Source organism: Bradyrhizobium glycinis (genome assembly GCF_016031655.1).
In the GTDB taxonomy this organism is placed as follows: domain Bacteria; phylum Pseudomonadota; class Alphaproteobacteria; order Rhizobiales; family Xanthobacteraceae; genus Bradyrhizobium; species Bradyrhizobium glycinis.
Genome location: NZ_JACCHQ010000007.1, coordinates 1 through 57,671, shown reverse-complemented (window position 1 = coordinate 57,671; position 57,671 = coordinate 1). Strand labels below are relative to the sequence as shown.

Annotated in this window: 44 protein-coding genes and 3 pseudogenes (1 of these 47 running past the window's edge); 25 read left to right on the top strand and 22 right to left on the bottom strand. The window is 57.1% G+C overall.

The genetic code is table 11. From position 1 onward, the window contains the following. Nucleotides 1-66, top strand: the end of a protein-coding gene (locus tag HZZ16_RS12870) for a polysaccharide biosynthesis/export family protein (RefSeq protein WP_311974131.1). The gene continues 1,044 nt to the left of window position 1, outside the view; only the last 66 of its 1,110 coding nucleotides appear in the window; the start codon falls outside the window, past its left edge; the stop codon is at nucleotides 64-66. Nucleotides 67-253: 187 nt separating this feature from the next. Here HZZ16_RS12870 and HZZ16_RS38565 read toward each other — a convergent pair. Continuing rightward, a pseudogene (locus tag HZZ16_RS38565) lies at nucleotides 254-361 on the bottom strand (IS481 family transposase); the annotation flags it as partial. Between the two features lie 178 nt (nucleotides 362-539). On the opposite strand from HZZ16_RS38565, the pseudogene HZZ16_RS12865 reads away from it, so the two are divergent. Continuing rightward, nucleotides 540-1,463: pseudogene (locus HZZ16_RS12865) on the top strand (IS630 family transposase). Nucleotides 1,464-1,579: 116 nt separating this feature from the next. On the opposite strand, the gene HZZ16_RS12860 reads toward HZZ16_RS12865, so the two are convergent. The 11 genes from HZZ16_RS12860 to HZZ16_RS12810 all read right to left on the bottom strand — a co-directional run bounded on the left by HZZ16_RS12860 (nucleotide 1,580) and on the right by HZZ16_RS12810 (nucleotide 14,858). Then, a complete protein-coding gene (locus HZZ16_RS12860; RefSeq protein ID WP_197948826.1) occupies nucleotides 1,580-2,323 on the bottom strand; it encodes a hypothetical protein in 744 nt (247 codons plus the stop codon). A 10-nt stretch (nucleotides 2,324-2,333) separates the two neighbouring features. Next, nucleotides 2,334-4,700 carry a polysaccharide biosynthesis tyrosine autokinase gene (locus HZZ16_RS12855; protein WP_197948825.1) on the bottom strand — a complete coding sequence of 789 codons (2,367 nt, stop codon included), beginning with the start codon at nucleotides 4,698-4,700 and terminating at the stop codon, nucleotides 2,334-2,336. A gap of 147 nt (nucleotides 4,701-4,847) precedes the next feature. Then, the gene (locus HZZ16_RS12850) at nucleotides 4,848-5,528 is read right to left on the bottom strand and encodes a hypothetical protein (protein WP_197948824.1); all 681 of its coding nucleotides are present in this window, start codon (nucleotides 5,526-5,528) and stop codon (nucleotides 4,848-4,850) included. Between the two features lie 68 nt (nucleotides 5,529-5,596). Then, the gene (locus HZZ16_RS12845) at nucleotides 5,597-7,063 is read right to left on the bottom strand and encodes an O-antigen ligase family protein (RefSeq protein WP_197948823.1); all 1,467 of its coding nucleotides are present in this window, start codon (nucleotides 7,061-7,063) and stop codon (nucleotides 5,597-5,599) included. Then, entirely contained in the window at nucleotides 7,063-8,046 is a 984-nt protein-coding gene (locus HZZ16_RS12840; protein WP_197948822.1) for an NAD-dependent epimerase/dehydratase family protein, read from the bottom strand. Before HZZ16_RS12840 ends, HZZ16_RS12845 begins: the two co-directional genes overlap by 1 nt. 4 nt (nucleotides 8,047-8,050) lie before the next feature. Further along, on the bottom strand, nucleotides 8,051-9,124 hold the full coding sequence (locus HZZ16_RS12835; RefSeq protein ID WP_197948821.1) for an ABC transporter substrate-binding protein: 1,074 nt from the start codon (nucleotides 9,122-9,124) through the stop codon (nucleotides 8,051-8,053). Between the two features lie 545 nt (nucleotides 9,125-9,669). Continuing rightward, a complete protein-coding gene (locus HZZ16_RS12830; RefSeq protein ID WP_197948820.1) occupies nucleotides 9,670-10,146 on the bottom strand; it encodes a VOC family protein in 477 nt (158 codons plus the stop codon). A gap of 9 nt (nucleotides 10,147-10,155) precedes the next feature. Next, nucleotides 10,156-10,395 carry an acyl carrier protein gene (locus HZZ16_RS12825; RefSeq protein ID WP_197948819.1) on the bottom strand — a complete coding sequence of 80 codons (240 nt, stop codon included), beginning with the start codon at nucleotides 10,393-10,395 and terminating at the stop codon, nucleotides 10,156-10,158. 45 nt (nucleotides 10,396-10,440) lie between these two features. Beyond that, a complete protein-coding gene (locus tag HZZ16_RS12820) occupies nucleotides 10,441-11,571 on the bottom strand; it encodes an SGNH/GDSL hydrolase family protein (protein ID WP_197948818.1) in 1,131 nt (376 codons plus the stop codon). A gap of 1 nt (nucleotide 11,572) precedes the next feature. Continuing rightward, on the bottom strand, nucleotides 11,573-13,012 hold the full coding sequence (locus tag HZZ16_RS12815) for an MBOAT family O-acyltransferase (protein WP_197948817.1): 1,440 nt from the start codon (nucleotides 13,010-13,012) through the stop codon (nucleotides 11,573-11,575). A gap of 43 nt (nucleotides 13,013-13,055) precedes the next feature. Beyond that, nucleotides 13,056-14,858, bottom strand: a complete 1,803-nt coding sequence (locus HZZ16_RS12810) for an HAD-IIIC family phosphatase (protein WP_197948816.1) — start codon at nucleotides 14,856-14,858, stop codon at nucleotides 13,056-13,058. 333 nt (nucleotides 14,859-15,191) lie between these two features. Here HZZ16_RS12810 and HZZ16_RS12805 point away from each other — a divergent pair, with 333 nt between their 5' ends. Beyond that, nucleotides 15,192-16,247, top strand: coding sequence for a glycosyltransferase family 2 protein (locus HZZ16_RS12805; protein WP_197948815.1), 1,056 nt, complete (start codon nucleotides 15,192-15,194; stop codon nucleotides 16,245-16,247). A 26-nt stretch (nucleotides 16,248-16,273) separates the two neighbouring features. Here the strand turns inward: HZZ16_RS12805 and HZZ16_RS12800 are convergent, their stop codons facing one another. Next, on the bottom strand, nucleotides 16,274-17,533 hold the full coding sequence (locus HZZ16_RS12800; RefSeq protein WP_197948814.1) for an O-antigen ligase family protein: 1,260 nt from the start codon (nucleotides 17,531-17,533) through the stop codon (nucleotides 16,274-16,276). Between the two features lie 94 nt (nucleotides 17,534-17,627). After that, nucleotides 17,628-18,797: a glycosyltransferase gene (locus HZZ16_RS12795; RefSeq protein ID WP_197948813.1), complete on the bottom strand. Its 1,170-nt coding sequence runs from the start codon at nucleotides 18,795-18,797 to the stop codon at nucleotides 17,628-17,630. A gap of 200 nt (nucleotides 18,798-18,997) precedes the next feature. Here HZZ16_RS12795 and HZZ16_RS12790 point away from each other — a divergent pair, with 200 nt between their 5' ends. Continuing rightward, the gene (locus HZZ16_RS12790; RefSeq protein WP_197948812.1) at nucleotides 18,998-19,822 is read left to right on the top strand and encodes a glycosyltransferase family 25 protein; all 825 of its coding nucleotides are present in this window, start codon (nucleotides 18,998-19,000) and stop codon (nucleotides 19,820-19,822) included. Here HZZ16_RS12790 and HZZ16_RS12785 read toward each other — a convergent pair. Further along, a complete protein-coding gene (locus tag HZZ16_RS12785; RefSeq protein WP_197948811.1) occupies nucleotides 19,817-20,635 on the bottom strand; it encodes a glycosyltransferase family 25 protein in 819 nt (272 codons plus the stop codon). The two genes, HZZ16_RS12790 and HZZ16_RS12785, sit on opposite strands and share 6 nt — an antisense overlap. A gap of 275 nt (nucleotides 20,636-20,910) precedes the next feature. Here HZZ16_RS12785 and HZZ16_RS12780 point away from each other — a divergent pair, with 275 nt between their 5' ends. The 4 genes from HZZ16_RS12780 to HZZ16_RS12765 all read left to right on the top strand — a co-directional run bounded on the left by HZZ16_RS12780 (nucleotide 20,911) and on the right by HZZ16_RS12765 (nucleotide 26,062). After that, a complete protein-coding gene (locus HZZ16_RS12780) occupies nucleotides 20,911-22,257 on the top strand; it encodes a glycoside hydrolase family 16 protein (RefSeq protein ID WP_197948810.1) in 1,347 nt (448 codons plus the stop codon). Nucleotides 22,258-22,459: 202 nt separating this feature from the next. Further along, nucleotides 22,460-24,043, top strand: a complete 1,584-nt coding sequence (locus HZZ16_RS12775) for a lipopolysaccharide biosynthesis protein (RefSeq protein ID WP_197948809.1) — start codon at nucleotides 22,460-22,462, stop codon at nucleotides 24,041-24,043. Beyond that, the gene (locus HZZ16_RS12770) at nucleotides 24,021-25,058 is read left to right on the top strand and encodes a polysaccharide pyruvyl transferase family protein (protein WP_197948808.1); all 1,038 of its coding nucleotides are present in this window, start codon (nucleotides 24,021-24,023) and stop codon (nucleotides 25,056-25,058) included. The genes HZZ16_RS12775 and HZZ16_RS12770 overlap by 23 nt, the downstream gene beginning before the upstream one ends. Nucleotides 25,059-25,345: 287 nt before the next feature. Beyond that, a complete protein-coding gene (locus HZZ16_RS12765; RefSeq protein WP_197948807.1) occupies nucleotides 25,346-26,062 on the top strand; it encodes a class I SAM-dependent methyltransferase in 717 nt (238 codons plus the stop codon). Nucleotides 26,063-26,254: 192 nt separating this feature from the next. On the opposite strand, the gene HZZ16_RS12760 is transcribed toward HZZ16_RS12765, so the two are convergent. The 4 genes from HZZ16_RS12760 to HZZ16_RS12745 all read right to left on the bottom strand — a co-directional run bounded on the left by HZZ16_RS12760 (nucleotide 26,255) and on the right by HZZ16_RS12745 (nucleotide 30,601). After that, on the bottom strand, nucleotides 26,255-26,977 hold the full coding sequence (locus tag HZZ16_RS12760) for a TylF/MycF/NovP-related O-methyltransferase (protein ID WP_197948806.1): 723 nt from the start codon (nucleotides 26,975-26,977) through the stop codon (nucleotides 26,255-26,257). Continuing rightward, the gene (locus tag HZZ16_RS12755) at nucleotides 26,886-28,259 is read right to left on the bottom strand and encodes an acyltransferase family protein (protein ID WP_197948805.1); all 1,374 of its coding nucleotides are present in this window, start codon (nucleotides 28,257-28,259) and stop codon (nucleotides 26,886-26,888) included. The genes HZZ16_RS12760 and HZZ16_RS12755 overlap by 92 nt, the downstream gene beginning before the upstream one ends. A 144-nt stretch (nucleotides 28,260-28,403) precedes the next feature. Continuing rightward, nucleotides 28,404-29,387, bottom strand: coding sequence for an NAD-dependent epimerase/dehydratase family protein (locus HZZ16_RS12750; protein ID WP_197948804.1), 984 nt, complete (start codon nucleotides 29,385-29,387; stop codon nucleotides 28,404-28,406). Beyond that, the gene (locus HZZ16_RS12745; protein WP_197948803.1) at nucleotides 29,384-30,601 is read right to left on the bottom strand and encodes a glycosyltransferase family 4 protein; all 1,218 of its coding nucleotides are present in this window, start codon (nucleotides 30,599-30,601) and stop codon (nucleotides 29,384-29,386) included. Before HZZ16_RS12745 ends, HZZ16_RS12750 begins: the two co-directional genes overlap by 4 nt. Before the next feature lie 306 nt (nucleotides 30,602-30,907). Here HZZ16_RS12745 and HZZ16_RS12740 point away from each other — a divergent pair, with 306 nt between their 5' ends. Beyond that, complete coding sequence (locus HZZ16_RS12740; RefSeq protein ID WP_197948802.1) at nucleotides 30,908-31,330, top strand: hypothetical protein; 423 nt, start codon at nucleotides 30,908-30,910, stop codon at nucleotides 31,328-31,330. A gap of 18 nt (nucleotides 31,331-31,348) precedes the next feature. Here the strand turns inward: HZZ16_RS12740 and HZZ16_RS12735 are convergent, their stop codons facing one another. After that, nucleotides 31,349-32,362 (bottom strand): glycosyltransferase family 2 protein, encoded by a 1,014-nt coding sequence (locus tag HZZ16_RS12735; RefSeq protein WP_197948801.1) that lies wholly within the window; start codon nucleotides 32,360-32,362, stop codon nucleotides 31,349-31,351. Nucleotides 32,363-32,529: 167 nt separating this feature from the next. Between HZZ16_RS12735 and HZZ16_RS12730 the strand changes: the two genes are divergently transcribed. From HZZ16_RS12730 to HZZ16_RS12675, 12 genes are all read left to right on the top strand, one after another. Further along, nucleotides 32,530-33,501 carry a UDP-glucuronic acid decarboxylase family protein gene (locus HZZ16_RS12730; protein WP_197948800.1) on the top strand — a complete coding sequence of 324 codons (972 nt, stop codon included), beginning with the start codon at nucleotides 32,530-32,532 and terminating at the stop codon, nucleotides 33,499-33,501. Then, a complete protein-coding gene (gene galE / locus HZZ16_RS12725; protein ID WP_210342450.1) occupies nucleotides 33,498-34,520 on the top strand; it encodes a UDP-glucose 4-epimerase GalE in 1,023 nt (340 codons plus the stop codon). The genes HZZ16_RS12730 and galE overlap by 4 nt, the downstream gene beginning before the upstream one ends. Nucleotides 34,521-34,532: 12 nt before the next feature. Beyond that, a complete protein-coding gene (locus tag HZZ16_RS12720) occupies nucleotides 34,533-35,696 on the top strand; it encodes a glycosyltransferase family 2 protein (RefSeq protein ID WP_210342449.1) in 1,164 nt (387 codons plus the stop codon). Nucleotides 35,697-35,788: 92 nt separating this feature from the next. Then, nucleotides 35,789-36,508, top strand: coding sequence for an ABC transporter permease (locus tag HZZ16_RS12715; RefSeq protein WP_197948799.1), 720 nt, complete (start codon nucleotides 35,789-35,791; stop codon nucleotides 36,506-36,508). Next, the gene (locus HZZ16_RS12710; protein ID WP_197948798.1) at nucleotides 36,508-37,809 is read left to right on the top strand and encodes an ABC transporter ATP-binding protein; all 1,302 of its coding nucleotides are present in this window, start codon (nucleotides 36,508-36,510) and stop codon (nucleotides 37,807-37,809) included. The genes HZZ16_RS12715 and HZZ16_RS12710 overlap by 1 nt, the downstream gene beginning before the upstream one ends. After that, nucleotides 37,806-39,155: a glycosyltransferase family 4 protein gene (locus HZZ16_RS38135; protein WP_197948797.1), complete on the top strand. Its 1,350-nt coding sequence runs from the start codon at nucleotides 37,806-37,808 to the stop codon at nucleotides 39,153-39,155. Before HZZ16_RS12710 ends, HZZ16_RS38135 begins: the two co-directional genes overlap by 4 nt. Nucleotides 39,156-39,202: 47 nt before the next feature. Beyond that, on the top strand, nucleotides 39,203-40,192 hold the full coding sequence (locus tag HZZ16_RS12700; RefSeq protein WP_283815799.1) for a glycosyltransferase family 2 protein: 990 nt from the start codon (nucleotides 39,203-39,205) through the stop codon (nucleotides 40,190-40,192). Continuing rightward, on the top strand, nucleotides 40,189-41,226 hold the full coding sequence (locus tag HZZ16_RS12695; protein WP_197948795.1) for a glycosyltransferase: 1,038 nt from the start codon (nucleotides 40,189-40,191) through the stop codon (nucleotides 41,224-41,226). Before HZZ16_RS12700 ends, HZZ16_RS12695 begins: the two co-directional genes overlap by 4 nt. Before the next feature lie 92 nt (nucleotides 41,227-41,318). Beyond that, the gene (locus tag HZZ16_RS12690) at nucleotides 41,319-42,452 is read left to right on the top strand and encodes a glycosyltransferase family 2 protein (RefSeq protein WP_246510096.1); all 1,134 of its coding nucleotides are present in this window, start codon (nucleotides 41,319-41,321) and stop codon (nucleotides 42,450-42,452) included. Then, the gene (locus HZZ16_RS12685) at nucleotides 42,449-43,834 is read left to right on the top strand and encodes a glycosyltransferase family 2 protein (protein WP_197948794.1); all 1,386 of its coding nucleotides are present in this window, start codon (nucleotides 42,449-42,451) and stop codon (nucleotides 43,832-43,834) included. Before HZZ16_RS12690 ends, HZZ16_RS12685 begins: the two co-directional genes overlap by 4 nt. A 307-nt stretch (nucleotides 43,835-44,141) precedes the next feature. After that, a complete protein-coding gene (locus HZZ16_RS12680; RefSeq protein ID WP_197948793.1) occupies nucleotides 44,142-50,117 on the top strand; it encodes an Ig-like domain-containing protein in 5,976 nt (1,991 codons plus the stop codon). Further along, complete coding sequence (locus HZZ16_RS12675; RefSeq protein WP_197948792.1) at nucleotides 50,110-50,562, top strand: hypothetical protein; 453 nt, start codon at nucleotides 50,110-50,112, stop codon at nucleotides 50,560-50,562. Before HZZ16_RS12680 ends, HZZ16_RS12675 begins: the two co-directional genes overlap by 8 nt. Before the next feature lie 69 nt (nucleotides 50,563-50,631). On the opposite strand, the gene HZZ16_RS12670 is transcribed toward HZZ16_RS12675, so the two are convergent. Together HZZ16_RS12670 and HZZ16_RS12665 are read right to left on the bottom strand one after the other, a co-directional pair. Then, complete coding sequence (locus tag HZZ16_RS12670) at nucleotides 50,632-50,877, bottom strand: hypothetical protein (RefSeq protein ID WP_197948791.1); 246 nt, start codon at nucleotides 50,875-50,877, stop codon at nucleotides 50,632-50,634. A gap of 68 nt (nucleotides 50,878-50,945) precedes the next feature. Continuing rightward, a complete protein-coding gene (locus HZZ16_RS12665; protein ID WP_246510095.1) occupies nucleotides 50,946-51,983 on the bottom strand; it encodes a hypothetical protein in 1,038 nt (345 codons plus the stop codon). A gap of 2,709 nt (nucleotides 51,984-54,692) precedes the next feature. Here HZZ16_RS12665 and HZZ16_RS12660 point away from each other — a divergent pair. The 4 genes and pseudogenes from HZZ16_RS12660 to HZZ16_RS12645 form a co-directional block, all read left to right on the top strand. Beyond that, nucleotides 54,693-55,109 carry a hypothetical protein gene (locus HZZ16_RS12660; RefSeq protein ID WP_197948790.1) on the top strand — a complete coding sequence of 139 codons (417 nt, stop codon included), beginning with the start codon at nucleotides 54,693-54,695 and terminating at the stop codon, nucleotides 55,107-55,109. A 227-nt stretch (nucleotides 55,110-55,336) separates the two neighbouring features. Then, nucleotides 55,337-56,162, top strand: a pseudogene (locus HZZ16_RS12655) (GDP-mannose 4,6-dehydratase). Further along, nucleotides 56,143-57,084, top strand: a complete 942-nt coding sequence (fcl, locus tag HZZ16_RS12650) for a GDP-L-fucose synthase (RefSeq protein ID WP_197948789.1) — start codon at nucleotides 56,143-56,145, stop codon at nucleotides 57,082-57,084. The pseudogene HZZ16_RS12655 and the gene fcl overlap by 20 nt, the downstream one beginning before the upstream one ends. A gap of 172 nt (nucleotides 57,085-57,256) precedes the next feature. Beyond that, on the top strand, nucleotides 57,257-57,671 hold a 415-nt coding region (locus HZZ16_RS12645; RefSeq protein ID WP_197948788.1), incomplete at its 3' end, for a 2-dehydropantoate 2-reductase N-terminal domain-containing protein.

Sequence of the window (57,671 nt, the reverse complement as noted above, 5' to 3'; positions counted from 1 at the left end):
ACCGCCAATGATACGATCGTAACCGCGAACAACGCGCAGATACTCAAGATCAATTCGAGACAATAATGCCTTCGAGGCGGCCGCCGAGTTGTGTGTCGATCCGAACTACAGCGTCATGGAGCCAGCTTAAAGTTTGCGGCAGTCGGGCCATTCATCACGAGGAACTGGTGGGCGCCTGATTGCTTGCGCGTCCGTGCGACAGCTTCTTGGCAGGTGCTGGAGCTAGATGTGGAGCCTCAACAGGTTATTCCTGGTTGAATTGGAGCGCCGCTGCCGCCTTCGTTAAACCACCTTCGATCGCGCTCCGCACCATGACCTCTCGACCTTTCGGCGTCAGAGGCGCATTCTTATGTGTGTCCATTCGGCCCTCCGGGGATTGGCTAAAGCTTCGACAACTTCAGCTTCCTCGTTCCGGACGGATGGACGACCTCCTGAAAGCGCACAGCTAGAGCGTTTCATTGCTTAATTGAACCGGAGGGGATTCCGGATTTTGGCGGATTGTGATTCAAGATGCTGACTGGATTGGAGGCGAGCATCGCATGACCCGACCTCCTTCCCTGGATCTTCGCGAGCGTGTGGTGGCGTCTGTTTTTGCGGGCGAGAGCTGCCGGCCTGTGGCGGAACGGTTTGGTGTTGCGGTCTCCCCGGTTGTAAAATGGTTACAGCCGCAGCGGGCGACCGGCTCGGTTGTGCCTGGCAAGATGGCCGGCCACCGCAAGCCAGTGCTTGATTCGCACCGCGCCTTGATCGTCGAGCGGATCACTCAGACGCCGCATCTGACGCTGCATGGTCTGAAGGCGGAACTGGCAGCCCGTGGGTCAGGATCTCACACAATGCGGTCTGGCTGTTCCTGCGCCGGGAAGGGCTGTGGTTCAAAAAAACTGTTCGCCCTCGAACAGGCTCGCGCCGACGTCTCTCGTAGGCGCCAGCGTTGGCGATCCTGGCAGGCCGGACTTGATCCGGGCCGGCTCGTCTTCATCGATGAGACCTGGATCAAGACCAACATGGCCTCCTTTGCGGGGCTGGGGCCCAAAGGGGCACGCCTGCGCCGCTTCGCCCCGCACGAGCACTGGCGTAGTTCACATTTCTCGGCGCACTCCGCCATGACCAGCTCACGGCACCCTGCGTCTTCGACGGCCAGATCAACGGCGAATGCTTCCGCTCCCATATGAAGCACCTTCTCCTGTCAACCCTGCGCGAAGGCGACATCGTCATTCTCGACAATCTGGGAAGTCACAAGTCGAGAGCTGTCAGGCAGATGATCCAGGCCGCTGGCGTAAGGCTTTGGTATCTGCCCCATATTCTCCCGACCTCAACCAGATCGAACCGGCCTTCTCCACGATCAAACATTGGATGGGGCAAGCTCAGAAGCGCACCATCGAGGACACCTGGCGCCACATCGGTCACCTCGTCCAGCACATCCATCTCACGAATGCGCCGACTACTTCGCCAACGCCGGCTAAGCTTCAGTCAAAAAGCGAAACGCTCTAGAGAGACTGTTGGTCCGGATGAGTCCTTCAATAGGGCGCAACTTGAGTCCGAGGAACGATGCCCGGCGTCATTGTTCCGGTACCTCGCTTTAGTTCCGCCAAGGCCTGAACTCCCGGGGAGCAACCCCTGGAATTTCGACCGGTAGGTCCTCGGCACGTAACGCCCGATCCAGCTGCAGGCGAAATTCGAGCCTGACCGATCCAAGGCCTGCCACAAGTGCATCGCGGTGTCTCCATCCTGCTCCCTTGAGGATTCGGACGGCGTCTCGGATCAGGCCGGTGCGCACAATTGCGACGAATTCCTTGCGGGCGCTATCTTGTAGATCTGGTGGAAGAACATCATAGATCGCAAGCACGTAGGGGCTGCGCAAAGCAGTCCACCCCTCATATGGTGCGAGGCGATACGACATTCGCAGTTCAGCGAGACGATCGCTGACTGGGCTGCCCTGATTGATGGCGCTCCAATACTCGATGAACCATAAAAGCCCATCCGTCGGGGCGCAGCTTAGGGCTTTCCTTATAGACGAGCGGAGCGAGCTTAGGCGTTCATTCGCGAGGCCCACATCAAGCGAGTCGACGGCCATCTCGTAGAGGCGCAAGCGAATGATCGCCGCCGCCCTGATCTCTCGAGGGTTACAGATTGCCCGACTCTCGGCTGCAGCCAACGCAGTTTCGGCAATTGGATTGCGCTTAAAGGATGTTCCGGAGAGTACCGCATTGGCTATGTTGTTTAGCTGCACGTCGTTACTTGGATTAGAAAAAAAGAGCGCAGCCCAGCCTGCTGAAAGAAAAGCGATCAGGGCGAGCAGCGATCTGCCAAAAGCATTCGCCATTCGCTGCCAGTCAGTCCACGTACCCGTATCGCGAGTAGTACTGGTTGCGGTAATAGCCTCCGCTATGTGTATCGTAGCGGCTCATCGCAGCGAGGTTCACTTTATTGAGTACCGCGCCCATTAGACGCTCACGGACTAGTGGTGTCTCTTTTATCACGCGCTCGACGATATCGACCTTCGATTTCGCCCATTCGATGACCAAAATGTACGAATCGGCCAACGTACCTGTCGCGCGCACGTCGATGATGGGCGCTAACGGGCTGAGGTCTAGGATGATCCGATCATACTCCTCGCGCATCTGTTGAAAGAACTTTTGCATTTGCGTGGAAGCCAAGAGGTCGCTGGAATTTGAGAACCGTGAGGTCACAACGCAAGGCAGGAAGTGCAGATTGGTCTGCGGATCGACCCAGAGCGCTTCCTTTAAGTCGGCTTGCCCGAAAACGACGTCAATGAGACCAACGTCCGCCGAACGCGCAAGGCGATGGGTTAGACTTGGATTCCGAATATCGCCATCGATGAGAAGCGTGCGCGATCCGCTCTGAGCCGTGGTTTGAGCCAAAGCCTCGCTGACTGTCGATTTTCCTTCATTGGGAAGAGCCGAGGTAATCGCGACGACTTTATGCGGTGAGCCATAGTCGCTCAGATCAGTCGCCAACTTAATAGAGCGAAACGCTTCGGCAAACCGCGAGAACGGCGAATTGATTGCGAAGCGTCCAACGCTGTTGTTCATGGTAAGTTGCCGGTTGCCCTGACCGATCAGACGAGGCGCTTCCGCCTCCATGGCTTGGCTCGGCTGGCCGGTAGCGATCAGACGAGAGCGCTGCCGCGAATTCGAAATCCAACCACTCGAGAACGGCCTCCATTTGAGGCGGCTCGACGAGCCCACTGCGGCCGCGCCTGCCTCGAAATCAACGATCGGTACAGAGGCGAGACAGTTGGTCTGGAGCAGTCTTTCGACCTGATCGACGGTCCGGAAAACGCGGTCGAGCATTTCAAGGAAGATCGCGACCAGGCCCGCAAGAATGCTACCGCCGACCAGCCCAGCCAAGAGAACCAATGCCGTCTTAGGAGAGGTCTTCGGTGTCGAAAGTGCAGAGGCCTGGGTGATGGCCCTTGCCTCCGTAATCGGGAAGGATTGCTGCTGCACCGAGACCATGTAGAGCTGCAGGAAATTATCCGACAAAGCGCGGGCACTTTGCGCGTTGCTCTCCAAATCCCGCAGCACGATCTGCGCCTGACTCGTATCGTTGGACACAGCGATGGTATCGTTCAGGCTTTTTTGGCTCGCTTGCTCGCGAGCGTTGGCGATTGCGAGATCGCTCTTATAGGCTTCGGCTGTTCGACGAAGTTCGTCGAGGATGGAACGCCGGATCTCGCGCATTTGGTTGCGCAGATTTACCACCGCAAGATGGTTTGAGCCGTATCGGTTGGACCAGTCCGCCGCCTTGGCGGCGTAATCCAAATAAGTTTGGCGCAGTTTGGTAATGACCGGATTAGCCATTGAATCATTGACGGTCGCCAAATCGTTCAAAATGACCTGAGAGTCGCTCTCATCGGCGTTGAGAATCGAGGTTATCCGGTGCAGCTTTGCCTCGGCTTCGGCGCGCTTGGCACGCGCCTCAGTAAGGCCACTGTTGATTTCGGCGAGCTGTTGTTCAGTTAGCAGCCGCCCGCCGGCGTCTACGATGTTGTTCTTTGCCTTGTAATCGACTACGGCGCGTTCAGCGTTGGATGCCTGAGCGCGCAGCTCCTTCAAGCGGTCCTGGAGCCAGACCGCCGCACGGCGCGAGGCTTGGTACTTCGATTCAAGGGAATCCGTGATATAATTCTCCGCGACCGCGTTTGCGATCCGGGCGGCAAGATCACGCGAGACTGATTGGTATGATATTTCGATAACGTAGCTTTGGGCGACACGTTTAATGGTTAGGCCATTAACAATGCGCCCAACGGCCGTTCGCATGAGCGCGTCGTCGGAGGGCTTCTCTTCCGGGAAGAAGCTTGCGAACAGATCGGTGAGCCCGCCCAAGAGACCGGCGTCCTCGCGCATGAATTCCGGAGTATCCAAGAGCCGCAAGTCCTTGATAACCGCCGAGGCAATGGTCTCGGATTTTAGGACTTCGACCTGACTGTCGACCATGGCAGTGTCGATCGGATTGTCTCCGGCTGCCCCGACTTGCGTCTGCAGACCCTGCATCTTGCGGCTGTCCATCAGAAGGACAGCGGTACCAGTGTAGCGCTTGGGAGCAGTCAACAAATAAACGCCGGCCATGGCCAAGCAAAGCAGCACCGTGATGATCATCACAGGATATTGTCGGCTGATCAGGCCAAGGGCCACCGAAACGGTGTGCTCGAGCGAAGCCGTGTCGGCGCGCTGCATTTGCGATGACGCATGAGGATCGGGAATTCGTGTTTGAAGCATCCGGCTCGTCTACCCTGACTGATTGTCGCAACTACTCGAAAAACAAGGCGACCACATCCGAACGCCGAAACTCGGATGGACCGTTCAGGGAAAAGCCCAGTGACTTCAGCACGAACCTGAAACAGTGCAGACAATGGTCGTGGTCGTTCCGCCTGCTGAGCCCGCACTGCCTGCGCTTGAACTGAAATAATTTGTCGGATTGTTGGACACGCTATTGGCAACGAAAGTTTGCAAGGACGATCCGGCTCCAGACGTGCCGCCCGCCGCTGACGTTTGGCCGCCGACGCCGCCCGAAGAGCCGGTTGTGGCGCCCGAAAGAGCCACACTACGGGTCGGATCGTTTCCAGTCAGGGCCGCGTATTGCGCGTTGGCATCAGATGATCCGGTGGCGCCGAGATCGCTCTGAATCTCCAGGGAGAAGGTCAGGTCGGTCGTCTTGCAGACGTTCGCAGCCTTTCCGAGACCCGTTCCAATGGCCTTCTGGAGGGGGGAAGTCGAAGGCCCCTTGTTGGTGAGATCCTTCAAAATGGCTAGCACCGCCGGAAGCGCCTGCGGATAGGACGCGACGAAGGTCTGTACATCAGCGGCTACGTCATCCGGACTACGAGGTCCATTGGGCCCCTCCAGTAGCGAGCCGGGATTGGTCGTAAACGCCGCTGCTTTCTGAGCGGTGTCGGGATCATTCACGCAAGCTGCGAACGCACTTGCGGGCAAGGACAAACCTAAAGCACAAATCGCGGCCGAAGCAATCAGCTTCGACGACAACCACTGGCTCGCAATGCGCATAATCTAACCTCTTCCAACCGTCCTAATCTCTCGTTTTTTAAAAGAAAATTACGCAAATGTACAGCGTTTCAGGGCCTATCGGAAATGTGGGTTAACCGATTGTCCCGGCTGGAAAAAGATTGGGCCATACCCATGCCTAAAATGGGGTAGACCGCCAAAGCAAAGCCCGGAATTTGCAGCGGAAAATCGACCTGCGAATGCAGTATAGCCAATAGGCCGATCCAAAAGGCTGAAGTCGGTAGAATCGTGTCACGATTGCGACCCAACATCCCCAGGAACAGCACGGTCAAACAGGCAAACCAACCGGTGGCTAAAATCGCGGTAAAAGGAATGCCCATTTCGGCGGCTTCCTCCAGCGTCGAATTATGCGCCTGCTCCCAAACTCCATATGACGGGATATCGCCGCTTCGATATTGTGGGAAAACCCAGCGAAAGGTACCCAACCCAGATCCTAACCACGGATGGTCCTTGATCATTTCCAGCGTCGACAGGTACGCCTGCCAGCGTCCCGAATCGAAAAATCCCTGAATCCCGAACCTCTGGTTGACCACGGGTGCAAAGATTGAAATGGCGCCGATCACTAGAAGCGCGGCAGGGATCGGAAAGACCCAGAGCAGCCTCCGCTTCTGCAGGCCTCGGCGGAAGTGGGTTCCGAGTGCCCCGGCCAAGCAAAGCAGCGCTAGGATCGATCCGGCACGCGATCCCGTCAGCATTGTCGTCGAGAGTAGCACAAAACAGGCCAGTAGACGAAGAGTCCTTAGCGGCGAGAACGCGTGCAGGCGTGACTTGATCCGCTCCTGCCATGGAAGTGGCGGTCCGCCCTGATGATCTTTGCTTGTAGAGAGAAAGAATAGAACCCAACCAATGGTTGCGGCCCCAAAATAGCAGGCTGCAACATTTGGATTGTAGAAGGTTGCAGTGATCGAACCTAGATAGTTGTACTTCCGATGCCAAAGCAGATAGTCCGGCCAGAAACTGTAGGCGACCAGTCCATAGATGGCATAGGCCAACGTCGATCCCAAAAATGAGACCAGTAACTGGCGGGCAGAGTTCCGGTTGCGCCCGATAAGATATCCGCACAGCATGGACAGGAGGCAGGCAATCTGAGATCCGGCCGAGAAGAAGGGCTGATTGAGGGCTGCGGAAATCGAGCCGTTCAACGGTTCACCCAGAACTGACGAAGTCTGCTCCCAAATTGGAGCTATTAGTCGCCGCGGCAGCAGCGACGTTTCACCCAACTGTTCGCTGACGACGACAGCCCAAGAAAGCGAGATCGCTGCAAATCCGCACAGGAAAGCAAGATCGCGCGAGCTAATCTCCTGTGGGATGGTCAGCAAAAGGACCGCAGAAAGCAGCAATACCCAGGCCGCTACAATTCGCGGATCCACGGAGGCGAAGGGAAGCGGCGCCAGAGCAACGAGCGTGCAGAGCCCCGAGGTTGCCAGCATTGCTGGATAGCCGGAGTTCTGTAGTTCGCCGCCTGTCTCGGCTCCGCCTTTGATGAAAGACTTCTGGCCGCGACCAAGAAGAGGCATCAATCAAAGTCCCTCAGATCCGACTCGCGCTTCCATTCGAGGAGTGAGCTTTCCAAGTCGTATGAAAACTTGAAACCGCTAGCGACGAGTCGTTTAGGCAGAATGTTCGTCGAGAACCACAGCTTCCTTACGCGGTCCCGATTGATGCCCGTATTGAGTCCGGCGGAATGCAAGGCTTCAAAGGGAAGTACGGCGAAATCCATGAGCCAGATTGGAATTGTCAGCCGAGGCTTCTTGTAGCCACCAACCCTCGAGAACGCAGCACAGATTTCGCTGATCGTATATCTATGCTCAAAAGAGAAATTATAGACCGACACGCCGTCATTTTTGTTCGACATGTAAATGATGGACGAGACGAGATCCTTCACGTAACCGCACGATTTGATCGTGTCATTCCGCCCGGGATAGACGAAGGCATTCCGCTCCATCATCCGCGAAAGCCGAGTGAAATTTCCGCGCTCGTAGAGTCCGTAGATGACCGCCGGACGAACGATCGTGAGCTTCCGGTCGGCAGCTTCGGATTGCCAGAGCAAGTGGATTTTCTCGGCCGCAAGCTTCGAGCGTCCATAAGCGCTCACGGGAGCCGGCATAGCATCCTCATCAAGCGCTGCTTCGGTTGGTCCGTAAATCGAGATAGAGCTTGTGAACACTATCTCGCGGCAGCCGATTGCGTTGGCGAATCGGCAGACGTTCACCGCTCCTAGGACGTTTGTGTAATAGTAATCACCGTCGGGGTGCCCGGGCGTGACATGGACCGCAGCGAGGTTGAAAATATCCGCAAGACCTCCATCCGAAATCCCGGAATCGATCGTCTGGCGCACGTCGTGGTGCAGGTATTCGACGCCAGCCACGGTGGCCCTGGGCGGGCTAAGGTCGACCGACACGATGCGTTTATACTTTTGCGAGGCCACAAGACCCCTCGCCAAATGCGTTCCGATAAAGCCTGCGCCGCCAAAAATGATAGCTTGAGTAGTGTTGGACATTTGTTCAAGGCTCATCACGAGTTAGATTTTTCGCCCCGCTACGATAGGCCTCTTTCAGAATGTCGTAGTTGACGGCAAGGTTCAGATCGACCGGTCTTTGCAGAACACGTCTTCGCAAGAGTTGCGACTGGAGGCTGCGAATTCGCCTTTCATCCAGCTCACCAAACCTTGCTGCATAGGGCCGCAAGTAACCACGCTGTGCATCCATAAGCCGAGCGATCAGCGGCCGCGAAAGAGGAGGATCGATGGAGTTGGCGATGATGGGAATTGTTCGGTCGTAATCGGCGTAGGCAGCGTTCCAGCCCTGAGCGGTGGCGATGATGAGTTTTTCCAGACTGCGCCGATTGCCGAGGGCCTGTTCCTGGACGAAATACACCGCTGCCGCGGCGTGCACGCCGTACGAGGCGGGGCTTAGCGTCTTGTACTCGATGTTCCTCCGCGCCAACTCTTGGCCTTCGACGTCGAGATTGCCGAGAAGCACGTCGATCTTCCGGTTCAGGAGATCCTGCAAAGGATCGTCACTTTCGATCGGAAGGAGCTTGCTTTGCGCAAGCGAATTCTTGCTGACAAACTCATAGAGAACGGCGGAGAGCTCGGGTCCTCTCATGTAACCTATTCGCTTGCCTTCCAGATCCGATGGCAGCAAGAGCTTGGTGTCGGGCAGCGCGAAAAACTCGACCGGGCTCGCCGCGTAACAGCCAGCGAAGGCGACGATCGCGAGACCCTCTGATCGCGCTTTGAGAAATGCGGCGGCGGATGCGATCCCTATAGTATGTTCGTCAGCGGCAACTGCGGCGAACGCATCCGCGTCTCCTGAGCCTGCCACTACATGCACCTCAAGCCCTGCCCGCGTGAAAAGACCGTCGGACTCGGCGATGATCGTTCCAGCCGTTGCGGGCGATATGTCGCGATTGAGCTTGAGTGTGTATTGAGCTGCCGGCCGGAGCTCAGCTCCTCTACTTTGAGAGTGCCTCGGCCAAGCGAGCACGAACGTCGCCAATGCGCATGCAAAGCTGCATCCGGCTAAGACGCCAAAAATGAATCGAGCCGTATGGCCTTTGCGGCGCGCTGTCTGCATCAGTATCTTGGTGGTTGAAGAGCCAAGCCAGTAGGTATCTTGGGTGTCGCCTTGAACATGCAGGCGGGCAAATCGGGCGAACGCAAGAATTCAATAAAGCTCACGGTACTCATATCTGAAGGAAGTCGAGCCCGCCCCGACCCCCAACGTTCTCTGTAATCTTTGGTATCCCCCCAAAGGCACAAGAATGCAATCGGTGCTGCCACCATAGCAGACCTGGACTTTGATTGATTGGCCGCAGATGTTGGTCACGATAACGATCTGGTCAATGATCTTAGGATTGATGATCTGCGGACGCGTCATCGGGTGAACTGAGATGCACGCTCGGCCATCCGGTGTCTTGTGCGGTGGCGCGTATGTTCCGCTCATTCCTTGAAAGGCGTTCTGCGGCTGCGCTGCAACTCCCGTGCCACCGGAGATGGGTGCGGTCGTTCTTCCGTAACCGACCTGAGCCTGAGCGGATGTGCTCACGAGCGAGAGAGTTGCGAGCGCCAGGCACAGATCGGCGCAAGCTTGAGCGAGGATCTTACCAAAGGTTGAACGTATCATCGTTCCCTTGCTGTTTCTTGCCGTCCGGAAAGTGAACCCTTGTGTAATATCTCGATCAGGCCAAACCCTGAAACATGGTGGAAAGAAACTTCCTGTCCACCGAACAGGACCGCCGGGGTCGGTGGACTAACTTCCACAATCTGAATACCGGCAGCCGAAAGCGCGTTAAGCGCTCCTTCGGCCTCGGAACACTCATAGCAGACGTGGTAGATCATCGTCCCCGTTTTTTTTATGAGGCTGTCGATCGGAGATGGGCCGTTGCCGGGCCAAATGATCTCAACATCGGGCATCGTCGGATGATGACGCATCGCAAGATTGACCCGCTGCAAGGGATCGAAAGCGGAGGGTCCTGCGACATAGCCGAGGAATCCCAAGTAACGAAACGCCTCATCCGGGGTAGCGACGGCCAAGCCTAGATGATGAAAGGTGAAGCCCCCTAGCGCGGGCGGGATCTGGCATTCGTCTCGACGCACCTTGGCTTCTCACGTTTTTTTCTGAATGAGTTCGACGAACTCTCCGACGTTCTTTAGTCCGCCAATCTCGGACGCGGAGAACTTGACGCCGAACGATTTCGAAACGGCTAGGACGAGACGAATGTGCGACAGGCTATCCCAGCCATCAACGTCCTCGGCCGTGGTCTCCGGCATTAAAGAGAGGTCATCCTCGTCGAACACGTCGCGGAAGACAGATGTGAGTTTCGCGTAGATTTTATCTCGGTCCATAGGTGATACCCTTCCCGTCGACTTCGACGATCGGTAAGCGACAATTCAATGGTCGAACGATGCTGCCGTAGCTTGTTCGGGACCGCGCGACGATATCCGCGGCTTGTCGGGTTTCTCACGACAGGCAAAAGAGCTCAAGAGAGCGGCTAATCTGGCCGACCAGACGTCGGCCAGATGTCGCTTTGCATGCACCTCGTCAGAGTAGTCCAAATCGCCATCAAGATCGCTCATCGACATCGAGACGAAGTTTGACCGCGAGCCGAATCGTCTCGACAGTTCCTGAAATTTCTCCGCATAGCCCGCCTGATACGGGCTTGCGTCGCGATGCCACGCGGGGATCGGAAGGTCGACGAGCACGACCCGCTCTCCCGAATCCAGCAACGACGCAATCGTGCTTTCGAGCAAATTGGATTCCGTCTCTGAAATCCCGTTCTTGCCCATATTCCCTTGCCAGTACTCCAGGGCCTTCCTCTTGTCCTGTTCGGACATTGTTGCGACTTCGCGTTCTGCTTCCGTCCGTTGTGCGGACCGGCGTCCGGTCAGGAGCAGGTTGACTCCCGTTCTGGCTTCGCGCGCGGCCTTCTCGACAAGAAGGAGCGGGCGAATTGCCATGACGCCGACATCAAGCCATTTGGGCGGCAGGATCGCGACGGGACCATTGGCAGTCCGCCGATAAAAGCCGTATCGGTACTTTTCGATATCCAGGTCGGAGTCTCCGCGATGCCGATCGGGATCGGAAAATCTTATATCGGAATCCGCAAACATTCCGTACCAGACGCCAATCACGAATGTATTGGGGGCATGATTGGGGCTGCTTTGCGTCTCGCGCACCAGGTCAATGATTTGGGCAACTTCCGAAATATTCGCGCCGCCCATCGCGAGATTGCTGACCTTGGCGCACGCCAATCTTGGCTGGATCTCTTTCTGAATGAAACCGACAGCGGTATTCGACGCGCCTAAAAGGATCACCTTGCTGTCCGGAGTGTCGAGAACGCTGCGTCCGAGAAAGACGTATTTCGGCACGGTCATGAACAGTGTGCGCTCGGCCACTTGGAAGTCGCGAATTCCTCCCTGTGACGGATCCGGAAACACCAGGAAGGAGAGGCAGCCGATCAAGAGGTAGAGGAAGGCGAACGATGCCGACGTTAGAGCGGTCTGTCGCAGGATGTGTCTCAACTTAGAACGCCTTATAGACGAAGTCGGGAGACTTGTGAAGCAACGTGGTGACCGCGACGATGGCCATTATCTGGCTCGCCAGCGTCAGGTTACGGCCGACAAGGCTGTCGCGAGCCGTCGCGAAAATGGCCGGCGCGGTCAAGCGGGGAGCAACCCGATCGACCAGCCACCAGAACGATCCAAACGCAAGCGCAATCCCGACGAACGCAGCCAACACTCCGGCAGGGCCGAGCCGGCCGATCAGCCGCGCGAAGTCCAACAATTCGGGCGTCCATAGGCATGTCAGAGCCAGCACGAAATAGCCGATCGTAACACCACGCGCAAAATAGATATAACCCGAAGTCTCGCTCATCGTCTTGTAGCGCTTCTTTCCAAGGCGCTCTGTGCAGGCGACCTGCCATAGTTTGTTGATGCTCGCGCCCGCGCCCATCAAAAGTCCGTAGACGACGAATACGGCCGTAGTGCCGTGCCACACGCCCATCACGAGAAACGTAACAAAGAACGCGAAAACGCCGAGGTAGGCCGTGAGTGCGGGCGCCGGAAAGCAGGACATAAGCAGCATCACAAGCGGATTGAACAGATAGAATTTGAACCACTGCGATAGGGTCATATGCCAGCGCTGCCAAAACTCGAGGAAGCTGCTGGCGGAGAAGGGATTGTCAAAGTTTTCCGGCAGGGTCTGGCCAAGCAGCGTGCCGCTCCCAATGACGATGTCCATGTATCCGGAGAAGTTATAGTACAGATACACGGTATAAAGCGAAGCGGCGACCGCGTAGAGGATGCACAGCTTCGCGAACGATGGGTCGCCCGCTTGAAATAGCTGCGGCTTCAGGAACGAGAACGCGTACTCCGCGACGGCGGCGATCATTACAAACTTTGCGTAGCCCGCGACCACTCTCGCAAAGGCCTGAAAGACCTTGTCTGCATCAAGTTCGACAACGGCAGTGCCGTCGGCCGTCCGAAAATCCTGATAGCGCTGGATCGGACCGGACACGAAGCACAGAAAATTGCATGTGTAGCGGAAGAACCCCAACGGATCTATTCGCTCGTCGAGGTCGCCCGAGTGGACGTCGACCATGACGTGCAGGACCCGGAACAGGATGTAGGAAAGTCCGATCGTCAGATACGGAAAGGGGAGATGACCGAAGTCATCGAAGAAGGAGAAACGCTTCAGAAAGACATAGTAGGCCAGGACTCCAAGAATTCCAAGGCCCAACCCGACCGAAGACTTCCAGACCGATAGAACCGAAACGCATCCATAACCCAGGAGCAGGAAAGCGATCAGGGGCAGGACCTGCGTGTAGTCGGTGAGATAGCTGCCGATGAAGATAGCATTGCCAAGTCCGAGCACCGCACGGCGGTAGGAAACGGACGCGTTGAGATGATAAGCGAGAACGACACCGGCAAGAAATGCGAAAAACAGGGGAGACGTAAGGCTCATCGACGATCAGCTCAGATGCATCGGCTTTCAGAATAAAGATGACTCAGGCAGGCAGCAGCTGTGGTTGTTGACGCTCAACGGTCATTGGCACGTCGCCGGTTTCTGTATCGACACTTAACTCCCATCGGCTGCTCCCATCGGAGCCAACGTCGATCCGCGTAAATCCTAGTTTACCATAGTGATCGCGGACCATCTCGTTTCGTTCGGTCGGAATGTAAAGGCCTTCCAAGGTCGCGATACCTGCAGCGCGTGCACGAAGCAGCAGCTCTCCAAGCACTGCTTGTTCGACGCACCGTCCCAGCACTCGACAGCTCATCAGCCATGTATCGATGAGCCAGGTGCCCGGACGGGAGAGTCTGCAGATGACGACGCCAATTATGCCATTGTCGCCGAATTTATCGACGAGACGCGCGTGCATCGTCACTGCTTCACCGTCGCCTTCGAGCTGTTCGATCTGGGACTCGGTGTAGCGGCGAGTAGTCAGATTGAACTGGTTGCTCTTGTTGATCAGCTGTGTGACGCGCGATCTGGTCGTGCGGTCGAAAGAGCCGAACACGATGCGCATCTCCAATGAGCGCAGGTAGGACAGAAGATCCGAAGTCTGTCCTTGCAAACTCAAACGGCGGGCGTTTGCCTGATACATCTCGGCGCGCACGCGATCTTCCTCGGAGAAGCCGATAGCTTCGAAATAGCCTGCCGCCGCCAGGGTGCGCGCGTAGCCAGAGGGATCGCTCTCGAGCTCGGGCACCGCTACTTCGGGAATCTCGCGGCGGATTAGGCCGCGCTCGACCGGGTTGTCATCGAGGAAAACCAACGAGTCAAGCCCCAACGCCAGCTCCTTGGCGATCGCGCGGATATTGGTGGCCTTATCTTCCCAATTTGCCTGGAACACCGCAATGTGGTCCTCCTTCAGGAGCATATCGGGATGTTCCCTGAACGGACGACGTGCGATCGCGTCCGTATTCTTCGAGCTCACGGCCAGAACCACGCCACGCGCACGCAAGGCGAGTGCAAGCTGCTGAACCGACAAAAATGCCTCACCAGTTGCATCGCCTTGCGCAATCTGGATACCTTCAAGGCCATCGTCGCCGATAACGCCTCCCCAGACCGTATTGTCGAGGTCGAGTACAAGGCAGCGCCGACTCTTGCCCCGCATAGCCCCCATGATCCGACAAACATGCTCCGCGTAGAGCGCAACGTAATCATCAGAAAACGGAAGTTTTGCCAGATTCCACTGTGCTGGAGAATGCCAATCCGCTAGACCTATCGTTTCAGCGATGCCGGCAACGTCAAGCAGCAGGTCTGTTGATGTGACGACCGTCTCGCACACCTTCTGGTTGAGGCGATCAACAAGATTTCTCGCCGTTCCGCTCAATGCGCGATCGAAAGAGCCGAAAAGTCCTTCAGGAGGAGCTGCAAGAGTCTGCAGGATGCACACCGCACCGCTATTGCGCGCGACGGCGTTGCGAATGGTGTCGAGAAGGCCAATGGCGGCGTCGATGGTATGAGCGGCGACCTGTTCGTTGCCGGGGCTCGGCTGAAGCGCAAGGCCGCGGTGATCCAGCGCCACCAGGACTGCGTCCGGTCGGGACCTATTGAGAGCTGAATCTGGCCGCAGGGCATCCTGGAGGTATTGATCGTAGGCACCGGTGATGCATTCCAGGGCAAAGCCGTGGCGGGCCGCGGTGGCAGTCAGAACTGGAACCATCAGATCCAGAGTGCCGTTTCCGATCAGACCTAATCGAAACGGCATCAGAGGCTTCAGCGAGAAGCCCTGCTCACGGGCTCCGGCGATGGCTCTTCCAAGCCGAGCAAGCTGCCATTGATCCAGCGCATGGTTTGCCAAGAACCGAATATCCCTGCCTAATTCCCTTCCGCCGTTGCATAACTCCTTGCAGCGTCTGGAGAAGTCCTCCGGCGGTCTTGGAAGCCAAGATAGTTCTCGATAAAGTTGCACTGACACGATCGATTCCAGCTCGCTTTCGACAACAGGAAGGTTGCCGTACCCATGGGTGAAAACCCAGCCCATAATGTATGCAAGTTGTTCGAATATAATTCGACGGTTTCATGGCGCCGTCTTTACAATGTGCTGATATCGAAGGGGGCTGTGGGAGAGATAGGACCGTGACTGAAAAATCCGAAGCGAAGGCTCGGATAACGTTACATCTGCGAGGCTGCGTTGGCGCGTGATCTAACCCTTTCTGTCGTCATCCCCAACTATAACTACGCCAAATACGTGGGAGCGGCGATCCAAAGTGCGCTCGATGTGCGCTGGCCACACGTAGAGGTGGTTGTCGTCGACGATGGGTCGACTGACAATTCGCTGGAGGTCATTGCCGCGTTTGGAGACAAGGTCATTGTTGTCGCGCAGGCGAATGCCGGCCAAATGCAGTCCTGCGTGAACGGCTTCCGCCGAACGTCCGGTGATGTGATCATCTTCCTGGATTCAGACGATGCACTGCACCCCGATGTGATGAGTGAAATTGCTGCGGTGTGGTCCGACAGAGCGAGCAAGTTCCAGTTCCAAATGCGCGCCATCGACGCAGATGGAAATCCGACGGGCAACATTCTGCCGCAATTTTTTGTCGTACCAACGCCGCAACAAGTGCGACAGTGGGCCACGACCTCTGGTGTCTACCCTACGCCACCGGGCTCCGGCAATGCTTATCCCCGTTGGGTGGCTGAGAGAATCTTCGATTTCAAGTCGGACTTCGTCGATAGGGCGCCTGACAGCTACTTGGTGACGGCGGCTCCCATCTACGGCGACGTGATCACCATTCCGAAGCTGCTGGTTGACTATCGCGTCCATGGTGAAAACCACGGTGCGTTTCTTCAACTCGAAGAGACGCGGTTTGCGCGGGAGGTTGACGTCACCCGCCGCCGGTTCAAGTTCTTCACGGAGGTTGCCGCGAGCGCGGGTGTTCATGTTGCCTCTGACGCGTTGAACAGAAACATGCTGTATCTCTGTTTGCGGGCCGCGTCGCTTGCGTTGCGCCCCGATTGCCATCCGATCGCAAACGACAGCGCTACGAGCGTTTTGCAGGATATGCTAAAGGCGATTGTCTATCCTCAGGGCTTTTCCTTTGCCCAGCGAGCGTCATTGTTGCTCTGGACAATAGGGGTGTTGGCAGGGCCGGCGCGCGTTTCCCGCGCTCTGGTGAGCTGGCGTTATGCGCCTACGAGCCGTCCGAGGCTTATGAGAACGGCTCTCACCCTCTTGAGGGTGGTGAGATAAGTGCCGCTCTACGCCGTTCGGTGGCATCAACGCCTGGATGTTCGACGAATGTTTGGGACGAGCGTCAGCAGCCAAATCAACGAGGAATAGCCAGGCTTGAGCAGGAATGAGAAGCTGATCCAGCTTATCAGGAGGAAGTGGCACGCCTCCACGTTCAGGGCGCTCGAGTACAATCGCACGATGACAAGGGTCAGGAATAGGAACAGGCCAAGCACGCCGTATTCGTAGGTCGCCTTGGCCCAGGTCGGATCAGCAACTTCATACCTAAACTTGCCGAGTGTCACATCCCGGAAGAAACTGCCCGCCCCATTGCCGAGCCAAGTCTTGAGCACGCCGCCGTCGAAACTCATTTGTACCATTTCCATCGGTGCGACAAATCTGGCGTATCCGCTTGTTCCGGTCTTTCCCAACTCTGACAGGCGATCAAACCACGGCTTCAGAAAGGGAAGATCGAGACCGTACAGACACGTAAGCAGCAAAAACAGTCCGACCGCAGATGCCACGAAAACTGGAATTCGTCCGAGTGTCTTCGGAAGCAGCAAGCCAGCCAAGCACGCGACAATTCCGGAACCCGAAAACGAGCAAATCAGGCCTGCCGAAAGCAAGCCCAGCAGGATCGGCCTCTTGGTGGAGCGAAGCTCGATGAGAAGCGCGAGGCCCGTTACAAGCGACAGGTCGGCCGCTTCGCGAAGAAAAAATCCATTTGCTTTGATGATGCCGCCTTCTTCACGAAGGAAAGTGTAGAAGCCGGCTCCTCGCACGGATGGGGGCAGCACAAAGTAGATGTTGGTGAGCGGCTTTATTTTGGCGCCATTGACCAAGACGAACTGCGCGACCGCTATCGCCGCGATTGTCGACGCGGCAAGGACATAGGTCTTAAGCGTATAGTTCAGTACAGGATCAAGGTCCTGGCGCCTTGCGAGACGGAAACAGAATGGTGCGTATAAAGCGGCCAGAAGCAGCAACGAACTCCAGGAGGTCGAAGAGGTTGCAAAAGGTATTCGAAAGGCGGCAAGCGCGATTGCACTTATACAGATGAACAGCGAGGGCACGCTGAGGGATGCGTGCCCGGACGCCAGGAGATAAGCCACAGTCAGCGCATAGCAGACCAGGTCCAAGGCAAGGGGAAACTCCCCGATATTGTACGCTATCTGGCCAAGGAAAAGGACCGATATGACAGAGCATCGGACCAGCCACTTGCCGGTCGAGTTCAGCTCGACATCCGACCCAAGCGGAGGCGCCGGATCGGAAGCCGTACCCATGGTGTTGGCAATCGTCGAGCTCATCCAGCCTCCCGTCATTGGCTAGGAAGCAGTTAAATCTGGCCAGTCGGATTGGCCGTTTGCGCAGTCCAATAGCAACGATACGACGTCATCTTCGTCATAGGAATACCTTGGTGAGCCGGCGGGTTCCCGCCTCGAGGCCGAAGCGAGCGGAGAACAGCCCGAACAGCGACGCTTCCTTCGAATTGAGAGTTGCGAGATCGTCGATAGTGCGCACCACAATGTCGGCCAGGCTCTCCAGCCCGTCGGCGAGGAACATCGCCGATTGCTCATCGGCCGTGGTGCCGGCCAGCGCATTGCGCAATCCGAATATTGGCAGCCGTGCGAACCCGTAATCGAGAACCTTGAGCTTGAAGCCGCCGCCTACGGTGTCCGCCACCAATCCGGCGCGCGAGGCCGCGACAAAGGGCGAGATGTCATCGAGGCGGCCGTGGAACGCCAGATGCTTGCCAAAGCCACTGAAACGATTGCGCAGATGCTGGGGCACTGCACCAACCACGTTGAGCGATATCTCGTTGCGCTGGAGGCCTGGCATCAGGTTTTCCACGATCAGCTCGAGGTTCCTTTGCTTGGCGACCCACTCAAAGGAGCCGAGCAGCAACAGCGCGCGGGGGCAGGTCGATTCAATCGAGCGCGGAGGGCTGATCTGTCCGAGATAGATTGGCGGGATGACGTGGACGTTGTTCGAAAAGCGTCGAAAATACGATGCGTCCTCGTCGGAGATGCTGGTGACCGCATCTGCGACTTGCAGGAGCCTGTTCTCCAGCTTCTGGTATTTGCCCGCGTCCAGGCGCATGAGCGTTCGCTTCAGCGAATTCCCGAAACTGCTCGCGATCTGTGGCCGAATGTTTCCTTCGGCATTGTGCGCGATGTAGCAAATCGAGGCGCGCCTGCGATGCTGCAGAATTTCCGAGAGTAACCCTGAGGAATAAGCGTGATCAATGACGATCCAATCCCACTGCTGTTGAAGCAGCGTTGCCAATGACTTCTGCAGTTCGGGCGTACTCAGATTGAACGCATCTCGAGGCAGGGGCGAAAGCAGGCTTTGCAAGCCGGACGATCGCATCGGAGGAGCGTCGATGCAAATCGTGTTGGGCAAATCACGAATGTGGCTGCCGACCGGATCAACGGCTCGACGAGTCCCGACCAGTGTGACGCTGGTCCCCTGGCTCAGTGCCAACGCCTTTAGCAATCCCGCGGAGTAAAGCGCGTCCCCGGTGAAGAGCGGCGACGGCAGCCGGCCGCAGATCCAGAGTATCTTCTTCATTGCTCGATGATAAAGCAGGTGCCCAAGCGCAGCCGTGTCATCTCGACGTTATCGCAGAGTGATCGGAGGGGCAAGATTTCCGCCAGTCCTGGCGAGGTCGGACGTGCCCAAGATTGGCCACATGTGTCAATGGTTGGCACTCCTGTCATGTTTGATCTACAATACGGACAGAACACCCAGTGCGATTTGAACGCGAGACGATGACAGACGAGCCAGGCATTCCGATCTTCATCATTAATTTGACCCGTGACGTCGAACGTTGGGAGAACATCCAACGCTTCATGGTTCAGGCGCGGCTACCTTATTCACGGTTTTCAGCTATCGATGGCAGGCGCAAGTTGCCGTTGATCCGTTCGGTGATCAGAAGGGATTTCGTTAACAGGAAGAACGGTCGTCCGCTGACCACCGGCGAGATTTGCTGCACACTTTCTCACATCGGCGTTCTGCGTCGGATCATTCGACGTGGCATCGAGCGAGCCATCATCCTGGAGGATGACGCCGAATTCTCAGAAGGCTTTGTGGATTTCTATCAGAACGAGCTGCCAGCCTACCTGGACCGATGCGACGTGGTTAAGTTGGAAGGTCTGTTTTACGATCACACCTCGCGATCCGGCCCCATCATATGTTCAGGGGGATTGACCAAGCTGATCGTGCCGCTGAATCCTACGCTGGGGTCTGCGGGATACGCAGTCAATTTGCGTGGTGCCCGAGCGCTGCTCAAGCGCCTCTCGATGCTGGACTGGCCGACCGATCACCTGTTGATCGGATATGAGCGGTATCGGGCCGCTTTTGGCGAGATCCGGCCGATGCTGATCCAGCAGGCCGCGGTTGCCAGCAATATCGAGGTTGATCGACGACAGGAGTTGAACCTGCTCAATGCCGATACGTCGCTGCGCAATGGGCTGTGTCGACGCGCGGGGTGGCTGGTGCGCGCGATGCACCGGCCACTCGTGATGGTGCGCAACGTTCTCCTTGCTCGATTTGGCCGCGCGTTTCGCCAGCCTGCGGCATCGAGGGTTTCATGATCCGGCGGCGGCCGGGTTCTGTCTTGGACTGAACAGCCGCCGCTTGAGCAGGAACTTGAGAATGTATGCCAAACGCAGGGCTGCGCGGCTGGGCGCGCTGAACCGGTTTTGCACGCGACGAACACTCTGTGACAGATCATTGTTCCGGTCGAACACCGCGCGTTCATGTTCAAGGTTGCTGGTGTAGGACGCTTGGCTCGCGAGGAAGGGTTCGGTTTCTGCATAGTCGACCCAATGGCGGTCATAATAGGCCAGCTTGTGGTCGTAGGGCCGGTCAGGAGTCGTGATGGCTTTGAGCAAGGCGAGGGCCCCCTGTCTTGTGATGGCGTAGGCAGCGGCGCCCAGGGTTGGCCTCACGCGAAGCACAAGCTGACTGGTGTTTCCCTGCGCAATGGGAATTCCAGATTTCGAAGTATGCGCGTAATGAATACCCTCGAACTTCACGATGTCGCTGGTGGCGAGAAACCTCGGCAGATCATCCTGATAGAACCGCAGGAACTTGTCGTCGAATGTAACGTCGTCCTCGAAAATCATCGCGGCCGGAAGCTTCTGCCGTACGACGCGCTTCAATGCAGCGATGTGAGACAGGTAACAGCCAATCTCTGCATCGGTCAGATGCCGGTTTGCTGGGATGTAGTCAAATTCGCGCCGCACGACGCGACGAATGAGACTGATCCGCTTGCGGGCATCGATGGCGCGGACCCGTTGATAGGGGATGCGAAGCTCACTGAGCGCAGTCGAAAGATTCCGCCAACGCAGCACGTCGCGATCGAGATTGATGATGAGTGCTGGGGGCGCGAATCCGGCCTTCACTGGGTCCTCAATAATCCGGTATTGAACTATAGCTCACCTATTCCACACGGGTTACTCTGCAATGCGCTCCTTGCAGAGCCGCAATTGCGCCAAAATGGCTGCTCGTCCAGTGGGCGTCGCTGTATAGAGTGAGCCTGAACCCGATCTGCTCGGTATATGCCTTACTGAGGTCGACATCTCAAGTCACCAGATATTGGCGATCTGGCTGCGCTTCCGTGGGCCGTGACAATTGCGCGCTGATTGCGGATGATGCGAATCTGCGAGGATCTCTTCGAATGGTGACTTTCAGAACTGGAAAAGTTGCAGGCAGCGTTCTGCTGATTATTAGTGCATTCATGCCTGTAAATTCGGCGCGCTCTGCCGGCTGGGAGCTCGTGTTTTCGGACGAGTTCAACGGCGACAAGCTGGATCGGACCAAATGGGCGACACGCTACATCTATGAGAACGAGAGCATGGACCATTTCAAGGACGAGGTTCAGCGCTATCGTGACAATCACGTTGTTGCCGACGGCGTGCTGAGCCTCGTGGCGAAAAAGATGGCGGGGACGAACCTGTTCGAGTCCGCGATGATCCGAAGCCATCGAACCTTCTATTATGGTTACTATGAGGCGCGGGTGTTCCTGCCGAATGCCAAGGGCGTGTTTCCGGCCTTCTGGCTCGAGGCAGATTACGATATCGACGGAAAGACTTGGCACCCGCCTGAGGCCGACATCTTCGAATTCGTGATCAACGGGGTCGAGGACAAGGCAAACTCCCTGCATTCCAACGTCGTGGCTCCTTTCAACGAAAAGCAGTACTCCTACGTTGACAAGAATTTCATCACCAAGTTTCAGAACATGTATGCGGCGGAGGACCTCAATCTCGGCTGGCACACGGCGGGCTACGTCTGGGCTCCCGACAAGGTCTCGTTTTTCTGGGACGGCAAGCTGATCTATACTCGCAACTACCAGTGGTTGCGCAAGGATGGTCAACTTGGGCCTCCTGCGCATGTCGATCTCAACTTTGCCGTAGGCGGTAGCCAGTGGGCGGGCCGGCATGGCATCGATGAGGCTGCTTTTCCGCAGGCGTTTAAGATCGACTACGTCCGTGTCTGCCAGTTCACCCACTCCGACCAGGGTACCCGTCAGTGCGGACCGAGCGAAGTGACCCCAGATCCCGGGGAATTTGGCTATTCCACAGCGATCAACGACATGCCGAAACCGGCATTCCTGCCGGTCAAGGCACCGGGGGAGTTCAAATCTGGCGCAGGCACTCTGTCCTTGAAGGCTGCGGATCCACTCAAATTTGAGGTTCCGATCAACATACCCGAAGGCTATCCGACAAACAGAACGTTGCAGGTCTATGTCTACGATCCGGCTTCGAACTCGGTCATCGCAACGCTCGACCGAAAACTGCAGGGAAGCAACGGTAAGAAGCGGGCGGACGGTGCCAGCGTGATCGAGGTGCAACTCCCTCCGATTCAGCGCTCCGGCCAATTCAATTTGAGTGCCAAGCTCAGCTCCGAAGCTGCTGACGAAAAGGGAGGCAAACAGGTTCTGACGAGTCCCGTCACGTGTAGCACGGATGTCGTTCAGCCGGTCAAGGCGCGAGCTTGCCGCTTGCTTTTGCTGAACGTGCATTGACTTGTGGCGGCGCCCCCTGAAACCAACGCAAGACCGCTAATTCGCCACACGCACCGACTGTCCCCGATCTGCAAGACTGATTCTTGCGCGGGTTGGCTTCGACTAGGGAAGTCGATTAGGGTAAGTGCGCGCATGCCCCTGCGGCTTTAGCGCCGTCACATCTAATTCATGTCCGACTTGGATATCAGCGTACCCACTCACAATGGACAACGAGACAACTCCGGATCCGGTTCGCACACCGAGCATCAAACGAATGCTGGCGAAAGGGGCGTTCTGGATAGCGGCTGCGCGGGCGCTTGGAAATCTCGTGACCTTCTTGAGCATGCTGCTCCTCGCGCGTTTCCTCACGCCCGCAGATTTCGGGTTGGTTGCGATTGCGACAACGATCAGCGCGATTGTCCTGTCGATCACCGAGTTGTCGCTCGCGTCTGCTCTGATCTATCGAAAGTCCATCTCGGACGAGCATTTCGATGCCGTGTTCTCGCTGAACATGGTGCGGGGAATACTTCTGGGTCTGATCATCCTCGGCCTGGGATGGCCGATTGCAACTTTGTACGGTGACACCCGTCTCGTCGGTGTCATGGCTGCGATGAGTCTGTCGCCTCTTATCGGAGGTCTCTCCAACCCCAAGGTTATCTTGTTCTCGCGTCAATTGGTCTTCTGGCAAGACTTCGTTCTGCAGGTGTCACAGAAGATGGCTGGTTTCATTGTCGCCGTTCTGGTTGCGATCAGTTTCCGCAGCTATTGGGCACTCCTGGCATCGTTGTTGACAACCCAAATCTTCGGGACAGCGCTCTCTTATTTCATGATTTCCTATCGTCCGCGCCTGAACTTCAGCCGCGTTCGCGATCTCCTGTCATTCTCGGTGTGGCTTACCCTCGGACAGGCCATAAATACGCTCAATTGGAAGTTCGATCACTTGATCATTGGTTACTTTCTGGGCAATTCCGCGCTCGGTTATTATGCAATGGGAGACAATCTCGCCCTGTTGCCCACACGCGAAGCGACGATGCCAATTTCCCAGGCGTTATTCCCGGGGTTCGCGAAACTGAACAACGACATGGGGCGATTGCGGCGGGCGTACGAACGCTCCCAGGCGCTTCTTTGCGCGATTGCTTTCCCGCTGGGCTGCGGTTTCGCTTTGATTGCCCGGCCATTTGTAGAAGTGACAATGGGAGAGCGATGGGAGAACGCCATATTGATCATACAGCTCCTGTCCAGCATCTTCGCTTTGCAGACTATGGTCTACGGACTCCAACCCCTCGCTATGGCGAAGGGCGAAACACGCGAGCTGCTACGAAGGGACATTGTGAATGTCTCCGTTCGTGTTCCGCTTGTCATCATCGGGATGTTCTCCGGAGGACTTCTTGGCATTGTTCTGGCGCGGTGTGTCAGCGGGCTGGTCGGCATCGTGGTTGCCATGATGATGGTGCGGCGCTTGCTGGGGCTATCGGTGCTGAGACAGCTGGCGACGAATGGCAGGTTTGTAATGGGCGTTATCGTTATGGCGATGTGCGCCTATGGGGCCGGCGCATGGATCGACGTTACGATGGGAGCTCATCTCAAACTCGTGAAATTGGTCATCATTGTGATCTCCGGGGCGGTTACGTATCTCCTCACCGTCTACATCTGCTGGCTTTCCTTAGGTCGACCGGAAGGCCCCGAGCAGGAAATCGCGGAATTCGTTACGATGTTCCTGCATAACCGATTTCGGCCGCGAGACGTGGCCAAGGACAATAAGTCAGTAACCTCAGAGAGAAATAATGAGCGCAACGGCCCGAGATAGCAGCGCTGACCACCTCATCGTAACGCTTCAGCACAAAATCGATGAAGTAATTGCCCCGCAGCTCCGCGGAGTCCGAAATTTTGCATTGGTTGATTTTCCCGACCATCCGAACGTTGGCGACAGCGCAATATGGTTGGGTGAAACATTGTATCTGAAAGAAAAGCTAGGGCATTCGCCTGCTTATGTATGTACATGCGAAACTTGGTCAAAAGACGAGTTCATAGAAGCTGTTCCGGATGGTCCTATCTTCATCCACGGAGGCGGAAATTTCGGCGATCTCTGGCCGAAGCATCAAGCTTTTCGTGAGATGCTCATCTCCAGCTTTCCAGATCGGCTGATTGTTCAGCTCCCGCAGACAGTCCACTTTTCTTCTAAATCAAACCTGGAGAAGTCGAAGAGGATCATCAACGCTCATAAGAATGTCACTATGCTCGTCCGGGACCTTCGGAGCCTAGGGGAGGTGCAAGAGTCCTTTGCGTCGGCCGTTCAACTCTGCCCCGATATGGCGTTCTGCTTGGGTCGGCAGCGCGTGCCGTCCTCAATAGGTAGAGACCTGCTGCTCCTTCTTCGAACAGATCATGAAGCCGTCAAGCACGAGGAGAGCATTCAGCTCCCGGGATCCTGTGCAGTGGAGGATTGGCTATTTGAGCGGCGGGGCATTGGTAAGCGCATGATCTTAAAAACGTGGGCCAATATGCTCCTGTCGCCAGACAAGAAGGTAGTATCGAGGATTGATCGTCGGTTCGAATGGTTTCAGAATTTAGCATCGAACCGAGTGGATCGTGGCTTAAGGCAGCTCGGATCTGCCCGATATGTTGTAACGGATCGTCTCCATGCTCACATCCTCTGTACGCTGCTGGACGTGCCCCATACCGTCGTGGACAACAATTATGGAAAGATCGGAGGTTTTGTCGAGAGTTGGACCCACTCATTCGCCAAGCTAGTTGGTCCCGTGCCGAGCTTAGCGCAAGCTCTCGATATTTACGTGCATTCGTTGATGGGCAATACTGCCTAGCGTCAAAGCGAAAGCTGTTTTTGTCGTGCCCTGCGACACCTTTTACGGCCCAGCGCCCGCGATCTGCTGCTTTGCCTGCAAGGGGCTCACACGACTGGAAGCAAAGAAGGGCGGCAAAGAAAGTGACCACACGGCCCACATTCATCACATCGAAATACTTTGCCGCTTTCGCCGAACCTACTGGTTTGCCCCTCGGGCAGGGCATCAGAACACGGCAGGCGACCGCTCGACTTGGGATGCAATGCGGTGCATAGTGGAGAGTGCGGTAACCACATCCACGGCGCCTCATGCGTAATCTGTTCAAATCTGAATTTCAGAGAAACTCGTCTCGCGATCGACTTTGGCTCGAAAATTCAAAATTTTCCAAGATCGTTCCGAGTGGCGCGCTCGTGCTAGATGCCGGTGCTGGAGACGCCCCTTACAAGGCCCTCTTCTCTCATACCAAATATGAATCCGCAGACTTTGAGAAGGTCGACAAGACGTACGCGAAATCGACGTACGTCTGCGATCTATCGTCGATTCCGGTGGAAGATGAGCGGTTCGACTACATTCTGTTCAATCAGGTGATGGAGCATCTTCCCCACCCGGATAGAGTGCTGAGTGAGCTTTTTCGAGTTCTGAAGCCGGGCGGAAAGATGATTTACACGGCGCCATTGTTCTATGAAGAGCACGAGCAGCCATACGACTTCTTTCGCTACACTCAATTTGCGGTGCGCATGCTTTTCAATGAGGCCGGCTTCGAGATCGAGAGACTCGATTGGTTGGAAGGCTATTACTCGACCTTAGGTTACATGATGAACACTGCTGCACGCTACATGCCGCTTCACCCCTCGAAGATCGCTCCCGGATCACTTGGATATCTGCTCGCCCCATTCTTCTTATGGTTTAAGTTGAGCTTCGCCGTTCTAAGTGTCTTGTTTAATAGACTGGAGCTACGGCACAAATACACCGAGCGCGGTTTTCCGAAAAACTTTGTTGCCATCGTTGCGCGGCCAACTCCGTAGGTTTGGTGCCCTTTTGCGCTCGACGTAAGAAGGCTACGGAGATGAAGGGAGTCCTGCTCGGCAGTGACGAACTCGATCGCAACTGCAGATCACATTGCCGATCAATCGTCCGCGCATCGAGCATCGATTTCGACCTTCAACGCGGACGAGAGACTAGCACTCGGCTTTGATACCTCCCACTGAGTGGATGCTTTATCGCCGGCGAAGCATGACGTTCGGGCCGTCTACGAACTCGAAATCAGAGCAGCCCTTTAGAAATTCGTCGGTGGCGGTTCGTGCACCCCCATAGTCATGATAATCATCCAAAACTATAATGCCGCCCCTGCTTAGTTTGGGCGGGATAAGCTCTAGACAAAGTTTTACGGGATCGTACCAGTCGCAATCAATGTGAGCGAACGCAATCGCGCCGTGATGGTGCGGCAGCGTATCTTGAAACAGACCTTTTCGCAGTATGATGGTGTGGTTGTCGACGGGATGTCCATGTCGCGCGAAGGAGTTCATGACATCGCCGAGCAAATCTTTACGATACCCGTAATATGAATCGTTCCCGATGCCGGTCGATTCACCGGCAGAAATCTTTTCGTAGCGCTCTTTCGATTTCTCATCGTCCTTTTCGGAGGTTGGCGGAGGTATCATTCCAAATACGTCGTATCCGTAGAAGCGACGGCCGCCGGCTTTGGCGATCTCCGCCATGATGATTCCTGAGCCGCCAAGAGCTATGCCCATCTCCAGGAAGTCGCCCTGGGCCCCGGATTTTAGAACAGCGCGGGCCGCCCTTTCAATTCGAAGCAATCTTTGAGGCGTCAGATAGGTGAGGCGATCTTCAAGTACCTTCTTGCTGGTCGGCGAGAGAAGAGCTTGGGAAAACCTGCGATGAAGCTTTTCCGGTAGGCGATGAACTTTGAAACCGAGCATTGGTGGCACTCACTGGTTGATCCGAGGAATGAGCGATAACAATCGACTGCGGGAGCATCCGTCGCCGCAAAGTTGAGCCGGGCTCAATGAGAAAGAGGGCCTTCCATTCCCGAACGTGGCCAAATTCGATGTATCGGTAGCTCAGCGCGCTCAGCGCTAGGATCACGATAGTGAAAGGAACGAGCTGGCGCATCGTATCGACCAGCATGGATGTCGCGGATGGGATCATCTCTCCCATCACAATTCCATGCCAAGCATAGAGGCTGTAGCACATGCAGCCAAGCAATTGCAGAGGCCAGTTTTCGAGAAGCCATCGAACCACTTTGCCCGCAAACAGACTTCCGAGCAGAACGAGCGAAAAAGCCGCCGAAAATAACACGTTGCCCACGACTCGACCGAAGAGCCATGGCGAGTTGTGCATCAGATATACGGCCAGCAACATCCCCAGTAAGCCGGATAACAGCGCCACCAAATGAAATGAGGGTCGGTTACCTTTTCCAAGTATCCGCACATAGGTGTCGCAAATCAGCATCCCCAGGACGAATTGGTAGCAGGTGCCAAATATGCCGTTCGTGAATGGGCGGAAGGCGCCTACGTTCACGATGGGGATCGACCCGCCGACGCAGTTAAACACAGCGCACACTGCAACTGCTGCAACCGCAACTGCGACGATGCCCCATCGGCGGATCGCCAGGATCAAAAGAGGAAAGAGCAGACTGAACCAGATCTCCACGCCGACAGACCACAGCACCATGTTCGATGGCGGCATGAAACCGTGCGGCGAGAACACAAACAGGGTCGAAAGAAGCCCTCCTGCTTCGAGGTACCAATTGCGGGATCCGATTGCTGTCTGCGCATGCAATGTCAGCGAGACCAGGACTACAATGTAGTACAGTGGCAGGAGTCGGCTGGCGCGGTGCAGATAGAACGCCCAGAAGTCCGGGGGGCCTGAGATAGTCCGCCGCCCCATACGATAAGGGAGGTAGAGCACAAATCCTGAAAGGACAAAGAAGATCGGTACACCAAGCCAAGCGTACGTGATGAAGCTCGTGAAAATGCCGTCCGCAGCGAGCTCTCCCGCATGCAGCGGATTGCGTCCGGCATAAGGAATGAAGAGATGATGAAGTACGACCATCAGAATGGCGATGCCGCGCAATCCGTTCACGACGCCGATCTTCGCGCCTCTAATGGCCGGCTGCTGAATCACAAGCTTGCTTCGCCGTTCGGAGATCGACCGTGTCGTGTCCATGGATAGGCAGTCGTCGTCCTGCTCAGATTTCATGCGCGCCCGCAGCGTCTCGTCGAGCAGGCATGCCTCCTTAGAAAAACCGTTGAAGCAGTGCTCGTCTACGTGTTGGGACTTCCCTACTGCGGCGCCAGCAAGCGTGGCGCCGCAATAACCTTCAGTCCTAAACCCCTTAATACCTTACGCGGCCACTCGCTTTTGGTTGCGATGCACCTGCCGTTCGATCCACTCATAGGTCTTCTCAAGGCCCGAGCGCAGCGTCGCGGACGGCTTCCAACCCAGCTTCTGCCCGATCAGCCGGTTGTCCGAGTTACGGCCGCGCACGCCGAGCGGTCCTGGGATGTGCTTCTTGTGAATTCGTTTCCCAGCGATATCGGCAACGATGTCGACGAGCTGGTTGATCGTGACCATCTCCTCCGACCCGACATTGACTGGCCCTTCGAACTCCGATCGCGTCAGGCGGATCGTGCCCTCGAGGCATTCGTCGATATAGAGGAAAGAGCGGGTCTGCGTCCCGTCGCCCCAGATTTCCACCTCGCCGCCATTGGTGGCTTGCGCCACCTTGCGGCAGACCGCAGCGGGCGCCTTCTCCTTGCCGCCATCCCAAGTGCCCTCGGGGCCGAAAATATTGTGATAGCGGGCGACGCGGTTGCGCATGCCGTGATTGCGATTGTAGGCGAGATACAGACGCTCCGAAAACAGCTTTTCCCAGCCATATTCGCTGTCCGGATTGGCGGGATAGGCTGAATCCTCGGCGCAATTCGGATTGTTCGGATCCATCTGGTTGTGCTCTGGATACATGCACGCAGAAGAGGAATAGAACATGCCGCGCACGTTCCGCTTCTGGCAGATGTCGAGCATGTTCAAATTGATGGTTGCCGAATTATGCATTACGTCCGCATCATGCTCGCCGGTGAAAATATAGCCGGCACCGCCCATATCCGCGGCGAGCTGGTAAACTTCGTCGAACCTGCGGTCGGCGATCTGCCGGCAGAAATATTGGTCGCGAAGGTCGCCGATCGCAAAATCATCGGCATCCGTTTCGGCAAACGGCGGGAATTTCAGATCAACGCCGCGGACCCAAAAGCCTTCCTGCTTGAGCCGTTTGACGAGATGTCCACCAATGAAGCCACCTGCACCGCACACCAGGGCAGTCTTAGTCATGAAGTTCCCTTTCTTGCATTTCTTGCACGCAGAGCGTGCTGGAACACCGTCTCAAAGCGGTCCGTCACCCGCTCGATGTCGTAATTCTCCAAAGCAAATTTCCTACCATTTTGCCCCGAGGCGATCCGCAAGGCGTGCTCTTCCATCAATCGGAGCGCGCCACGCAAGAAGCCCTCTTTGTCGGTCGGATCGACGACTAGACCAGCGCCGGTCCTCCGAACCACCTGCGAGGCAAGATTTTCAGCCGGCGCGGCCAGCAATACCGGCCTTTCTGCGCAAAAATATGACTGAACCTTCGACGGGACCGAGAACATACCCGCGTCGGGCTCAATGGTCGCAACAGCGACATCAGCGGTCGCCAGCACCTCGGGCAGATCAGCGAAAGGCTGGAGCGGCAACAGGATCAGATTGTCGATCGACTGCTCAAGCTTTGCGCGTTCCAGCTTGGAGACGCCGACACCTTGGCTGACCACGACCACGTTTGCGTGTCCCCGAACCTTCTTGGCGAGTTCGACGAGCAATTGCGGATTGTGCTTGAGCGCGAGGGTGCCGGAATAGAGAAAATTGAACGTCCCGTCGAGGCCGTGGCGGCGCGCCCAATTATTGTGCTTCGAACGCGGTGATATTTCGTTCAGCGCACCCCAGTTCTCGATTGTGAAGACCTTATCTTTCGCGCCTACCCATTTTCGCGCAATATCAGCAAAGGAATCGGTGATGACCACGATGGCGTCTGAATTCGCAAACTGGCCGCGCTCGAGAAAGCTATAGTAGCCACCAATGGCAGCACCAACTGCGCCTAGCTTTTTGCGCAGCAGCTTGGAAACAGCGATGCTGTAAAAGTCCTGGACCCAAAAAACGAAACCCGCACCAATGCTAACCGAGGATTTCACGATGGCCGACTGAGCTTCGGTCGGGGTATTTCCCGAAATAACGATGTCCGGCTTAAGAGAGCTGACCAGCGCAGCTGCAGACTTGCCGTACGCGACGTCGTCAAACCGGCGCTTTACGAAAGAGGTCTTGTCATAAGGTCGCGGCAGGCTGACGCCCCTAAAGGACAGTCTAGCGGGATCAGATGGCAAACGTTCAAGACGGCCCTTGGGGCCGCGGTCGCCGTGGAAATACGCGTGAGTGACCTCGTGACCACGCGAGGCTAGCTCGCGGCTCAAATCAACTTGGAAGGGATGACCGGCATAGTCATGGATGAGTATCTTCAACGTACACCTGCACGAGATTCGAATGGAGGGCACTTTAAGTTGAACATGACCCAAGAAGGACGGCCTTGTCCATCCGGCGTTCTTTTAACTGTTAATCCGGCGGAAGTTTGATCCGATTTGCGTTGCGCGAGATCGGCTGCGGATTTCTGGGGGCGCGCCAGGTCTTTGACGTAATTGCCCAGCGAGGATGCTTGATATGCATGTCGCCTGAGACTAACGTCGTCTAGTGCCACTGGACTTGCATATTCACTACCTTATCGAGCATCTTTGGCCGGATTTCGATTGGCCATTCGCATTTGAGGACCTATGCTGACCAGAGTCCTTTTCGGAGCAGTTGCACTATGGTTGGGAGCATCCTGTTCCGCTCTCGCCGACCCCATGGCCCTAGATTTCTCCTGGCAGGGAGCGAAAGGTTGCGTAACGCTTTTTCCAAATCCCGAAATCCGCATTAGCAACGTGCCGGCTAATGCCAAACTTCTGCTTCTGGTCTTGATGCAAGGGGGGCGGGAGTTGGGCGGTCAGGAACTTCCCATGCCGGCCGACGGCGTCGTGCCATCGGGCAGCATTCGTACCTTTGGTCCATGCAAACCCGATATGTATCGGTGGACGGCGCTCGCTAAATCGGCAAATGGAACGGTTGTCGCGGAAGCCCATCGAGCCCGCTTCTTTCCGACCGATGAGCCCGCGCTTGAAAAGTCATCACCTGCGGCGGTGACCGGTTCTCGTTGAGACGCGGGGATCTCGTCTCTATTCATCACAGTGAGAACCTTGGTTCTTCTCCTGCCGAACGCAGCGGACCTGCCCAGGCTCCCGTCTGGGGGGTGGAAGAAATTCACTGAAGGGTCTGTGGCCGCTCGTTTTCAACCATCGTAGCCCGCGCCGGATCGCGCCTCCCATCAGCCAGCTGAGGGACGCAAACCCCGCCGCGACGCGTCCTTGCGACTGGTTTGTAAGGAGTTCGATAGCCTCGCGAATTTGGCCGCGGTCGATCGCCCGTAATGCGAGCGAACGCGCGAGTATCGCCCGGCCGCGAGCAAATTGGAGCGCCAATTCTGGATGAGACGCTATGAATTCGGCCTCGACCAGGTGCCTTGATCGCATCATCTGTTCAAAATCGTCAGACATTGATCCCGGAGAAACACGGTATCCAACCAGATATTCCGGCACCATTGCTATCCGGTGTCGTTCCGCAATGGTCAAATAAAGTTTCAAGTCTTCGCAGCCCTGTGCGCTCTTGGCGCGAAGCGATTCATCGAAGCCGCCGGCCGCAATCAGGGCTTCGCGCCTTATCAGCGCGTTGCTTCCGCTGATAATGACATTGCCCAGGCACATTTCCGGCAAGATGTTGCCTTCGAGCTGAGTGGGGGGCGCAGAGCCCGTCACGGTGCCGTCGTCGTCGATCCAGCAACACCATGCATAGACGAGCGCAGTTTCGGAGCCGCTTTGCTCGAAGCGTTGAAGCTGCCGCTCAAGCTTCATCGGATACCAGAGATCATCCGCATCGAGGGTCGCGACGAACTCTCCCTGGGCTTCGACGATTCCGCGGTTGCGAGCCGATGCCACTCCACCATTGTCTTTGTGAACATAGCGAACCCTCGGATCTCTCTGGACGAGCTGCGCGGCAACTCTCCCAGTCTGGTCCGTGGAGCCATCATCGACGATAATGACTTCGAGGTTGCAGTAGGTCTGATTCAGTGCGCTGCTAACGGTCTCATCAATGGTGCTTGCTGCGTTGAACGCTGGCACGATCACCGAGATCATTCGATCTGTTGAACCACAAAAAGAACGCACAGCTACTCTTAATGCTGAATCTCAATTAAACTTTACGGGCCGGCTAAATCGCCTAGAGTTTTATCCGAAAGCGAAGTCAATTGCGAAGCTTATAACGTGGCAAGGTAAATCGTAAGCATTTTCAAGGGGTTGCTTCATTGGTTGTTCAGAAAAAAAGAATTCTGATTACCGGCGGTGCGGGATTTTTAGGGTCCCATTTGTGCGAGAGATTGGTTCGCGCCGACCAAGAAGTTCTTTGCGTCGACAATTTCTACACGGGTTCGAAAACGAATGTGAGCGCGCTATTGGAATCTCCTCGGTTTGAGCTGATGCGGCACGATGTAACGTTCCCGCTATATGTCGAAGTCGACGAGATCTACAATTTGGCGTGCCCCGCCAGTCCAATCCACTATCAATACGATCCGGTGCAGACGACCAAAACTAGCGTACACGGCGCGATCAACATGCTCGGATTGGCGAAGAGAGTTAAGGCGAAAATCCTGCAGGCCTCAACCTCGGAAGTTTACGGGGATCCCGAGATGCATCCGCAGGAAGAGACTTACTGGGGGAGGGTAAACCCCATCGGTCCGCGCTCTTGCTACGACGAGGGCAAGCGTTGCGCAGAGACGCTGTTTTTCGACTACAGGCGGCAGCACAATCTCCCGATCAAGGTGGCGCGCATTTTCAACACTTACGGTCCGCGCATGCAGGCGAATGACGGCCGGGTAGTTTCGAACTTTATTGTGCAGGCTCTGACCGGCCGACCCATCACAATTTATGGCGACGGGAGGCAGACGCGCTCCTTTTGCTACGTCGACGATTTGATCGACGGCCTCGTCCGCCTGATGGGTACGGGTGATGAGATCACCGGCCCCATCAATCTGGGAAATCCCGTCGAGTTCACAATGATGGAGCTTGCCGAGACCGTCATCGAGCTGACCAGGTCGAATTCCCGGATCGAGTTCAAGGCGCTTCCAACCGACGATCCAAGGCAGCGACAGCCCGACATTAGCCGTGCGCGTGATGCGCTTGGCTGGTCACCCGATGTTCAACTGCGAGAGGGTCTTGGCAAGACGATCGCATATTTCGATAATCTGCTGCGTACGGAACCCGATGGTGCCCTATCATGAGAACCGTTCTCGTTACGGGCGGTGCCGGTTATGTCGGATCGCATTGCTGCAAGGCCTTCGCTAATGCCGGATGGAGGGTCATTACCCTCGACAATCTTTCACGCGGTTGGCGGGATGCCGTGCGATGGGGGCCGCTTATCGAATGCGATATCCGGGATGAGGCGCGGATACGAGGTGCGCTGGAGATGTATAAGCCGGACCTCGTTGCGCATTTTGCGGCTCTTGCCTATGTGGGTGAATCGGTCGCCAATCCCGCGATGTACTACGCCAACAATACAGCGGGTACACTGGCGTTGCTGGAAGCGATGCGTGCAACATCGTGCCTTCGTCTGCTGTTTTCCAGCACCTGCGCGAGCTATGGCATTCCCGGTGTCTTGCCGATAGACGAGACCCATCCTCAGAATCCAATCAATCCATACGGATGGTCGAAGATGATCATCGAACGGATGCTGGAGGATTACGGCAAAGCCTATGGAATGGCGTCCGCCGCCTTGCGGTACTTCAATGCTGCCGGATGCGACGCGGATGGCGACATTGGAGAGCGGCATGAGCCCGAGACACATGCCATTCCGCTGATGATCGAAGCGGCGCGCAATCCAAATCAACCCTTTACAGTTTTCGGAACTGATTTTCCGACGCCTGATGGGAGTGCCATCAGAGATTATGTTCATGTCAATGATTTGGCGCGGGCACACTTGCTCGCGGGCGAGATGCTGGTTGCTTGCGGTGGGACGCACGTCTTCAATCTGGGGACTGGCGTCGGCACCAGTGTATTAGAGTTGGTTGAGACCGTGAAGCGCATCGCGGGGCGCGATCCCGCCATCCGACTCGGTCCGCGCCGTGAGGGGGATCCGCCGGTGCTGGTGGCTTCCTACACAAAGGCCGAGCGCGAACTTGGCTGGAAGCCGCAACATTCTCAGATCGATTTCATTCTCGAGACTGCACTGAAATGGCGCGATCGTCGATCTTCTCAGTTTCTTGAGACACAGACCGAGCGATCGAGATTGTCGGGAGCTTAGATTGGGTGAATCTTGACCGAGCTTGTGTCCGTCATAGTGCCCGCCTTCAACGCGGGACGCTTCATAGCAGGAACGCTCGCGGCGGCCCTGGCACAGACATATGAGAATTTAGAGGTCATCGTTATTGACGATGGCTCTGTAGACAACACCCGCTCCCTCGTGGAGACGATGGCATGCAATGATAGGCGCCTGCTGTTGTTCAGCACACCAAATCGCGGGGTGGCTCGTGCCCGAAATCTCGGAATCGCAAACGCGCGCGGGCATTATGTCGCGTTCCTAGACGCAGACGACCTCTGGCATCCCCTCAAGGTGGAGCGGCAAGTTGAAGCTCTGAATATCCATCGTTCCGATCCAACATGGGCTGGTGTTTATAGCTTTCACCGTACCATCGATGAGAATGATCGGATCACTGGCAGAGGCCAGCTTTTGGTCGATTGTCGCGGCTATATCCTGGCTCGTGACCTCGTGCTCAAGTTCATAGGAAACGGCAGCAATCTGCTAGTTCGTCGCGACGCAGCGCTCGCGGTCGGTGGATTCGACCCTTCATATGCCGATAACGGCATCGGAGGTTGTGAAGATCTCGATTTTGAGCTGCGGCTCGCAGCGCGGTACCGAATTGAGTTGGTGGGATCATTCCTTGTCGGTTACCGCCGCTATAAGGGAAACATGTCCAGCGATGGATCGCGTATGGCGCGAGCCATGATCGAGACCGTCGCGCGTCACCTGAAAGCAAACCCTGCGATTTCTCGGCGTGTAAAGCGCTGGGCGACGGGAAGCGCCCACCGGTATGCATTCCAGGTTCTCCTGCGCCAAAGGCATATGCTTCCGGCATTGGTCGCATACATCAAGCTGGTGTTGAATGACCCCATAGTAGCGATCATTACAGCAGGTGAGGTAGTGGCTGCGGTGGCCGAGAGATTTAGAAGCGAGCGCTCGTTCGGGTCGCGCCTGACGTTCTTGTCCGCGGATCCGGCAGCTGATAGCGACATGCCCATCGACACAATCGCGTTTCTGAAACAGGGGCGGCTGACTGATGAGGACCGGATGCTCGAGAGAGACGAGACTCTTTGTTCGACAGAATTGCGGGAGACGATTGATCTCACCACGAGAGGTGAAAATACGCTTGCGGCTTCAGCGGCCGAAGTGCAGCACCGACACGTGCAAGAAGTCAGATAATGGCTGCCCTACCTTCAAGCATCTCGTTCGGTACTGAGGGAGCGCGGTGCCGTGCGTGGGTGCACGCCAGGGATCTCGCTTATGAGCTGGTTATGCGAGAACTGAAGATCCGCTACAAGCGCTCAGCTCTCGGGATTGCCTGGTCGCTTCTGAATCCGCTTAGCCAGATTATCATTCTCGCGTTCCTATTTCGCTCGGTTCTCGACCTCAACATCCCGCACTACGCATCTTTTGTGTTTGTCGGCGTGCTCGCCTGGACCTGGTTCAGCGGTGCTGTCACAACTGCAGCGTTTGCCATTACATCTAACGCCGAGCTGGTGCGGCGGCCGGGTTTTCCGACGTACGTCCTACCTTTGATCACGGTCGCAAGCAATGGAGTGCACTTTGTCTTAGCGCTCCCAATGATGCTTGTGGTGACCGTGCTTGACGGCGGGCGCGTCGGTGCCTCGCTCCTTTGCCTCCCAGCAGTAATGGCTGCACAATTCGCGTTCACGGCTGGCTTGGCCTATTTCGTGGCGGCCACGCATGTTCGCTTTCGCGATACGCAGCATCTCGTCAGTATCGCCACCATGCTTGCGTTCTACTTGACTCCGGTTTTTTACAGTTCGGCCGTCGTACCTGCGCAATATCGGTTTCTGCACTATGCTAATCCTATGGCAGTGCTGCTGGATGCCTATCGATCTATTTTGATGGACGGTGTGTGGCCATCCCTCGTTCCGCTCGCTGGGCTAACGATTGCGTCCTGTTGCGTCCTGGCGACGGGAATGCTGCTGTTCAGACGGATGAGCCTCAGCTTTGCCGAGGAAATATGATGCGCGGCTCCATTGTCGTGAGTGGCGTAAGCAAACGCTTCAAGCGATCGAGCGGGGACAAGCTCTCCTCCTTTAAGGAGACGGTGCTCAGCGGTTTTCGGCCTATAGAGACCCATAGTTTCTGGGCTTTGCAGGACGTGTCCTTCACGGTGCAGAAGGGGCGGAGCGTCGGTGTAGTAGGTAGGAATGGTGCCGGAAAATCGACATTGCTCCGGCTCATCGGGGGCGTCGGCAAGCCGACCGATGGTACAATCGACGTACATGGACGGATCGGTGCGCTGCTCGACTTGAACGCGGGTCTCAGCGATGACCTCACGGGGAAGGAGAATGTCTTCATTGCCGGTGTAATTGCCGGCATGACAAGGGCCGAAGTCAGATCCTGCTACGATTCGATCGTGACGTTTGCAGAACTTGAGCCATTCATGGAGATGCCGATCCGCACCTACAGTAGTGGCATGCGAATGCGCCTTGCTTTTTCGGTCGCGGCGCATATGTCTCCCGATGTCCTTCTGATCGATGAAGTGCTGGCGGTGGGCGATCTACACTTCCAGCGGAAGTGTCTCGAGAGGATCGCCACCATCAAGGCGAGCGGGACCACAATCTTCCTCGTATCCCACGATTCCTCCCAGATCCGCGCATTGTGCGACGAGGTTCTGCTTCTCAAGCAGGGTAGGGTTATAACTTATGGTCCAACTCAGGCGGTTATGGACCTGTATGAAGCGGACGCTGCGCCCGCGTTGGAGGACCGGCCAAACATCGCGGTCGAAGCCGAACGGCTGCCGGGAGGCCGCTTACTCCAGCATGGCGTGAACCGGAGCGGGTCGCAGGAGGTCCAGATCAAGGCGGTTCGTTTGCTTCACCCCGACGGTGGAACGGCCCGAACCATTGTGTCGGGTGGCGGCTTCGTCGTCGAATTTGATCTGCTCGCCAAGCGGCCGGTTCACTCGGCGCTGGCCAGCGTGACGATTCACACGCGGGACGGCTCGCCCTGCTTTGATACCAATACCGAGATTGGTGGAATGAACCTCGGGGTTCTCACGGACTCGGTCGGTCTAAGGCTATCGATAGACCGTCTGGATCTGGCCGGTGGCGAATATTTTGTAAGCATGGGGGCGTACCTGCAGGGTTGGCAGGGACTCTATGACTACCATGATCGGTGCTACGAATTCTCGGTCGTCGGGCCGCACTCCGGCAGGGGATTCATGAACCCACCATCCGCATGGAGCCGACTTCCCCCAGCCAGCAGCACGGGCAAAGGTGATGCTGGTACGGCGTGGCATTCCAAAGGAGCTGGACGGTGAACGCGGCCTTTCGCCGAGTGGATGCGCCTGTCCCGTCAGACCAGCCTACGGTAGCTCTGGTAATTGCGGGTGGAGAGGTCTGGGAAGACTTTCTGAGTACCCTGGGTGTGTCGCTGGACGAGTTCTGTCTGAAAGGACCGGGCGGCTGGACCCTCGGTTACATGGACGCCTTGATGAAGGCCGGCTTCACGACGGTGGTGTACTTCTTCTCTGGCGAGGTCCGAGAGCCCGTGCACTATATTCAGGACGGAACTGGTCATCGCCAGACGGTGCTTCCGGCTCCCAGGTTCTACATGGCTTTGCGCCATTGGTTTCCTACCTATGGCGAACTGTTGCGACGGCCTTCACCAAAAGGCGTCCGCGAGCGAGTCAAGGCTTGGCTAGGCTCTGCCCTTACTCATTCGAGCACACCGGCTGGGTTGTTTGCCCGTGAACTTCGAAGCGCAGACTGCAAGGCCATCATCGTGCAGGAGTACGAGACTTTTCGCTTCGACATTTGCGTGTGCCTCGGGCACTGCCTCAAATTGCCGGTGTTTGGCACTTTTCAGGGCGGAACGCGCGAGACGAACCTCGTCAGCCGTTTATGGAAGCGCAAGGTGATTGCCGGTAGCGATGCGCTATTCGCGGCGGCGGGAGAGGAAATTGAGAGGGTGAAGGCTTGCTATGGCCCCGATCTGCGCATTTGTCAGGTCTTCAATCCAGTGGACGTCTCGCACTGGCACGCCGAGGAGCGGCAGTCGGTGCGGACCGAAATGGGGGTTAGTGATCTCACCCGTTTGGTCGTCTGGCATGGCAGAATCGACCGAGAAGCTAAGGGGCTCGATATCCTGCTGGATGCCTGGGAATTAGTGATGGGCCGCGGGCTGGTTATGGACCTTCGACTAATACTTCTGGGCTCGGGCCAAGACACCGAGTGGCTTCGAGGCCGAATGGCTGTCGCCCCACAAAATATCTTCTGGCAGAATAGGTACGAAACTGATCGCGACCGCGTTAGACGTTTTCTTGCGGCGGGAGATGTTTATGCCTTCCCCTCGAGATATGAGGGTTTCCCAGTTGCCCCTGTCGAGGCCATGGCATGTGGGCTGCCGGTTGTGGCTGCCGCGGCTTCGGGGGTGAGGGACATCTTTCCTCGTGACGGGTGCGGCGGCGTGGTTGTGCCAGTCGGCGATCCATCTTCGTTCGCCGACGCGCTTTCGAGGCTGATATTCGATCGAGATCTCAGTAGCTCGATGGGGAAGCAAGCGCGTCAGCGAGTAGAGAAGGCCTTTTCTCTGGAGGCGGTCGGTTGTCAACTTGCAGCAGCGATGGGCAGTACGCTGAACCGACAGGCCAGAGGCCGATCGTGAGAGGCCTCGTTACCCCTTACGCCAGCCGTGAGTTACTGGCCAAATCAATGGACTGGCGGGGGAAGCCCGCAGCTGTAGTGGAGCCGCCGCTTCGACCTCGTTGGTCCGTCATGATCCCGGCGTACAACGTGGCGGACGACCTACGGCGAAGTCTCTCCAGCGTTCTTGAGCATGGGTGGTCGGTCGATGTCATGCAGATTCAGGTGGTCGATGACGCCTCGACGACAGACGATGCCGCGCGGATCGCAGAGGAGCTGGGCCAGGGGCGGGTTGAGTTCTTCCGTCAGCCCGTCAATGTCGGACACGCTCGCAACTTCAATACTTGCGTCGAGCGCGCGAGGGGACACTTCGTCCACATCCTTCACTCCGACGATTGGGTCAAGCGGGGTTTTTACGATGAGATGGATACCCTGTTTCGCGCTTTTCCCGGAGCTGGAGCTGCTTTCTGCCGGCACGCCATCGTAAGTTCGGGCGGAAATATACAGCGGGTCTCTGCTGTGGAAAAAACGGCACCTGGCATTATTGAGCGGTGGTTCGAGCGCATTGGGGCTGAGCTTCCGCTTCAACCTCCCTCTATGGTCGTCCACCGTGCTGTGTATGAGGATTTGGGCTCCTTCGACACCCGCATGGCGAGTTGTGCCGAGGACTGGGAGATGTGGGCCAGGATTGCAGCGTTCTATCCGGTCGCGTTCACTCCCCAGATCCTCGCCTATTACCAGGATACGGAGGGGTCGATTACTAAGCGATCAATCAGCAGTGGTCAGAACATGAAGGATGTCCGCCGGGCGATCAACATCCTCGGTGGCTATGTCGATACGTCGGTGGGCCGCTCAGTGCTTGCTCGTGCTCCTGAAAATTGGGCGAAGTGGGGCATTTACTGGAGCTACACGCTGATTTGTCGCGGAGAATTCAAAAGTGCACTCGTACAGTTGTGGCAGAGCCTGCTCTGCAGTCAGTCTCGACGCACATTGGCGGCGGTGCTGAACATGGCGCTGTTTTTTTTGAAGCGGCGTTTGCGTGTTCTGGTTCGGTCATGACGATGAAACCGGCGATCGCACCGCTCACCGACATGAGCAGCCGGAGCAGCCTGGCCCCCGTCAGCGATGACCGGCACAGGCCATTCTGGTCAGTGATGATTCCAACGTACAACTGCGCAACCTATTTGCGACAGACGCTGACGAGCGTCCTGGCCCAGGACCCTGGACCGGATGTCATGCAGATCGAGGTCATCGACGATGCATCGACGAAAGACGACCCGGAGGCTGTCGTTCGGGAAGTCGGCCGTGGACGAGTGCTTTTCCACCGGCAGAAAGTGAACGTCGGGCATACAGCCAATTTCCAGACCTGCCTGGAACTTTCTAGAGGACGGATCGTGCATCTGTTGCACGGAGACGATGCCGTGCGACCGGGCTTTTACGAGAAGATGAGAGTTGCGTTTGAGCGGGTGCCCGGACTGGGTGCAGCGTTTTGCCGCCAGATCTACATCGACGAGAATGGCCGCGAGGTCTGGGAATCTCCCTTGGAACGCGAGAACAGCGGGATCCTGGAGAACTGGCTGGAAAAGATCGCGGTTCGCCAGCCGATACAGACCCCTTCGATAGTTGTCGCTCGCGATGTGTATGAGCAAATTGGTACATTTGATCGCAGGCTTACAGCGGTTGAGGATTGGGAGATGTGGGTGAGGATCGCGGCGCACCGTGAGGTCTGGTTTGAAACTGGGCAACTCGCCTTGTACCGCGTTCACGGCACGTCAAACACGGCTCGTGTGGTGCGTTCAGCCGAGAACCTGCGCGACGTACGGCGCGCCCTCGCGATCATCCGCTGCTATCTTCCCCAGGAGACCGCCGATGCAATCGTGAATGCCTCGCTCGCCTTTTGGGCCGGCGATGCACTGAGGAACCGTGTACCGGTCTACATCAGGAAGGGTGACTTCGCAGCGGTGCGTGCTCAGCTCGAGGAAGCTCTGCGTTGTAGCCGCTCACCGGGAACGCTTGCGGCATTAGTCGCCTTGCTGCCGGCTCTCGTCGGAATGGTCCTGCGAAGGCCATCTCAAAACACGGGTGTCGCGTGAACATATTCGCGGCTGGAGACAAATTGGGTGCAACACACTCGGAGGCGGAGCGCGATTGGCCGCCCGTTCCGATGGCTGTGCTTGATCTTGAGATGACGGATCTTCCCGACCAGTTGCAAATCTCGGAAAAATGCCGAGCCGGGTTGGCGCTGCTTAGGGTTCGCGGGCGACCGTGCGGCCAAGCCGTGGTCCGGTTGGATCAGCCAGACAATCCTCTTTTGCCCACTATCCTCGCGGGCGCGGATTCGGCGTTTTGGGAGGCATGGCTGAGATGCCGGCTGGGCCTTGACGCCTCGTACGCCGACAGACCGTCCACCATGTCGGTCAGCGTAGCCGTTTGTACGCGGGATAGGCCTGAGGACCTGAAGCGCTGTATCGATGCGCTGCTGCGAATGCCGGACGACGGTCAAGAGATTCTCGTGATCGACAATGCCCCTTCCAGCGACGCAACCGCGATGATGATCCAGCAAATGTCACGCATCCGTTACGTGCGTGAGGACCGCCCAGGATTGAACGTCGCTCGCAATCGTGCGTTGGAGGAGGCGCGAGGAGAGCTAGTTCTTTTCACCGATGACGATGCGGCTCCGGATCCGCTCTGGCTGCGCCGGCTCGCGCGCAATTTCGACGATCCGCTGGTCCTTGCGTCAACCGGGCTCACGATGGCACTCGAATTGTCCTCGGCAGCCCAAATTGACTTCCAGCGCTATGGCGGCTTCGTACGTGGATTTAAGCGTGTCGTATACGATGCAGCCGAGCACGATCCACTGTTGGCGTGGCACGCCGGGGCCGGGGTGAATATGGCAATCCGCCGCTCCGCGGTTCAGCTGGTTGGCTCATTCGACGAGGCGTTCGACGCGGGAACACCCACGCATGCGGGTGGTGACAGCGAAATGTTCCGGCGGATTCTCTCGGCGGGCTATCGCATTGTCTACGATCCAGAGGCGCTGAATTGGCACAGGCATCGCAAGAGCGCGGACGAGTTGCGTCGGCAGCTCTTCGGGTACGAGGTTGCAGGTGCGTCGCTGCTGACGAAAGCGTTCTTCGTTGATGGAGACATCGGCGCCCTGCGGGAAGCCGTTCGTTGGCTTAAGCGCGAAATACGGTTCTTGTTCCGAGCAGTGCTAGGGCGACCGAATGTTCCTTCGTTCTCTGTGAGTTTTGCGCGCTTTAGCGGAGGACTTGTCGGGCCTTTTCTCTACCTCAGGTCAAGAAGGCAAGTGCGATGACTGCCGAGCAAGCAAGTCCTTCGCTCAGTGTTGTTATCCCCACCCACAATCGCCGCGAACTGCTGCACAGGGTGCTGGATGCTTTGGCCCACCAGACCGCCGATCCCGCGACGTTCGAAGTTATCGTGGTGCCCGACGGGTGCGCGGACGGAACTGAAGGCATGTTAGGTGCGCAGAACTATCCTTTCGCGCTAAAGATTGTTGAGCAATCGGACAGCGGCGGCCCGGCTGCTGCCCGCAATGCCGGCTCCAAAGCGGCCGTCGGCCGCATATTGCTGTTTCTCGATGACGATGTCGAACCATCTCCCGGCTGGCTTGAAGCTCACCGGCGTTCCCACGAGCTGCAAGTCGGACCGGTTGTGGTGTTGGGTCCATATCCGCCGGTACCGCACGCGTCTCCGGAGCTGTTTCGCGCGATTGCGCGCAACTGGTGGACGAAGCATTTTGACGAGCTCAAAGATCCGGGACACCGGTTCAGTTTTCGCGACCTCTTAACGGGAAACTTATCATTGCCGGCCGAGGTGTGGGAGCAAGTGAGCGGCTTGGACCCGAGCTTTCGGGCCCATGAGGACTACGAGCTTGGCGTGCGGTTAATGCTACGGGGAATCCCCTTTCGCTTCGCCAGTGACGCCTTGGCATATCATCATGAATACGAGACGACGACCCTTGCCGGCGCTTTCCGTCGCGCGCGAGAGGAAGGTCGCTCCGATGTTCTTCTCAGCAAAAAGCATCCGCATGTGCAGACCGGTCTTAGGGTAACTACCCTATTTCCTCGGTCGTGTGGGATAAGAGGTGTCCTTCACCATCTACTCTTTGTATTTGGCGAATGGATTGATCCTTTGGCACAAGGCGTGGCGGCCATGTTGCCCATTATCGCTCGCAGACGTCTGCGGGGTCTATATTTTGCGCTCTACCACGAACTGAATGAATATTGGTATCTTCGCGGAGTGGCCGAGACCCTGAAGACGCGGTTGGCGTGGAAACGATTTGCCAACGGCGCTCCCCCACCGCATCCGGCCAAGAAGCTAAGCGTCGATCTCAGGGCGGGGATACGCGCTGCGGAAGTCGCCATGGATCGAGCTCGCCCGGACGAGGTGGTGCTTCGGTACGACGGAAAGGAATTCGGCGTGCTGCCGTGCGAGGTTGGAGTTGAGCCGTGGAAAGGAAGCCACTTGAAGCCTGCCCTATGCGGTCGTCTTGCGCAAGACTACCTCGAACGTCTGCTTGAGGCAGGGGACATGGAAGGCGTGCCGCCCATTTGTCGGGATGCAGTTCAGCGCGGAATTACCAAGGCCAGGCTTGCTATGAAGGTTCCGCGTGAGCAGATGTGGTGGGAGCAGGACGGTCAGTGGCGCGTTTTCATCAGCGGTGCGGGCGATTGACGGGCTTCACCGCATTCAAGCTGAGTTCCGTTCTGCAGTACGTGCCGCAACCCTACCAACCGGTCCGGGTCGTGCAAAGCCCACATCTCAGAACAGCTCGCCGGGCGATATGTTCGAACAAGGTTGAGCGCGTCGGCGGCTCGCGTGCTGATCCCTGTGTTTCTACGGTGTAACCGTAAAGCTAAATCGTTTATTCGTGGGCTGTTTTAGGCCGCCCTTAAGTAACTCGGTACGCTTTGATTCGCAGATCTTTCATATCCTTCAATTTGTCTGCAAACCGGTAAATTCGATTTGACGCCTGTCTTCGATGTTCGTCGTGCAACGAGAGCACGCGACCATCATGCCCTATGCCCTGACGATCAATGGAACCTTCGGCGCCGATATTCTGTTTGGCGACACTGGAAGCGACCTGCTAACCGGCGGGGCCGGAAGGGACCTCTTCGTTGTTTCGAAGGGGTATGGCTCCGACACCATTAGCGACTTTCAGGCAGGGGCCGGCGGCGATGCGCTTCGCGTGCAGAACTATGGATTCGCAACATTTGCAACTTTCATGTCTGCTGCAAGGCAGTCAGGTCTAGACGTTGTCGTCACGCTCTCTTCAACCGAGACGCTCACGTTGCAGAATGTCGCGCTCTCGTCTCTCACGGCCGCAAACGTCATTCTCGACAATCCGCTGCCGATCAGTGCATCGCCGAATACAGCGTGGACCACGATCGGAGCAGGAGGCACGCTGACCGGCGGCGCAACCAACGACTCGCTGCAGGCGATGGGCGACGGTGTCACGCTAATCGGCGGCGCAGGCGACGACTCGTACTTCATGTACAATCATGGAACGAAGGTAGTCGAGCTCGCTGGCCAGGGGATCGATACCATCTACGATGGTATGATTGACGGCTACAGTCTGGTGAATGCGCCTAACGTCGAGAATCTCACGTTGGGAAGCAGCTATCACGCGCCTGCGACTGGCAACGATCTGGACAACATCATCATCGGCAGCGCCGGCAACAACATGATCGACGGCGGCAGGGGCAATGACGTCCTTACCGGCGGAGCGGGCAGCGACACGTTCGTCGTCCGGATCGGAAACGGCAACGACATCATCACCGACTTTCAGACTGGTGCCGGCGGTGACATTCTTCAGATCAACGGTACAAACTTCCAGACGCTCGCCGACGTCACTGCCGCCATGCAACAGGTCGGCACCGATATCGTCCTGTCGCTCGGCAATGGCGAGAAAATAACGCTGGAGAACACCAAGGTTCAGAATTTCACGACAGCCAACATCAACATCGTCACGGCGCCATCGGGATTGATCCAGACCTTTGGCGACGATTTCAACTCGCTGTCCGCCGGCCAGGATCCTCACCTGACCTGGAAAACGAGCTATGCCTGGAGCGGAGTGGCAAGTTACACACTTCCCGGCGAGCAGCAGGTCTATGTCGATCGGAGCTTCACGGGCCTGCCGGGGACGCAAGCGTCGAGCCCGCTGGGCTTGAATCCGCTCTCGATACAGAACGGGCATCTTGTGATCTCGGCCGCGCCTATTCCATCCAGCGCTCTCGCCTATGTTGGCAATCACCAATTCTCGTCTGGAGTGATCACAACCGAGAACAGCTTCGTTCAGACCTACGGCTACTTCGAGATGAAGGCCACGCTGTCCGATACGAAGGGCGCTTGGCCTGCTTTCTGGATGCTGCCGATCAATACGAATGGCCTGGCTACCGAACTTGACATCTTTGAGGCCCTGGGACGGGACCCTGATCAGGCTCATTGGGGTTTCGTATCCTCGTCCACGGCAAGTCAGGGTTATTGGGCGAATACCGCAAACCTCACCGCCGGAGATCACACCTTCGGTGTGGAATGGACGCCCTACACGCTGACCTACTTTGTCGATGGTGTCGAGGTCGGGCAAGTCGCGACGCCATCTGACATGAACACTGCGATGTACATGATCGCCAATCTCGCGATGGGCGGAAGCTGGGCCGGCAATGCGGATCCTGGTGCAACGGCGCAGATGAGCATTGACTACATCAAAGCTTATCAGTTGTCAGAGTACACGCTTGCGAATTACACGCTCAGGAGCAGCGGTGTTGCGTCGACAGCCATGGGCGGTACCATCGCTGCCGACAGCCTGACCGGGACTTCAGGCAACGACCTGCTCGGTGGCGCGGGCGGCGCCGATATAATGACGGGCGGCACGGGCGACGATACCTATGTTGTCACCGATACGAATGCGAAGGTCGTGGAAGCCTATGGCGGCGGCGTGGACACGATCCTGTCGTCGGTCAGCTACACTCTGTCGAGCCACGTCGAGAACCTGACGCTGACGGGTTCGTCGGCGTTGAATGCCACCGGCAACTCCCAATCCAATATCCTCATCGGCAACAGTGCGGCTAACGTCATCACGGGCGGACTAGGCAATGACATCCTGATCGGTGGCGGGGGCGCCGACACATTCGTCGTCAACTCGGGTGACGGCTCGGATGTCATTACCGACTTCACGCCGGGATCGGCTGAGGGGCACGATATCATTCAACTGAAGGGCTTTGCGTTTACGTCCTTCGGCGACGTCAAGGCGGCGATGACGCAGGTCGGAAACGACGTTTATCTCGCGCTGACGAGCCAGGACACGCTGGTTATCCGCAACACCACAATCTCGGCCTTCACCAGCGACGACTTCCAGCTGCCGTCTACTTTGCCCGTGGGAGGTACGATCACCTCGTGGGTCAACGGATCGACGAGCAGCCGCACCGTCTACGGCACTGCCGCGAACGACAAGATCACGGCAGTAAACTACAACGACACGCTCGTGGGGTGGACTGGTGACGATACCTATGTCATCAACAGCGCGAGCCAGAAGGTAGTTGAAAACGCCGGCGGCGGCATCGATGCGGTCCAGGCCTGGACCTCCTATACTCTTGCGTCGAACGTCGAAAATCTGACGCTGATGATGGGCGGACTCACCGGCATCGGCAATGATTGGGCAAACCGGATGGTCGGCTCCGGCGGGAGCGACATCTTGAACGGTGCTGGCGGCGACGATTGGCTGTTCGGCGACGTGGGCAACGATACGTTTATCTATGGGATCGGAAGTGGCCGCGATGCGATAGCCGATTTCCGCACCTTCACGAGCGCAACCACAGAGCACGACAAGCTGGTGCTGAAGGGATATGACGCCAGCGCTTATCTGACAAATATGGGTGACGCGTGGACCGTTCACTACGCGGGTGGAACGGACAGTTTACGGCTTGTCGGTGTAACGCAGCTATCTTCGTCTGATTACGTGTTCGTCTCCTCCACCGGCGCGGCGATGAGCATGACGGGACTGACAGCGCCGACGTTTTCTCTGGCGGGCTCGACCTCGTCGGCCGCTGGTGGGCTTGTCCCCGTGAGTCAACTGACGCTGACCGGAACGGCGCAGGCCGGAGTGACGATCAAGATATTTGATCAGACCACGCAGGTCGGTATCGCGACGGCCGATGGTGACGGTACCTGGACCTTTGCAACGTCGGGCCTGGCGGACGGAAGCCATTCCTTTACCGCTATCGCGACAGACGGCACCGGCAACGTCAGCACCGCTTCAGTTCCTGTGACGGTCACGATCGATGCAAAGGCGCCAAACGCCCCCTCAATCGCCTCATTCTCACCGGACAGCAACATCGTCGGCGACGGAATCACAAACGCAAATCAGCTGACGCTGAGCGGGACGGCGGAAGCCGGCGGTAAGGTGCTGATATTCGACGGCGCGACGCAAGTCGGCACCGTCACGGTCGATGCCAACGGCAACTGGTCGCTTGCGAGCGGCATTTTGGTCGACGGGACCCACGCCTTTACAGGCAAGGCGGTGGACGCCGCCGGCAATGTCAGCGCGGAGTCGAGCGTTCTTAATGTGATGGTGGATACGGCCGCGCCCAATGCGCCGGTTCTCGTCTCGGATACACTCGCTACCGACAACAAGGTAGTGGTATCCGGAACAGCAGAGGCGGGCAGCACGGTCAAGTTGTACGAAGGGACGATGCTGCTGGGAACTTCGGTTGCGGCATCAAACGGAATCTGGAGCGTCACGACCGGCTCGCTTGCAGCAGGAGCGCATGCATTTACTGCCACGTCGACGGATGCGGCCGGGAACGCCAGCAACCTTTCGTCGTCGCTTGATTCCGTCATTGGCACGTCGATCGAGTCGGCTGGAGCAATCAGTCTCGTTCAGGTGGGCAGCAATTATCTTCTCAGTCCGACGGCTAGTGGCAATGGGCCGACGCTAAAGTACAATGGTGACGTCTATATCGCAGGGCAGTTCAGTGGATGGGCGCCGATCGGTGTCGAGATGATCGTCGGTGGTTATGAGGTGGCTTGGAAAAATCCTTCGACGGGCATGTACACGGTGTGGATGACCGACAATAACGGAAACTTTACGTCGTATTTGCTAAACAATGTGAAGGGTACCAATACGTCCTTGGAATCCGTCGAAAGTATCTTGCGTCAGGATCTAAACGGAGATGCTACAATTGGGCTTCCGGCACCAAATAAGGTGATTGAGTCGAACGGTGCTACAAGCCTCATTCAGGTCGGCGACAATTACTATCTCTTCAGCAACATCACAGGAATCGGTCCTCAGTTAAAATTTGGTGGTCTGCCGTTATTGGCAAGTCAGCGAACCTCCACACCCGCGTTGGGTGCCGAGCAAACTGCCACCGGATATACTGTTGTGTGGAAGCTCTCATCAACGGACTATTCAGTTTGGACTACCGACAGCAACGGCAATGAGACATCCTACGTACACGTATCTGCAACCAGTAGTGCGCTGGTCTCCTTGGAAACGAAATTCCAGCAAGACCTAAACGGCGACAGCGTCATGGGCGCAGTTACTCCGTCAGTGGATGCTCCCATGGCCGCTGTCATCGAGTCGCAGGGAAAGACCAGTATGATGCAAGTGGGAGACAATTTCTTTCTCCTGGACGGTACCGGAGCTGGGCCCGAACTGAAATTTAGTGGTCTGCCGGTGTTGGCAAGTCAGCGAACCTCTACGCCGGCGCTGGGCGCCAAGCAAACCGCAACTGGTTATACTGTCGTGTGGAAACTCAGCGGCAATGACTATTCCATTTGGAATACTGATAAAGCCGGCAATGAAACATCCTACGTACACGTATCTGCGACAAGTAATGCGCTGGTCTCCTTGGAGACGACATTCCAGCAAGACCTAAACGGCGACGGCACCATGGGCGCAATTACTCCGTCAGTGGCTGCTCCCATGGCCACCGTGATCGAGACGCAAGGAAAGACCAGCGTGGTCCAGGTGGGGGACAATTTCTATCTCCTTGATGGTGCGGGAGCTGGCCCCGAACTGAAGTACGGGGGGCTGCCAGTCCTAGCAAGTCAGCGCGTAATGATCCCAGCGCTGGGCGCCGAGCAAACCGCAACTGGTTATACTGTTGTGTGGAAACTCAGTGCGAATGACTATTCGATCTGGAATACTGACAAGAGCGGAAATGAGACTTCCTATGTCCACGTATCTGGAAGCGACAGCGCTTTAAAGGCACTAGAAGTTAGCTTCTTGCAAGACCTGAACGGCGACGGTCTAATCAACACGGCATCAACCGTGCTGGACATATCCGGCAAGGCGGTCCTGAGCCTGAGCAATATGAGCCAAGCGTTGATGATTGAGGCAGGTGCGACGCTCGAGTTGACTGGCGCGGCGTCAGGCGCGGTCACGTTCTCCGCTGCGACCGGCACCCTGGTGCTCGACCAGGCCTCTCAATTCGCCGGCACGATCTACGGCCTCTCCGGCAACGGCGATCCGTCCGGCTCGGACATTCTCGACCTCAAGGACATCTCGTTCGGATCAGGCACGAAGGTGACCTATTCCGGCGATACCGCGGGGGGGATACTCACCGTCTGGGACGCGCAGAACCATACAGCACAGATCAGGCTGGCTGGAGACTACACCCATTCGACGTTCAATCTGTCGAGCGACGGAAGCGGAGGCACTCTCGTCATCGACCCGCCCATTGATCAGTTCAAGTTCTCTGTTGCGGGGGCCTCAACACTGCCTCAGCTGCCAACCCATCTTAGTGCAGTCGATGGCGATGCATTCAAATTCAGTGAGATTGTCGCCGTTCCGTCAGGTCAGCCTCTGATCTCCACCCACCATGAATGGGACCAAGTGTTTTTGACCGCACATTTCGGTGAGACGTTCGATTACAATCACGCGCAAGGAGCAACTCAGATCGAGCTCGCACCTCATATCGCCCCTATCGATCTTCACAGCTTCCTGTTGCATGCCTAAGACGTCCGCGCAGCTCTCGCTTTTGATATGTGAGGGGCGTAAAATCCGTCCCTTGTTGGACCTTATTTCAAATCGGGGAAAAATCCTTCAAGCAATTATCGCCGCCTTGGTAGTCCAGGGATTGGCGTGTTCTGCTGCGCTTGCCGGAGGTACCTGCATTCTGCATCCGCAGGCATTTCGATTGAGGTCCGACACTATTCGCTGGTCGATCAAGATAAAATCCGGCGAGCAATGCATCCAGGGCCTGCGTTGGTCGACGCTCATGATCGACAAGGTCTCGATCATCGAACCGCCCAAAGCCGGACGTCTCATCGTGGAGGGACCATCCTTCCGCTATTTCGCCGATTCTGCTGGCGGTTCGGATTATTTCAAGCTCGAGATCAGCGGCACTTCTCTGCGTGTCAATGGAGTCTCCTCTCTCGAGGTTGACGTCAACCGGCAGTGAGCTCTCGATTCCGAACCAGTGAAGACGTCTAACTCAACCTGTACCACTCTGGGAGCCGAAAGCCGTAGTCTAGCGAGGGGGATTGGTTCGATTGCTATTCAGATTCGGATTCGCTGAAGGGGCTGGAGGAACTCCCTGACCAATGGGGTTCTTGAAGGGGTTGTTGCTGGGCTGAGTTGCGACCGGCGAGCGTGAACCGGTGGTATAGCCCTGCGAGCGCACCGTCGTATTCCTTTGTTGCGTGTTCTGGGCGAAAGTTGGAGCGGCAAGCGTGGAAACCAACGCCGCGATGAGCAAAGACATCGGCATATTCATAACGGTCTCCATTCTGAATAAGTTAAGACTCCACTCTACTTAGGTGCCGTTGCTCTCCTTATAAGGCCTCATGGCTTCTTGCAGGCCGAATAAAAAGTGCCATTCGTAGCAACCACCCGCTCGATGCATTGCCTCGGATCGACGATGTCACCACCAACTCTGAAATAGTAGGCCTGATTTTTCAGGATAAGCGCATAGCGCCCAGGCGGCAGTTCCAGCGCCGGGTCCTCGCTATGAAGCTCATACATTTCGGAACTGTCAGGCAAAGGAGATACGCGGAACGGATAGGAGAAGTTGCGTATCACCCACGCCTCCTCGCTGTCGCCCAGCTTTTTGCCCGTCGCTTCTGCCGAGAATTCGCGCGCTATCCTGGCGACCACGCGGATCTCGGCCCGCTCCAAGCTATTGTTCAGGGAATCGCGGCGGAACACGATGAATTTTGGGTGGCCGTTTGGGAGGGCGGCCTGATCGGGCATTTTGAAGGCCGCGGAGATGGCGACCCTGATATCCGGTGGCCTTCCGGGCAGCAGTGGCAGTTCTGCGAGCGATTGGTCGTCGACCACGGCATAGACGCCATAGTCGGTCGGTCGAAGAGGGGAACGCTGCGGCGCCGTTCTAGCGGACTGAGCCGTCGCTGCGGTAACCGGGGCAGGTGATGCGGCGATAGCCGGCTGTCCCTCCCGCTGGAGACCATTCCCAAGCGATGCCAGGCGCTCTCGCTGGTGTACGACGAACGCGGCCGTACCGACAAGCAGCAGGAGTATGGCGGCTCGTCTCGCGATCGACCAGAAGGATCCGCTTGCACCAAGGAGCCGGCGGTCAAGCTCAACAATCGTATGTGTGGCCGCCGGGGGCAGCTCCCGAGCCCAAGATCGGTAAGCATCCGAGAGGCCCGAGCCCGACAACTGCTGGGCCGATTGCAGCGGAATGCCCACTTGCTGCCGCGAGAACTCCTCGACGCCGCGGATGGCAGTTTCCAACGCCTGCTTCGCCCGCTGAACGTCTTGAGGGCTAGAAGTGGTGGCCTGCTCGTCGAGCTTGTAACGGGCGAGATCATAGACGATCTGACGCATGTGCTCGGGATGACTCTGAACCGTCTCCAGCATGCGCGAAATCACGAGGGCAAATTGAACCTCCGCGGAGGCAGGCTCCGTTCCGTCCCCACCAGTTATGCTCAAATCGCGCGAACGCATCCCTGCCAAATTCCCCATTCGGGCCGAAAAGTCGCGTTTCTTCAAGGGCTAGCCTTGAATACCAGCCTTCTTTCTTCCATGCCATAGCGATGCTCGACCCGTTTTTTTTCCTCAGTACTTGTGAGCAAGCTCCAAGGCGAGGCCTCCTTCGGCGCAGCGGCATGCCGATCTGGATGCGCCATGTGATGACTCATATTTCTGCGTTCCAAATGCGCAAAAACAAACTAGGATGGCTCGCCTATGCCACAACCCGTGTGAGACCATGTTTTCTGGACCGCGCCCCGACACTGCCGCACTATGCCTCGTCGCGCTGCTTGCGGTCTCCGCGATGGATCCCGCGTCTGCCATTACTGCCGAGGTGGCCAGAAAATGCAGCGCGCTCATGGCCAAACAGTTTCCCCCTCGAGAGCCCGGCAACCCTGCTGCAGGTAGCGCAAAGGGGACTGGTCGCGATCAGCAGGCATTCTTCAACAAGTGCGTTGCCAATGGGGGCAAGATCGACGACAACGCTGGAAAATAGAGAAGCACAGGTCGTGTTCACGATGCCCTGCTAGACTAGTGCTGAGCTCGGTCGTCAGTCTGTACTTCGCGCGTTGGATCTACGGGGGCTGATGCGTTACCCTCGTACGTTAGACGCAATGCGAGTGTCCCAAGAGAGAAGGACAGCCGTTCAAGAGTTCTGACGAGGAAAGCCATTCGCGCGCCCGAGGTTTTTGCTCAGTGAGCTGAACTAACGATTGCATAGGCCCAGGGTTTCAATCCGATGGCTGATCGAAGCAATCTTTCGAATCACCGATGTTTCGCCAGTGAGCCTAGCTGCGTGCAGGCGGTGTGCAGCTCCAATTGTTCGTCTGAGAGCACAATTTTGTATCATGTGCTGACTGCAACGACCCATCGCTAGGCGATACGAATTGTCGCGCCATTGGAGGCATCAGTCCAGCGGGCGCGTGGCAGTGAGCAACTGCAAGCCACGGCTCCCCGCCTCCCGGCTGAAAACTTGCGAAGATGACCTGTAGCTCACCTGTCAACAGAATTGGATCTATCCGAAGATCCAGTCTTTGCAGCTGCAGAAGGGCGGAGCAGAAAGGTCGGCAGTTCGCTCGCTCGATGCGGCTGCACATAGGACTGATTTGAGATATTCCGCGCGACGCTCCCGCGAAATCGCTGCGCGCGTCGTGTACCCGGCTGCAAAGGAGATGGCGGCAGTAGATGACAGGATCAGCAAGCCAAGCACGCGATGCTCCGCACAAGATTTTTGGTTTCGTTGTCTCTCAGGAGCGGCCCACGCAAATTTCGTGCCCGTTTTTGGGGGGTACGATCATACCGGAATTGCCGGCCGCTTGTACGTGGGCCGTACCCTCCCTTCGTTGCGCTTACTTCTTTCGTTTGCCCGAAGAAGGTCGTGATCGCTCGAAAGTGTGCTGAAGAAGACTGGGAAATCGGCTCAAGCCGAGGCTGAAGCCTTTATGATGCGCCGCTCGCAATCCAAGCTCTGGGATCTAAGCCGCAAGGACTCTATGTTTAGCGGGGTAGAGTGGCTCAACGTTGTTCATTGTCGTATCAGGCCCTTTCGGGGAAGGCGGCTCCGGAACGTTGCCGTCCTTCGCCATGCAGTCCCTGAAATAATTGTTGCGATCAGCGCTCATGCGCACCGCCCCGGGGCGTTGATAGGGATAAAGCAGGTAGGAATAGCGGATGCACTTCTTGGCGGTTTCTGCGCTGGGACCCGCTGCAGCCGGAGTCAATCCCGCAGCAACCATCTGAAGCATGACGTATGCCGCGGCAATTGCTGGCCGAGAGAACATCTGCATGAAAATTTGCCAAACTGAATTCGCCCAGTTCCTAGCCGATCTCCACCCAAAAAGAAACGATCAGACGGCCGGAAGTAAAGACGTAAGGAGCGGTATCGGCCGCCTTACGAGGCGCCCGACACCTGGATACGTTTGTTCAAACCTGGGCGGATGCGAGCGCCTGCCTACCAGATCGAGCTGTGATGGCAGCCACGCGTTCGTTCCGTGATCCAACTCGCATTTGGCCTTACCCGGCCCGGGATCTCCGAGGCGCGATAGGTATATTGTAATTAGTGGTATTGCGTATGAGGAAGGCTGGCGGTTGGCTGACCCCAGTGGGCTTCAGGTAGGGTTCATACAATCGATATCGATCGCGCCGTTTGCGGGAGACCGCCCCACGCGCGGTGTAGCCGGCCGCGAAAGACAGCACGGCTGTCGATAACAAGAGAACAAGGCCCAGCACGCAAATCACCCAATCGCTTTCGGAGGTACGATCAAATCCAAACGGCGAATCGAGTTCCGCGCCCAATGTTGCGAAACCTGTGAAAAGCCAAGTCGAAGCCTAGGATTCATTAAGCAATTGAGACGTCGGTACTTCTTCAGGCGGCCCATGGTCCGCGACCTCGACACGAGCATCGCGGCAGACGCCTGACTTTAGTGATCATCCGGACAAAGTGCGGCGAATTAATGCCTTGGATCGCGAAGTTTGAGTGCGCCCGTCGGAGCGCACCTAACGAGGAGTTTACCAAGGGAAATGGGCCGCGCTCGGCACTTACCGATGATTCAATATTTGCCTCCATTTTTCGCCTGCACACGAGAAGGGGGCCAGCCAATGTCACGCCAATTCATACGTGCATCCATTGCAGCCGTGCTGGCGCTTCTCGCATCAGTCGCCGCTACCCACGCCACGCCCAACTGTCTGCGCGATATCAAGCCCTACAGACTTGCCGGCGACACCATGGAATGGTCAATGATGATTGCGCCCGGTGGAGATTGCATTCAGGGGTTGCGATGGCCGACGATGCAGATCTACAAGGTAGAACTGACGGAGAAGCCGAAGAGCGGCGAGATCGTTCTAGTTGGCCCAGGATTCCGCTATTTCGCAAAGCCGGACTTTGCGGGCACCGACAAATTCACCCTCTTCGTGACGGGCAAAAACCGGCATGACGAAGGGGCTTCGACTATCGAGATCACAGTGTCCCGGTCCAGCCCCCCGCTGCTCGTCAGCGCTGTCAGCGGTCCGAAATAAGTCTGCTCGAGCCGCTTGCGCGGGCCGACAGGGCGCAGGGTGCCGTGTCTTTGCGGCCACAGGGGGCACGGCTTCATCGCGGTGCGTCTCGATCGCCGTACGTCTCTCCTCCCGGGATTGACCTGGTGGACCGATGCGGCCAAAAAGAGCCGCTGCGGACGGCTTTCTCGCAGTATCGCCGGCCAGCCAGATCGTGAAGCCGCCGGGTGACTAGGAACAAGGTTTGCATGGCTGAGCGGATCGCTCTCATCACCCGCGTGACCGGCCAGGACGGCGCCTATCGGGCCGAATATCTGCTGTCGCTCGGCTACGTCGTGCACGGGAACAAGCGGCGCTCGTCCTCATTCAATACCGCGCGAGTCGATCACGTCTATCAGGACCCGCACATAGGCAACGTGCCGTTCCTGATGCATTACGGTGATGTGACGGACTCGACCAACCTGATCCGCCTGGTGCAGGACATCAGGCCGACCGAGATCTACAATCTCACCGCCCAGAGCCATGTTGCAGTCAGCTTCGAGAGTCTGGAATATACCGCGAAGGCGGATGCAATTGGCGTGTTGCGGCTGCTGGAGGCGATCCGCATTCTCGGCATGGAAAAGAAGACGCGGTTCTACCAGGCCTCGACTTCCGAGCTCTATGGCTTGGTGCAGGAGATCCCGCAAAAGGAAACGACGCCTTTTTATCCGCGCTCGCCCTACGGCGTAGCCAAGCTCTATGGCTTTTGGTTCGTGACCCGCAAGATCACCTGCGCACTCGGTGCGGGAGATGGTCGAGCTGGCGTTCGCGCAGGTCGGCCGCCGCATCGAATGGCGGGGCGAGGGAGTCGAGGAGACAGACGTCGATGCGGCGAGCGGCAAGATTGTCGTCAGGATCGATCCGGCCTACTTCCGACGGACCGAGGTCGATCTCCTCATAGGCGACGCCAGCAAGGCGCGTCAGGTGCTCGGCTGGAAGCCGAAGCGGAGCTTCGCTCAGCTCGTCGAGGAGATGGTGACGAGCGACCTTGCCGAGGCGAAACGGGACGCAGCCCATGGCAAGCGCACCATTTGAGCTGAAGGGCAAAAGCGTCTACGTCGCCGGCCATCGCGGCATGGTCGGCAGCGCGCTCGTGCGCCGGCTGCAACGGGAGGACGTAAGGCTCGTCACCGTGGACCGGAGCGAGGTCGACCTCCGCAACCAGGCGGCCGTGTTCGGATGGTTCGCGCAGACGCGGCCACAGGTGATCTTCCTCGCTGCCGCGAAGGTCGGCGGCATCGTCGCCAACGATACGCTCCGGGCCGAGTTCATTTACGACAACATCGCGATCGCCGCGAACGTGATCCACGCCGCACATCAGAACGGCGCCGGGAAGCTGATGTTTCTCGGCTCGTCCTGCATCTATCCGAAGCTGGCGCCTCAGCCGCTCCGCGAAGACTACGTGCTCTCGGGGCCGCTGGAGCCCACCAACGAGCCCTATGCGATCGCCAAGATCGCCGGCATCAAGATGGTGGAGGCCTATCGCAGTCAGTACGGTTGCGATTTCATCAGCGTGATGCCGACCAATCTCTACGGCCCCGGCGACAATTATCATCCTGAAATGAGTCACGTGGTCGCCGCGTTGATCCGGCGCTTCCACGAGGCGAAGCTCTCAGGCGCGACCAACGTCGTGGTGTGGGGGACCGGCACGCCCCGGCGCGAGTTCCTCTATGTCGACGACATGGCCGATGCCTGCGTGCATCTGATGAAGACCTATTCCGGCCCCGAACTTGTCAACATCGGCACCGGCGAGGATATCACCATCGCGGAATTCGCGCGCATCGTTGCCGAGATTATCGGCTACAGCGGCGAAATCCGCTTCGACGCCTCGCGTCCCGACGGAACGCCACGCAAGCTGCTCGACGTCAGCCGTCTCGACAGGCTCGGCTGGCGCGCGACCACGTCGCTTGGGGGTGGCTTGAGGCGCGCCTACGCGGCATATCTGTCGCATATGTAGAATGCGACAAATGCATGTCGCGAGCTCAGGGCCGTCCGCAATGGCCGTCACGCACAGCGGTTGAGAGTTATTCGTTCGCGCAGCAACCTGCCCTAATGTTGGGCGCGCGATCGGATAGTGAAATGGTCTAGGGTGTTCACTGGAACAGCCGTCTCCAACGGAAAGAGTCTTCATGCGAATTGCGATGATCGGCACGGGCTATGTGGGATTGGTGTCCGGCGCCTGCTTTGCGGATTTCGGCCACGACGTCACTTGCGTCGACAAGGACGAGAGGAAGATCGCAGCGCTGCATCGCGGCGAGATCCCGATCTACGAGCCTGGCCTCGACGAGCTGGTCGCGAACAACGTGAAAGCCAAGCGGCTCGACTTCACCACCGATCTGAAGCAGCCGGTTGCCGATGCCGACGCCGTGTTCATCGCGGTCGGCACGCCCTCGCGCCGCGGCGACGGGCACGCGGACCTGTCTTACGTCTACGCCGCCGCGAAAGAGATCGCGCAGTCGCTGCAGGGCTTCACCGTGGTAGTGACGAAATCGACCGTGCCGGTCGGCACCGGCGACGAGGTCGAGCGCATCATTCGCGAGGCCA

Excerpts from the sequence above, each read along its gene's own strand:
- HZZ16_RS12845 (WP_197948823.1), bottom strand. The coding sequence starts at position 7,063 with ATGCCTCTTCTTGGTCGCGGCCAGAAGTCTTTCATCAAAGGCGGAGCC.
- HZZ16_RS12665 (WP_246510095.1), bottom strand. The coding sequence starts at position 51,983 with ATGCTGGAGACGGTTCAGAGTCATCCCGAGCACATGCGTCAGATCGTC.
- HZZ16_RS12695 (WP_197948795.1), top strand. The coding sequence starts at position 40,189 with ATGACGATGAAACCGGCGATCGCACCGCTCACCGACATGAGCAGCCGG.
- HZZ16_RS12755 (WP_197948805.1), bottom strand. The coding sequence starts at position 28,259 with ATGAAATCTGAGCAGGACGACGACTGCCTATCCATGGACACGACACGG.
- HZZ16_RS12770 (WP_197948808.1), top strand. The coding sequence starts at position 24,021 with ATGAGCGCAACGGCCCGAGATAGCAGCGCTGACCACCTCATCGTAACG.
- HZZ16_RS12685 (WP_197948794.1), top strand. The coding sequence starts at position 42,449 with ATGACTGCCGAGCAAGCAAGTCCTTCGCTCAGTGTTGTTATCCCCACC.
- HZZ16_RS12680 (WP_197948793.1), top strand. The coding sequence starts at position 44,142 with ATGTTCGTCGTGCAACGAGAGCACGCGACCATCATGCCCTATGCCCTG.
- HZZ16_RS12780 (WP_197948810.1), top strand. The coding sequence starts at position 20,911 with ATGGTGACTTTCAGAACTGGAAAAGTTGCAGGCAGCGTTCTGCTGATT.
- HZZ16_RS12670 (WP_197948791.1), bottom strand. The coding sequence starts at position 50,877 with ATGAATATGCCGATGTCTTTGCTCATCGCGGCGTTGGTTTCCACGCTT.
- HZZ16_RS12840 (WP_197948822.1), bottom strand. The coding sequence starts at position 8,046 with ATGTCCAACACTACTCAAGCTATCATTTTTGGCGGCGCAGGCTTTATC.
- HZZ16_RS12860 (WP_197948826.1), bottom strand. The coding sequence starts at position 2,323 with ATGGCGAATGCTTTTGGCAGATCGCTGCTCGCCCTGATCGCTTTTCTT.
- HZZ16_RS12690 (WP_246510096.1), top strand. The coding sequence starts at position 41,319 with ATGACGGATCTTCCCGACCAGTTGCAAATCTCGGAAAAATGCCGAGCC.
- HZZ16_RS12660 (WP_197948790.1), top strand. The coding sequence starts at position 54,693 with ATGTCACGCCAATTCATACGTGCATCCATTGCAGCCGTGCTGGCGCTT.
- HZZ16_RS12795 (WP_197948813.1), bottom strand. The coding sequence starts at position 18,797 with ATGAAGAAGATACTCTGGATCTGCGGCCGGCTGCCGTCGCCGCTCTTC.
- HZZ16_RS12740 (WP_197948802.1), top strand. The coding sequence starts at position 30,908 with ATGCTGACCAGAGTCCTTTTCGGAGCAGTTGCACTATGGTTGGGAGCA.
- HZZ16_RS12750 (WP_197948804.1), bottom strand. The coding sequence starts at position 29,387 with ATGACTAAGACTGCCCTGGTGTGCGGTGCAGGTGGCTTCATTGGTGGA.
- HZZ16_RS12815 (WP_197948817.1), bottom strand. The coding sequence starts at position 13,012 with ATGAGCCTTACGTCTCCCCTGTTTTTCGCATTTCTTGCCGGTGTCGTT.
- HZZ16_RS12715 (WP_197948799.1), top strand. The coding sequence starts at position 35,789 with ATGCGAGAACTGAAGATCCGCTACAAGCGCTCAGCTCTCGGGATTGCC.
- HZZ16_RS12850 (WP_197948824.1), bottom strand. The coding sequence starts at position 5,528 with ATGCGCATTGCGAGCCAGTGGTTGTCGTCGAAGCTGATTGCTTCGGCC.
- galE (WP_210342450.1), top strand. The coding sequence starts at position 33,498 with ATGAGAACCGTTCTCGTTACGGGCGGTGCCGGTTATGTCGGATCGCAT.
- fcl (WP_197948789.1), top strand. The coding sequence starts at position 56,143 with ATGGCAAGCGCACCATTTGAGCTGAAGGGCAAAAGCGTCTACGTCGCC.
- HZZ16_RS12760 (WP_197948806.1), bottom strand. The coding sequence starts at position 26,977 with ATGCTCGGTTTCAAAGTTCATCGCCTACCGGAAAAGCTTCATCGCAGG.
- HZZ16_RS12855 (WP_197948825.1), bottom strand. The coding sequence starts at position 4,700 with ATGCAGCGCGCCGACACGGCTTCGCTCGAGCACACCGTTTCGGTGGCC.
- HZZ16_RS12700 (WP_283815799.1), top strand. The coding sequence starts at position 39,203 with ATGGACTGGCGGGGGAAGCCCGCAGCTGTAGTGGAGCCGCCGCTTCGA.
- HZZ16_RS12775 (WP_197948809.1), top strand. The coding sequence starts at position 22,460 with ATGGACAACGAGACAACTCCGGATCCGGTTCGCACACCGAGCATCAAA.
- HZZ16_RS12675 (WP_197948792.1), top strand. The coding sequence starts at position 50,110 with ATGCCTAAGACGTCCGCGCAGCTCTCGCTTTTGATATGTGAGGGGCGT.
- HZZ16_RS12825 (WP_197948819.1), bottom strand. The coding sequence starts at position 10,395 with ATGGACCGAGATAAAATCTACGCGAAACTCACATCTGTCTTCCGCGAC.
- HZZ16_RS12800 (WP_197948814.1), bottom strand. The coding sequence starts at position 17,533 with ATGAGCTCGACGATTGCCAACACCATGGGTACGGCTTCCGATCCGGCG.
- HZZ16_RS12735 (WP_197948801.1), bottom strand. The coding sequence starts at position 32,362 with ATGATCTCGGTGATCGTGCCAGCGTTCAACGCAGCAAGCACCATTGAT.
- HZZ16_RS12790 (WP_197948812.1), top strand. The coding sequence starts at position 18,998 with ATGACAGACGAGCCAGGCATTCCGATCTTCATCATTAATTTGACCCGT.
- HZZ16_RS12835 (WP_197948821.1), bottom strand. The coding sequence starts at position 9,124 with ATGCAGACAGCGCGCCGCAAAGGCCATACGGCTCGATTCATTTTTGGC.
- HZZ16_RS12765 (WP_197948807.1), top strand. The coding sequence starts at position 25,346 with ATGCGTAATCTGTTCAAATCTGAATTTCAGAGAAACTCGTCTCGCGAT.
- HZZ16_RS12710 (WP_197948798.1), top strand. The coding sequence starts at position 36,508 with ATGCGCGGCTCCATTGTCGTGAGTGGCGTAAGCAAACGCTTCAAGCGA.